Origin of the sequence: Mesorhizobium sp. LNHC232B00 (genome assembly GCF_000502435.1) — a bacterium.
In the GTDB taxonomy this organism is placed as follows: domain Bacteria; phylum Pseudomonadota; class Alphaproteobacteria; order Rhizobiales; family Rhizobiaceae; genus Mesorhizobium; species Mesorhizobium opportunistum.
The window spans coordinates 56,601-113,500 of sequence record NZ_AYWP01000004.1 but is presented as its reverse complement, the minus strand read 5'-3'; the positions used below and the strand labels follow the sequence as shown (position 1 = coordinate 113,500).

The window sequence follows — 56,900 nt, the reverse complement described above, 5'->3', positions numbered from 1 at the left end:
GGGTTTGATGTTCGAGCTTCAGCATGCGCGGCCGCTCACCATTGCGACAAGGCGCGATCGAGCGTCTCGGCAAGTTGCTCGGCATTGTCCCTGGCAAACGGCAAAGGCGGCCTGATCTTCAGCACATTGCCGCGCGGGCCGCAGGAGGAGATCAGCACGCCGTCCTCGCGCATGGCTTCGACGACCGCCGCTGTCTTGGTGGCGGCCAGCGCCTCGTTCCCCTCCGCCGTCAGCTCGACGCCGAAATAAAGGCCGTTGTGCCTGACGTCGGCAACCATGCCGTGCCGGCTCTGCAGCGCGCGCAGCAGCTCCCCGGTGTAGGCGCCGACATTGCGCGCGTTCTCGATCAGCCCCTCGCCTTCGATCACGTCGAGCACGGCGATGCCGACGGCGGCCGCCACCGGATTGCCGCCGAACGTGTTGAAGTAGCCGGTGTTCGAGCCGAAGGATGCGACTAGCTGCGGCCGCACGATCACCGCGCCCATCGGATGCCCGTCGCCGATCGGCTTGCCCATGGTGACGATATCGGGCTCGATGCCGTAATTGGCGAAGCCCCACATGCCCTGGCCGAGCCGGCCGAAGCCCGACTGGACCTCATCGGCAATGACAATGCCGCCGGCCCTCCTGACGTGGTCCGCCGCCTCGCGCATGACGGCCGCATCGGGGAAGAAGATGCCGTCGCTGGAGAAGGCCGAGTCGAGAAGCAATGCCGCCGGACGGATGTCTTGCGCACGCATGTCCTCGATGGCGGCGGCGACATTTTTGGCGAAATCGCGCGCGGCGCGGCCATGGTCGCGAAACGTGTCCGGCGCTGCCACAGTCCGATGCTGCGCGGGCACGCCCTTTGCCCCGACCGCCGCCGGCGATAGCTGCGCGGTGGCAATCGTGGCGCCGTGATAGGCGAAGTCGGTGATGATGACGCCGGTGCCACCGCTGGAATGCTGGGCAATACGGATGGCGAGATCGTTGGCCTCGCTGCCGGTGCAAGTGAACATGGCGTGACCGAGATGGGCCGGAAGCATGCCGAGCAGTTTTTCAGCGTAGTCGAGGATGATCTCGCTGAGATAGCGCGTGTGGGTGTTGAGCGTGGCGGCCTGCCCCGATAGCGCCTCGACGACACGTGGATGGCAGTGTCCGATCGAAGCGACATTGTTGTAGGCATCGAGGAATTTGCGGCCCTGCGCATCATAGAGCCAGACGCCGCTGCCGCGCACGAGATGGATCGGGTTGCGGTAGAAGGCGCGGTAGGTCGGGCCAAGCAATCTGGCGCGACGTTCGAGCAACGCGCGCTCTTGCGCCGAGGCGCCGGCAGAGGCATTGGCGGGCGAGGACTGGGACACGGGCATCTACTCCGGATTGGAATGGTCGAGGAAATAGCGGCGGGCATCCGCGGACGACAGCCCGTCCAGCCGTTCGAGCGACGCCCAGACCTCGGTGATGAGGCGCAGCACATAGTTGCGCTTGGCCGGGAATCGTTCCGCCTGCCAGCTGGCGATGTTGGCAATCAGCGCAAGGCGGGCACGGATCAGATCGAAAAGAATGCCGATCTCTTCAGTTTCCAGCGGCTGCACTGATTGATAACCGGCGACGAAGCGCGCGGCGGGTGTCAGCGGGTGACCTTCCGCCGGCCAGCGGTAGACGGCGCCGATGGCGAGATCGCAGATCAGCGGCGAATGGATCATGTCGCCGAAATCGAGAATGCCGCTGACGACCTCCGGCCGCGAAGCGTCCATCACCACATTGTGGGAATTCATGTCGTTGTGGACGATCTGCGCACGCAGGCTTGGAATGACCGGCGCCGCATGCTCCTCGAAGGCGTCGATGACGCGTTCGACCATGGCCCGGTGGCCAGCATCGGGGATATGCGCCAGCATCGGCCGCGTCTTGGGGACCTTGCGGATATCCCAGAGCAAGTCGCTGCCGGCCGCCGGATGGAAGAAACCGCGCAGTGCGCGGCCAAGCCGCGCCAGAAAGATGCCGAGGTTGCGATCCTGCGCCGCTGAGGTCGGTGAGCGCGAAAGCAGTTGACCGGGCAGATAGGTGACCAGCCGGACGATGCGCGGTGCCGATCCACCGACGCTGACCGTGAACTGCGCTTCGCCCTCGAGGTTTTTACGCACCGAGGGAACGGGCAAGGTCGGGTCGACCGCAACGATATGGTCGAGCGCCTTGTTCTGGAAATCGGTGAAGCCGGACTCTTCCGCCGGATGGGAAACCTTGAGGACGAACTCGCCCTCGCCGTCGGTCTGGATGTGGAAATTGTGATCGCGTTCGCCGGGCAACGGACGCGCGCTGCCGGCGATGCCGTAGTGCCGGCGCAAGATGGCAAGCGCGTCCTCGGTGGAAACATCCGGCGCATCCTCGGCAAGCGTTTCGCCGAATGCATCGGGTACAGCCGCGTTCATGATCTCACCTTCGGATCGATCGGCTCAAGGCCGCACCAGTCGGCGATGAACAAGGCAATCGTCTGGGTAACTTTGCGCACCGAGTCCAGATCGACGGCCTCGTCATAGCCATGCGGCATGCGGCAGATCGGACCATAGACGATCGCCGGCGTGTCGGCATAGAGGCCGAAGAAGCGTGCATCCGTGGTCGCCGAGGTGACGTGCTCGGTCAGCGGCTCGCCCCACACGGCGCTATGGCTGCGGCGCAGCACGGCTTCCATCTCGTCGGCGCCTTCCAGCACATAGCCTTCGGCCATGAAGCCGTTGTAGGTCATCCTGGGCGGGCGGTTGGCGAGGAACGGATCGGCACGGGCCGCGTCGGCGATGCAGGCCTCGAGCTCGGCCCTGGCTTCTTTAAGCTTCTGGCCGGGATAGGTGGCGACCCGCATCTCGAAGACGCAGCGCGCCGGGACGCTCGATGTCCACTCGCCGCCTTCGATCTTGCCGAGATTGAAGCGGATCGGATGTGGATGACCGCGGAAATGCGGATCATCGACCTTGCGCGCGTTCCAGACGATTTCGAGCTGCTTCAGCGCCTGAATGATAAGGAATGCCTTTTCGATGGCATTGGCGCCAGCGGAAAAGGCCCCCGACGCATGCTGCGGATCGCCGTCGACCTCGACCCTGAACCAGATCGGTCCGACCTGCGCCCGCATCAGCCTGGGCTCCAGCGGTTCGGGTATGAAAGCGGCGTCGGCGCGGTAGCCGCGCTGCAGGCAGGCGAGCGCGCCATTGCCGGTACATTCCTCCTCGACCACCGACTGCAGGAATAATTTCGCGGCCGGCTGGTAGCCGAGGCTGCGCAAGGCGGCCAGCGCGTAGAGACAGGCCGACAGGCCAGCCTTCATGTCGCCGGCGCCACGACCATGCATCCAGCCATCCTCGATCGCCGGATCGTAGGGATCGCGCACCCAGCGGTCGAGCGGTCCTGTCGGCACCACGTCGATATGTCCGTTGAGGATCAGCGAGCGGCCGGTCGCGTTTCGCGGCGTGTGGGTGGCGACGACATTGAAGGCGTCGTCATACGAAACCGCAACCGGTGAAAAACCCGGCAGGTCGCGAATAGCATCGACATCGACGCGCCACATGTCGACCTCGTAGCCATCGGTCTCATAGGCGGCCGCCATGAACGATTGGGCGGCATGTTCCTCGCCGCGCTGCGAAGGAAAGCGCACGAGATGCTGCAGAAACGCGACCTGCCGCGCGAAGCCAGCGTCGACCGCGCCCAGAATGGCCTCGTCCGCAATCCGCTCAGGCATCATATTCCGCTTTCATCTGAATGGTGTATCATATCTCATATACCGTCTCTCGCAAATGCAAGAGACTGGTGGGGCAACCTGTGACCCACATTCCGAAACACTTGGCAGGCGAGCGCGGAATTGGCATCAGCTTAGCGAATGCCGGCAAAGCCGCGCGGCGAAAGATCGAGGACAGATGCTGGTCACCGACGGCACGTTGCCGGATGAAGTCACCGACCTCTCGGCCGGTTACCGGCGCGTGCCGGCCGGCAGGATCATCAATGCGGTGACGTGGATGGAGGCGCGCGCGCCGGTGCCGAGCCTTGCCCAACCGCTGGCTATGACCCGGGTCACCGAGCCCGACTGCGCCTCCTACCGCGCGATCTTCCTGGAAATCGGGGCTCCCTGGCTCTGGGATCGCGCCGCCGAAATGTCGGATCCCGAAATCGCCGCGCAATTCGCCGACCCACGCCACCATCTCTATTACGGCCATGATGAAGACGGCGGCCATGTCGGCATGGTCGAATTCCGCGTGGGCGACGATGACGAGATCGAGATCACCTATTTCGGCCTGTTCCCATCCTTGACCGGCCAAGGCTTCGGCAAGCGACTGATGGCCGGCGCACTCGATCAGGCATGGCGCCTCGCCCCCGGCCGCGTCTGGCTGCACACCAGCAGTTTCGATCACCACAGCGTCATCGGTTTCTACCGCGCTTGCGGGTTCGAGCCCTATGCGGCCGGTTTCGAAATCACCGACGATCCCCGGATCAAGGGAACCCTGCCGCGCGAAGCGGCCCCGCAAATCCCGTTGATCGAAACGGAATGGGTGCCCGGCGCCAGATGAGACAGCCTCCGCAACCCGCCAGCCAGGCATCGCCGCATCATCGCCGGTGGGTGCGGCGCGAGAGCATCCTGTCAAGGCTGGAGCGGCATGTCGGCATGCGCATCGTGCTGTTCGCCGCGCCCGCCGGCTTCGGCAAGTCGACAACGATGGCGCAATGGGCCGCGGAACTCGCGCGCCACGGCCGGTTGACCGCATGGCTGTCCTGCGAGGCGACGGACAATGACGAAGGCGCCTTCCTGTCGCATCTGGTGGGGGCGCTGCGCCACCTCGTCCAGAACCCGGCCGAGCTCGACCTCGCCTTCCAGTCGAGCCCGATCCCGCAGCTCGAGGTGGTGCTCTCTGCACTTGTCGCGGGTTTTGCGGCGCGGGACGCGGAGATCACGCTGTTTTTCGACGACTACCACGTCATCGAAACGGAGGCGGTGAAGCGTTTCATGGAGCGCCTGACGCGGCAGGCGCCCGCCAACGTCGCCTTCGTCATCGGTTCGCGCAACCTGCCCGACCTGCAGCTCGGCAAACTCAGGGTGCTTGGCGACGTTTTCGAAATCGGTCCGGACGATTTGCGCTTCGCCTCGTCCGAAGCCGAAGCCTTTTTCAACGACAAGCTGGGCCTGAGCGTCAGCAGCGGTACCGTCGAGGCCTTGTGCTCGCGGACCGAAGGTTGGGCCGCCGGCCTGCAACTCGCCTCGCTGTCGCTCAGTGCCGCGCATGCGCCCGAAACCGTCATCGGCAATTTCACCGGCGCCAACCGTAACGTCGCCGACTTCCTGATGGGCGAAGTCTTCCTCGGGCTGCCGCCGGCCCTGGCGAAGTTTCTGCTCCACAGTTCGATCTTCGAGCGCTTCAGCGCCGAGGCCTGCCGGGCAGTCTTGCGCGTGGCGGACGCCGAGGCCGACATCGCCGAGATCGAGACCCGCAATCTCTTTCTCGTGCCGCTCGACGAGGAACGGCGCTGGTTCCGCTACCATCACCTGTTCCGCGACTTTCTCAGTCGTGAAATGGAACGGCGCGCGCCTGAGATGATCGCCCCGCTGCACCTGGCCGCCGCCGAATGGTTCGGCGAACGCAAGATGCTGACCGAGGCGATCGGGCATGCGCTTGCCGCCGGCGACCAGGCCCGCGCGGCGGTGTTCATCGAGAACAATGCGCTCGAGCTCATCGCCCAGTGCCAGCTGCTTTATGTGCGCCAGTTGCTGGCGCTGCTGCCGAGAAAACTGGTCGACCAGCGCATCCGGCTGCAACTCGTCGCGTTGTGGCTGGCGGTGCACTCAAGCCAGCCCGAGATTGCCCTTCAGACGCTCGCCAATGCGCGCAAGCTGATCGAGACCGGGCCGACGGACGGCAAGGATCCGGGCACGCTGACCGGCACCACGATCGAGGCCGAAATCGCCGTCCTGGATGCCGCCGTGCACAGCACGCTGGAACGGTTCGAGGATGCACGCGACACAGCGTTGGCCGCCCTGCGCGTCATCGCGCCCGATGCCTGGTTCATGGAAGGCGCGACGGCCAATGTCATCGGCTACAATCTCTACGCACTGGGCGATCTCGAGGGCGCGAGGGCGGCGGCGGACGCCGCGCGCAAGGCGCATGAGCGAAGCGGCAGTCTGCTCGGCGTCACCATCGCCAATTGCTACATGGCGGTGATCGAGCGCTCGGCCGGCCGCCTGCCCGCCGCCGAACGGCTGCTGCGCAACACGATCATCGAGGCCAGGACTCGGATCGGCGCCAACTCCTATGCCGAGGCCCTTGCCGGAACGCTGCTTGCCGAACTCGCCTATGAGACCAACGCGTCCGGCGAGGCACTGACGCTGGTCGAGAATCTCGGACCGCTGATCGAGGGCGCCGCGGTCATCGTCTATCCCCTCGCCAGCGTGCCGACCTATGCCCGCGTGCTGCAGTTGACCGGTCGCGCAGACGCAGCGCTCGACATGCTGGAGCGCGTCTACCAGCGTGTGCGCGGCTCCGTCTATCGCCGCCTCGCTTCGGTATTGGTGCATGATCGTATCCGGCTGCTGCTCGACCAGAACCGCGTCGTCGAAGCCCGCGCGCTGCTGAGTGAGCATCGCCGCGAAAGCGCCGAAACCGCGCCGACTGTCGCCAACGAATTTGAGTTCTTCGCCGAGGGCCGGCTGCTTACCGCGGAGAAATCCCACGCAGCGGCGGCGGCGATTTTCGACGCGTTGCTGGAGCGAACGAAAAACAGCGGACGCATGCGCCGACACATCCTGGCGCTGATCCTGCGCGCCAAGACCGCCGTTCATGACCAGCGCGAGGCCGACCGTCACCTCCTCGAAGCGCTGCGCCTTGCACAGCCCTCCGGCTTCATCCGCTCCTTCGTCGACGAGGGCAGGCCTGTTGTGGAAGGGTTGATGCGGCTGCGCGCCGCGCAGGCAAAGACCGACCCTGCCCTGTCGGCCTATGCAACGCGCATCATCGACGCGGCACAGACGATGCCTGTGGCGACACGCAAGCCGGCAGCACCGACGGCCGAAAAAGAACAGCTCACCCAGCGCGAGGCCGAACTGCTGCGCTGCCTCTCGGAAGGAATGTCCAACCGCGATATCGCGGGTGCGCTATCGGTGAGCGAGACGACGGTGAAATGGCATTTGAAGAACATTTTCGGCAAGCTCTCGGTGTCGAACCGCGTGCAGGCGGTGCGCGCCGCGCAGGCGGCCGCGGACCTCCGTCCCCCTCCGAAAGGAGGGGCATGAACATCTGGTGCAGCCCCCTCTTTGGGGTCGGGCCACGGGATCGTGAGCCTGCTAGCGTCGTCCTGCTCCTAGAGGACGATTGCCTATGGCGACAGGTTATGTTTTTCACGAACAGCTGATGTGGCATGACACCGGCTCCAGCGCCGACATGATGCCACCCGGCCGCTTCGTGGAGCCCGGCCGGCACCTGGAATCGCCTGGATCGAAGCGCCGGCTGAACAACCTTATCCAGGTCAGCGGCTTGGCACGCCATCTGGTGCCGATCCTCGCCGAGCCGGTGACAGTCGAGGATCTGCTGCGCGTGCACACGCAGCGCCATGTCGACGACATCAGGATGCTCAGCGAGCGCGGTTCCGGTTTCGCCGGCCCGCAGGCGCCGATCGGCCTCAACAGTTTCGACATCGCGCTCCTGTCCGCCGGCACCACCTATGCGGCGATGCGCGCGGTGCTGACCGGCCGCGTCGACAATGCCTATGCGCTGGCGCGGCCGCCGGGGCACCATGCCGAGCCCGACCAAGCGATGGGCAACTGCCTGTTTTCCAACATCGGCGTGTCGGTGCGCCGGCTGCAGCATGAGGGCTTGCTTGGTCGCGCGGCGATAGTGGACTGGGACGTTCATCACGGCAACGGCACCGAGACGGTGTTCTATTCCGATCCGTCGGTGCTCACCATTTCCCTGCACCAGGACAATCTTTACCCGACCGGGCGCGGCGCGCTGGCCGACAATGGAAAGGGCGCCGGCGAAGGCTATAACATCAACATCCCCCTGCCCGCCGGCAGCGGCACGGGAGCTTATGAGGCGAGCTTCGATCGCGTCGTGGCGCCGGCGCTACGCGCCTTCAAGCCTGACCTCATGATCGTCGCTTCCGGTTTCGATGCGTCGGGATTCGATCCGCTCGGCCGCATGATGCTCAACAGCGAATGCTTCCGGCGCCTTGCCGCGCGCATGGTCGCCCTGGCCGCCGAGACATCGGACGGACGCCTGATGATGACCCATGAAGGCGGCTACTCCGAGGGCTATGTGCCGTTCTGTGGTCACGCCGTCATCGAGACGCTGGCCAATCACCGGACCGAAGTGGTCGACCCGCTGTCGGACCATATCGACGAATGGGCCGGGCAGGAATTGCAGCCGCACCAGGCTGCGGTGATCGACGCCGCCGAGAGCCTGCTTGCCGGCCTGCGTCAACGCCTCGCAAGTGCTGCCTGACGCGATGGATTTCCTGATCACCACCCTCCTCAACGCGCTGACGCTGATCAGCATCCTGATGCTGGTCGGGCTCGGACTGGCGATCAGCTTCGGCCTGATGAACGTGACCAATCTGGCGCATGGCGAGTTCGTCACCGTCGGAGCCTTCGCGGTCTATTTCGTTCAGAGCGTCGGCGGTTCCTTCTGGCTGGGGCTCGCCGCCGCGCCCGTTGCCGGCGCGGTGGTCGGCTGCATCCTGGAATTCGCCATCATCCGCCATCTCTATTCGCGACCGGTGTCGACCGTGCTTGCCACGTGGGGCGTCAGCCTGATCCTGCAACAAGGCCTGGAACTGACCTTCGGTCTCGGCGCCAAGCCGGTGACACCACCGATCGAGGGCACGCTCGACCTTTTCTTCACCGTCTATCCGGCCTACCGGCTGGTCCTCATTGCCATCGCCATGCTGACCCTGCTCGGCGTCGTGCTGCTGATCAGCCGGACATCGTTCGGGCTCGACATCCGCACCGTCATCCAGAACCGGGAGATGGCCGAGGGCGTCGGCATCAACACGCGGCGCACCTACGCCATCGCCTTTACCTTCGGCGCGGCCATCGCCGGGCTCGCCGGCGGATTGGTCGCACCGCTGGCGATCGTGCTGCCGCAGATGGGGGTGAACTATCTCGCCAACGCCTTCTTCGTCGTCATCGTCGGTGGCGTCGGCTCGATCGGCGGCCTCGTCGCCGGCAGCGTCTTCGTCGGCGGGCTGACCAGCATCCTCAACTACCAGATCTCGCCATCCCTGGCGCAAGCGATCGTGCTGCTGGCGGCCATCGTCGCCGTGCGGCTGCGGCCCAACGGCCTGTTCAACGGAGCTTCGCGATGATCGCGCGCGATCGCAACTGGCTGCCGATCTTCGCCGTCTGTGTGGTGCTCACGGTTATCTATCCGCTCTTCGCCGACGGCTATCAGCTGACGGTGATCCGCGACGCGCTGATTTTTGGTCTGTTCGCGGCGAGCCTCGACTTCTTCTGGGGCCGCACCGGCATCTTGTGCTTTGGCCACGCCGCCTTCTTCGGCATTGGCGGCTACATCATGGCGCTGATCACGCTCAACGACGCCATCGCCTTCGGCAGCCTGCTCGGCATCATGGGCGCGGTGGCAGGGGCAGCCTTCGTCGCCGCCATCATCGGTTACTTCCTGTTCTTCGGCGGCATCCGCGGCAGCTACTTCACCATCGTCACGCTGGCGATGGGTGTCATCTGCCAGCAAGCCGCCGTCTCCTGGAGTTCCGTCACCGGCGGCGACAGCGGCCTGATCGGCATCCCGCCGATCGAATTCGATGTTGGCGGGATGCATCTCGATCTCAGCCAGGACCTGCCCTCCTATGTCTTCGTCTCGGCCATCGTCGCGGTGGTGGTGCTGACGCTGTGGTCGATCGGCCGTGGCCGCTGGGGCACGGTACTGACCGCCATCCAGGACAATGAAGTCCGGGCAGCAGCGCTCGGCCACAACGCACCGCTGCGGCTGCTCGTCACCTTCGTCCTGTCCGCCGCAATCGCCGGGCTTGCCGGTGCGCTCTATGTCTGCATGGCCGGGCTGGTGGCGCCCGATCTCTCCGGACTGCTGCTGTCGACCGAAGTCATCGTCTGGGTGGCGGTCGGCGGGCGCGGCACTCTGCTCGGTCCGGTGCTCGGCGCCATCTTTATCCAGCGTGCGCAGCAGACGATCTCCAGCTTCAACCCGAGTCTATGGCCGCTGCTGCTCGGCTGCGTCTTCGTCATCATCGTCTTCGTCCTGCCGGACGGCATCCTGTCTGTTTACGCGCGGCTGAAAAGCCTGTTCGAGGGCCGGAGGCGCGTGCAATGAGCGATGTCCTGCTCCAGGCCGAAAATGTCGGCATCCGCTTTGGCGGCCTGCAGGCACTCGAAGGGTTGAACCTGACGGTGCGCGACAAGGAGCTCTGCTGCATCATCGGGCCGAACGGCGCCGGGAAGAGCACCTTCCTCAATGTGCTGACCGGCACGCTTCGACCGACCAGCGGGAGCGTGCGATTCCTCGGTCACGACATTGCCGGTCTGCCGCTGCACCGCATCGCCAGGCTCGGCATCGCCCGCAAGTTTCAGATCCCGTCGGTCTTTCCCAGCCTGTCGGTCGAAGACAATCTGAAGGTGGCACGGTGGGGGGTACCCTCGCCGGTTCGCCCGGTCAGTGAGTTGCTGGAACTGGTGGCGCTCGGCGATAGCGCCGCGAGGCTGGCGGGCGAACTGGCGCATGGCCAGAAGCAATGGCTGGAGATCGGCATGGCCCTGGCGATCGAGCCAAGATTGCTGCTGCTCGACGAGCCGACCGCGGGCATGACACCGCAGGAAACCTTGGCAACCGCCGAGATGCTGCTGCGGCTGAAGGGCGAATTCTCGATCGTCGCCGTCGAACACGACATTCGCTTCGTGCGGGCGCTGAACTGCGAGACGCTGGTGCTGCATCAGGGGCGTCGGCTGCGCAGCGGTCCTTTCCACGACATCGAGACCGACGAAATGGTCCGCGACGTCTATCTGGGGAGGCGCTGATCGTGCTGCGGACACTTGCCGTCTCGGCCGGCTATGGCCTGCTTCCGGTGCTGAACGGCATCGATATCAGCGTCTCGCCTGGCGAAGTTGTCGGCCTGCTCGGCCGTAACGGCGCCGGCAAGACGACGCTGTTGCGCGTCATCGCCGGCGGCCTGAAGGCGAGCGGCGGCGCCGTGGTGCTCGGCGACCAGGATCTCACCAACGCGCCAGCCTTTCACAGGGCGCGGGCAGGCATCGCTCATGTGCCGCAGGGGCGCGGCATCTTCAACCAGCTGACCGTAAGGCAAAACCTGGAGGTCGGCACGCGTGCCGCCAGGGATCGTGGCGACGGCAGCATTCCGGCCGACATCTTCGGCTATTTTCCGATCCTGCGCGAACGCGAGGCGCAAATCGCCGGCACGCTCTCGGGCGGTCAGCAGCAGATGCTGGCGATCGGCCGGGCGCTATGCGGCCTGCCCTCGGTGCTGCTGCTCGACGAACCTTCGGAAGGCATCCAGCCGAACATCGTACAAGCCATCGCCGAACTGGTGCCGCGCATCGCGCGCGAACGCTGCATCGCGATCGTGCTGGTCGAGCAGAATCTCGATCTCGTTCTGAAGGCGGCGGGCCGCTGCCTGGTGATGGAAAAGGGCAGGATCGTGCACGAGGGCACGCCGCAAGCGTTCGCCGACGAGACCCTGCTGAAGGATTTGTTGGCCCTGTAAAGGCGCGCCTGATGCGCGCCCAAGATTTGTTGGCTTTGTAAGGCGTGCATGGGGCGCGCCTGGACTGGAAGGGAACATAACAATGATAAGCAGAAGAACGATCCTGAAATCCGGCGGGGCTGCCGCCGCGTTGGCCATGGTCGGCGCGCCGTCGATCCTGCGCGCCGCCGACACCGTCAAGGTCGGCCTGTCGATCCCGATCACCGGACTGCAGGCGATCCTCGGCGAGACTCTGCTCAATTGCTACAAGCTCGCCGCGGCCGAGCTCAACGCTGCCAACGGCATTGGCGGCCGCCAGGTCGAGCTGTTCATCGAGGACAACCAGACCACGACCAAGGGCGCCATCGACAAGGCGCGCAAACTCATCAACGAAGACAAGGTCGACGTGGTCATGGGCACGATCATTTCGCCGGAGCGAAGTGCTACGCTTTCGGTGACCTCGAAGGCCAAGAAGCTGTTCTTCTATCCGACCAATTTCGAAGGCGGCGAATGCAACCGCTACTTCGTCGCCACCGGCCCGATCCCGATGCAGCAGGTCGACCCGATGATGCCGTGGGTGGCCGAGAACCTCGGCAAGACGATCTATGTCATGGCCTCCGACTATGCCTGGCCGCAGAAGATGACCGAGGCGATCACGGCGGCCTATGAGAAGGCCGGCGGCAAGATCATCGGCGCCGACTATTATCCGTTCGGCACAACGGATTTCGGCCCTGCATTCCAGAAGATCAAGTCGCTGAAACCCGATGTCGTGTGGTCGATGGTGGTCGGTAATGACGCGGTCACCCAGCTCAAGCAGTATCGCTCTTTCGACATCAAGCAGCCGCTGATCGCGCCACTCGACGAGGTCTTCAACAAGGACGCGCTGCCGCCCGGCGTGGCGGCCGGCACCTATGCGCCGCAGCCCTACTGGATGGCGCTCGACAATCCGGTCAACAAGAAGTTCATCGCGAGCTTCCGCGAAAAGTTCGGCCAGGAGAAGATGGTCAACGGCATCGGCGAAGCCGGCTACAACGGCCTGCATCTCTACGCACTGGCCGCCGAGAAGGCCGGGTCGCTGAAGGACGACGATGTGCTCAAGGCGCTGCCGACGATCGAGTTCGACGCGCCGCAAGGCAAGATCCGCGTCGATGCCAGCAACAACCACACGCTGTGCCATTCTTATGTCGGCAAGGCCGCCGCAGACGGAATCAGCTACGAAATCGTCAAGGATTTCGGGACGATCGCTCCGGTCACGCCTTACTGCAAGCTGTAGGAGGTTCGGCAACGGCTCCAAGCAATTCTGACGGCGGCGTTGCCGCCCTCAGGTCGCCTGCGGCGCCGGCAGCCGCTCGCGCAATTCGTCGACAAGCACCCTGGTGTTTTCGGAATAATCGATGGGCACGACGACGAGATGCACGCCGCCGCCGGTGAAGGCCCGTTCCAGCGCCGGCTGCAAGTCGGCGATCTCGCCAACCCTGGTCCCCCTGGCGCCATAGGCCTCGGCGTATCTGACGAAGTCGGGATTGCCGAAGGTCATGCCGAAATCCGGAAACTCGTCGACCGCCTGCTTCCAGCGGATCATGCCATAGGCGTGGTCTTCAAGCAGCAGGACCACGAGGTTGAGCTTGAGCCTGACGGCGGTCTCCAGTTCCTGGCTGTTCATCATGAAGCCGCCGTCGCCGCAGATGGCCATGACACGGCGCCTGGGATAGAGCAGTGCCGCCATCATCGCCGACGGCAGGCCGGCTCCCATGGTGGCGAGCGCATTGTCGAGCAGCAGCGTGTTTGCCATGCGCGTGCGGTAGTTGCGCGCGAACCAGATCTTGTACATGCCGTTGTCGAGGGCGAGTATCCCGTCCGCCGGCATGACGGCGCGGACATCGTGCACGATGCGTTGCGGCGTGAAGCGATCTTCGGTGGCGCGCGCGGCGATCCGGCTCAAAATGCCTTCGCGCAACGGCAACAGGGCCTGCGCATTGGGGATCTTGCCCTCGATGCGATCGGCCAGCAGTGCCAGCGAAGGGCCGAGGTCGCCGACGATCTCGGCTTGCGGGAAATAGACCTGTTCGACGTCGGCGGTTTGATAGCCGACATGAATGACCTTCGGTCCCTTGGCGCCCATGATGAAAGGCGGCTTCTCGACCGTGTCGTGGCCGATGGTGATGATCAGATCGGCCTGTTCGATGGCCTCGTGCACATAGTCGCGCTCCGAAAGGGCTGCCGTTCCCATGTAGAGTTCGGTGCCGCCGGGCACGGTGCCCTTGCCCATCTGCGTGGTGAAATAGGGAATTTGGGTGCGCAGCACGAACTGGGCGACGTCAGGGGTCACGCGCGGCCGCGACGCCGCCGCACCGAACATCAGCAGCGGACGCTTGGCCTCCATGATCATGCGGGCGGCTCGATCAAGCGCGGTGGCGCTGGCCAGAGGCAGCTCGACCGGGTGCGTCGGCACGAGTGCTACCGGCTCGCATTGCGCAGCGGCAATGTCTTCCGGCAGTTCCAGATGCACGGGGCCGGGACGCTCCTCCTGTGCGACACGGAAGGCTTCGCGCACCAGCGAAGGGATCATCTTCGGCGAGACGATCTGGCGCGACAGCTTGGTCAGCGGCTTCATCGCCGCGACGATATCGACGATCTGGAAGCGCGCCTGCCGCGATGACAGGATGCCCTTCTGGCCGGTGATCATGATCATCGGCATCGCGCCGAGCAGCGCATAGGCCGAGCCGGTCGTCAGGTTGAGCGCGCCCGGGCCGAGCGTGGTGATGCACACGCCTGCCTTGCCGGTGAGCCTGCCATAGGTGGCGGCCATGAAGGCGGCCGCCTGCTCGTGGCGGGTCAGGACCAGCTGGATCGACGAGCGCCGGATCGATTCGACGATGTCGAGATTTTCCTCGCCCGGAATGCCGAAGATCCGGTCGACCCCTTCATTCTCGAGCGCCGCCACGAACAGATCCGAACCTTTGGTCAACTGTCTCTCCCACGATGCGTAGATTCCGCCAGCCATCTTCATATGGCAGGGAAAGCGGCGCCGCAAAGGCCGGAAGTGCGCATTGGCTCCAGGAAAAGCCAACCGCGACGGGCGATCACGCCATCAATTTCGGCAAGGCGGCCGCCAGCGCGTCGACGGCCAGCCGCACTTTGAGCGGCAGATGCGGCGTCTGCAGCCAAAGGGCATGGCAGTCGTAGAGATGGCGCGGCTGGTCCGGCAACAGCACCGCCAGCGCGCCGGCCCGGATGCGCTCGCGAACCAGCCACCAAGGCAGCCAGGCAATCCCCATGCCATCGACCGCGGCATCGGCGATGGCGTCTAGGTCGTCGAGCCGCAATCGGCCGGTTGGCATGATCTCCTGAAGGGGCTGCCCTTCGCGCGCAAACAGCCACGGCTGAACGACCTGGCCGAGCCGGCGATAAACAATCGACTGATGATCAGCGAGATCCTCGATCCCTCGTGGTTCGCCATGAATTCCGAGATAGGAGGGCGCTGCGCAGACGACCATGCCTTGGCGTGCGACGCGCCGCGCGATCACGCCGGCCTTGTCGTCCAATTCGCCGGTCCTGATGGCAAGGTCGTAGCCATCCTCGGCAAGGTCGGCGAAGCGGTCGCTTAAGGACAGATCGAGTTCCAGCATCGGATATTGCCGCGCCAGTTGCAGCAGCACGGGCGTCACGCAGTGACGACCGAAATGCGCCGGCATGGTGACGCGCAGTTTTCCCCTAGGTTCCGAAAGCTGGTCGGCTGCGAGCGCATCGGCGGCTTCGGCCTCCGCCAGCACTACCCGGCAGCGCTCATAGTAGGCGCGGCCGAAATCGGTCAGGCTCTGGCGGCGCGTGGTGCGGTTGATGAGGCGCACGCCGAGGCGCTCCTCGAGAAAGCGGACGTGCTTGCCGACCATCGGTCCGGACAGATCGAGCGCGACGGCAGCAGCAGCGAAAGAGCCGAGGTCGACGGCCCTAACGAAGACAGCCATGCTTTCGAGCCGATCCATATTCGGAACTCCTGGTTTCTACTGCTTTATCTGCACCGCCATTTATCCGCGAGAGCGTTCCCTGCATAGCTCATTCGGTTCAAATGATTTGGAGTATCCCGAATGGCACGTGTTGTCCGCTTCCACCAGCATGGCGGTCCCGAGGTACTGCGCATCGAGGATGTCGACCTTCCCGCTCCGGGCCCGAGCGAGGTGCAGATCCGCGTCAAGGCGCTGGGCCTTAACCGCGCCGAGGCATTGCTGCGTGCGGGAACCTATATCGAGACACCGGCCCTGCCCTCCGGACTTGGCCTGGAAGCGGCAGGCGTCGTCGAGGCGGTGGGCGAGGGCGTCGCGGATTTCGCAACGGGCGATGCCGTCAGCATCATCCCGCCGCAATCGATGGTTCGCTGGCCGGCCTATGGCGAACTGGTCACATATCCCGCCGCGCTCGTCGTCAAACACCCTCCATCGCTCGACTGGCAAGCGGCAGCATCCGTCTGGATGCAGTATCTCACCGCCTACGGCGCACTGATCGACATCGCCAGGCTACGCGGTGGAGATGTCGTCGTCATCACGGCGTCGTCGAGCAGTGTCGGACTTGCCGCGATCCAGATCGCCAACAGTGTCGGCGCGACGGCGATCGCGGTGACGCGGACATCGGCGAAGAAGCAAGCCTTGCTCGACGCCGGGGCGGCTGCCGTCGTGGTCCTGGCAGAGGCGGACCTGGAGGCCCGGCTGAAGGAAATCGCCGGACCGCCAGGCGTCCGCGTTGTGTTGGATGCGGTCGGCGGCCCGATCTTCGAGCCGCTGACGGCCGCGATGTCGAAGGGCGGCATTCTCATCGAATATGGCGGCCTCAGCCGCGAGCCGACACCGTTCCCGTTGGCTGTCGTCCTGGGCAAGACACTGACGCTGCGCGGCTACCTCGTCCACGAGATCACCGGCTACCCGGCCAAGCTGGAAGCAGCCAAAGCGTTCATCCTGGAAGGACTTGAGGCCGGCACGCTGAGGCCGATCATCGATAGGATCTTTGCCTTCGACCAGATTGTCGAGGCGCATCGCTATCTCGAGTCGAACGAGCAGTTCGGCAAGATCGTGGTGACGGTCTGAGCCTTGGGATGCGAACAAATCATCCTTGCGGCCGATATCGCTCTTGAAGGCGCGGCTCTGCCTTCCTAATTGTCTCGTGCGGGCCGGGCCCCTCTGACGATCGCTTCTGGTGATTGTGATGTCGGACCGCTTTAACGGGCCCGTTTCCATCCTTTTCGGTCAAGCGGGCTCATCCTTCTGGTTTGGAGCCCCATATGACATCTTCCCTTCTTGGTTTGGTCTGCCCCTCCTGCCGCGTCGCGCTCACAATGAGCGAACGCCAGGGTATCGAGATCGATTACTGTCCGCAGTGCCGCGGCGTCTGGCTTGATCGAGGCGAACTCGACAAGATCATCGAGCGGTCAGGCAGAGAGGCGTCGCCCGCGCCGCAGCCGGCGCCATTCTCCCAGCCACAACATGGCCGTGACGACGATTACTCCCGCTCGCAGGGCTACCGCTATCCGAAGCGGAAGAAATCGTTCTTCGAAGAATTGTTCGATTGAGGCATGGCGCCGCTCGCTACCGGGCCGTCATTTGCTGAAAATCTCAAAAACCACATCGATAAGGTCCATCCCGATGATTTCGCGCACAAGCCGATTTGCCGCCCTCTTTGCAGGACTGTTCCTGGCGTTCTCCATGGTCGCGATCGATCATGCCGAGGCCCGTCGCGGCGGCAGTTTCGGCAGCCGTGGCATGCGTACGTTCCAATCCGCGCCGCCGACAAGGACCGCACCGGCGCCGACCGCCCCGGTCGAGCGGTCGATGACACCCAACACCGGTGTGAACTCTGCCGCCCGGCAGCCGCAGGCGGGCCTGCAGAGGCCCGGCTTCATGAGCGGCTTCGGTGGAACGATGATGCGCGGCCTGCTGATCGGCGGCCTGATCGGGCTGCTCCTGGGCCAAGGCTTCGGCGGCCTTGCCGGCATGTTCGGCTTCCTGCTGCAGGCCGTGCTTATCGGCGGCGCGATCATGCTGGCCATCAGGTTCTTCCGGTCGCAATCCGCGCGTGGTCCTGCGCTCGCCGGTGCCGGCAATGCCCAGGCTTCGCGGTTTGAGAACCGCGCTACGTCACCGCAGCAATCGGCAGGCTCTTTCACAATCCCCGGCTTCGGCGGCGGTTCGGGCGGTGGCTCTCCGGCCGGCGGCTCCGACGAGATCACGCTGGCGCAGAGCGACCTCGACGCATTCCAGCAGCTGTTGACCGATGTCCAGGAAGCATTCGGACGCGAAGACCATGCCGCCCTGCGCCGGGCGACGACCCCCGAGATGGTGTCCTATCTATCCGAAGAGTTGGCCGACAATGCCCAGAAAGGTCTCAGGAACGAGGTATCGGACATCACCTTGCTGCAGGCCGACATCGCGGAAAGCTGGCGTGAGGACGACCGCGACTACGCCACGGCCGCATTGCGCTACGAGTCTCGTGACGTGATGCGCGAACGGGCCAGCGGCAAGGTCGTCGAGGGCGACGATGACCACCCGACGGAGACGACCGAATTGTGGACATTCATGCGCGAGAACGGCTCGAACTGGAAGCTCTCGGCCATCCAACAGGCCTGAGCCCCGGTCAGTCTTGTCCCAGGCTTCGAGGCGTCGTTGCGAGCGGTTCAGCGCACGATCTTGACGCACATCGGCGTGCCGATCCCGATGGCACGTCCGGTGTCGGCCAGCATGCCGCTGTCGGCATCGCGGGCGAAGATCGAGATGCGGTCGCCATTCTGATTGGCCGAGAACAGATGACCGCCTGACGGCGTCAGCGCCAGGTTGCGCGGCGTGGNATGCGGTCGCCATTCTGATTGGCCGAGAACAGATGACCGCCTGACGGCGTCAGCGCCAGGTTGCGCGGCGTGGCACCGCCGCAGGGGACATAGCCGACGAGGCTCAGTGCCCCGGTCTGCTGGTCGACCGCCATGATGACGACGCTGTCGTGACCACGGTTGGAGCCGTAGAGAAAGCGGCCGTCCGGCGAGATCTGGATATCGGCGCAGTGGTTGCTGTCGCGCGCCTCGGCCGGCACCGCCGGTTTGGCGTCGACGATGGAGAGTTTCCCGTGAGCTCCGTCCAGCGCCATCGATACGATGGTCGAATCCAGCTCGTTCATGACGAAGACGAAACGACCGTTCGGATGGAGCGCGAGATGGCGTGGGCCGGCGCCCGGTGTCAGTGCGGACTCGGCAAGCTTGCTCAGGCTTCCATTCCGTTCGATGCGATATGAGACGAGCCGATCGATGCCGAGATCTGCGACGATAGCCGTTCCGCCGGCAATGGTCTCGGTGATGCTGTGGGCATGCGACCGTTCCTGCCGTGCCGCATTCGGGCCGGTTCCATTATGCGAGACACTGGCCAGCGGCGGCGTCAATGCGCCATCCTTGTCGAAACCATACACGGCAACAGCGCGATCCGGGCCGCCCTCGCCCATGCCGTAATTGGCGACCAGCAGCTTCGTGCCGTCGCGGGTGATGGTGTTGTGGGCGGTGATGCTGCCCAGGGATGGCTGCTTGTTTAGGTAGGTGAGCGTGCTCGAGCCACGATCGAAGCCGTAGGCGGAGACGGTTCCCTCGCGCCAGGTGAAAACCTCCGAATTGGCGTAGATCCGCGTGCCATCCGGCGTCACCGACAGGAAAGTCGGATTGTCGACGTCATTGGTTTCGGCCAGTTTTCTGGTTTCCAGCGTTTTCTCATCGAAGCTGTAGACGCTGAGGCCGACGCCGCGCGCGCCCTGAAAATAGGGGGCTTCCCGGTTCAGGCTGCCGACAAAGACCAGACGGGTGTTGCTCATGATTTCCTCCCCTGCCCGCCAGCGCTCGAGCGCCGCGGGACCGGCCAAAATTTCGCCTGTTCACGCTTGCAACGCAACCCCATATGTGAAAATACTATTTACAAAAGAAGATTGACGGGAGGAGACGTCGTGCATCCCTGCGCCTCGATGCGTGTTCGAACGGTTGCGCGAAGGCTCCTGCGAGACCGCCGGAGCCAGCCATGAACGACTTCGCGCCTACCGTTGGCGTCGCCTCGACGCACCCCAAGAACATGCCAGCCGATCACGCCGCGCTGCCGGTGTGGAACGCCGAGAACTGGTTCTACGAGGATTGGCCGGTCGGCCAGAAGATCCGCTCGTTGCGGCGCACGATGGCGGAAGGCGACAGCCACCTTTTCAACACGCTGGTGCTCGACATCCACCCCTATGTACAGGACCAGATGTTTGCCGAGGACGAAGGCATTTTCGGCAAGCGGCTGATCGCCGGCGCCTTCGTCTTTTCGGCTGGCCTCGGACTGGTCGCCACCAACTGCGTCAACGCCTTTTCCTATGGCTACGACAAGCTTCGCTTCATAAAGCCTGTCTTCATTGGCGACACGATCTATTCGATCCGCTCCAATCTCGACAAGAAGCCCCGCTACAAGGAGATGGGACTGATCCGCGCCAGCTACGAGGTGTTCAAGGGCGAAGGCGAGCTCGTTCTCTATTGCGAGCACCTGCAGACGGTGAAGTACCGCAACCCTGCCGATTTCGTTGGCAAGACGGAGAAATAACAATGCCGGCTTTGGCCGAATTGCCGCTTGCCGGTCTCGTCGTCGTCGACATGAGCCAGTTCCTGTCCGGGCCCTATTGCTCGCTCAGGCTGCTCGATCTCGGCGCCCGCGTCATCAAGATCGAGCGCCCGGATGGCGGCGACCTGTCGCGCCGGCTCTATCTCAGCGATACCGAGATCGGCGGCGATTCCACTATCTTCCATGCCATCAACCGGGCCAAGGAAAGCCTCGCCATCGACCTCAAGAACGAGGCCGACCTGAAGGTGCTGCGCGGGCTGCTGGCCCAGGCCGACGTGCTGATTCAGAATTTTCGGCCGGGCGTCATCGAGCGGCTCGGCTTCGACTACGAAGCCGTCCGCAAGATCAATCCGCGGCTCGTCTACGCCTCGATCAGCGGCTATGGCGAAGAAGGACCATGGGTCAAGCGGCCCGGCCAGGACCTGCTGGCGCAGTCACGCTCCGGAGTGATGTGGCTGAACGGCGACGAAGACCAGGGACCCGTGCCGTTCGGCCTTGCCATCGGCGACATGCTGGCGGGCGCGGCCTGCGCGCAAGGCATTTTGGCGGCACTTGTGCGGCGCGGCATTACCGGTCAAGGCAGCCATATCGAGACCAGCCTTTTGGAAGCGCTGGTCGATTTCCAGTTCGAGGTGCTGACCACGCATCTCAATGACGGTCGCCGCCTGCCGCGCCGCTCCAGCTTCCGCAGCGCGCATGCCTATCTGTCGGCGCCTTACGGCGTCTATCCGGCCAAGGACGGCTATCTCGCCATCGCCATGACGCCGATCCCGAAACTCGCCGACCTGCTATCGCTCGATGAGCTGGCGCCCTATCGCGACAAACCGGCATCGTGGTTCACCGCGCGTGACGACATCAAGGCGATCATCGCGCAAAGGATCGCCACCAAGACCATCGATGAATGGCTTGATATCCTCGAGCCCGCCGACATCTGGTGCGCCAAGGTGCTGACCTGGCCGGAAATGCTGGCCAGCGAAGGGTTCCAGTCGCTCGACATGCTGCAGACGGTGACGCGCGAAGACGATGTCTCGATCCTCACCACCAGTTCGCCGCTCAGGGTCGATGGCATCAGGGCCAAGGTCGATCGAGCGGCACCGCGCATCGGCGAGCATAGTGCCGCAATCCGCCGGGAGTTCGGCCTGTGACCACGCTCACTCTGGTGCCCACCCTCAGGGGCATGACCTGGAGCCATCCGCGCGGCTACGACCCGATGGTCGCCTGCTCTGCTCTCTGGCAGCAGAAGACCGGTGTCGCCATCGAATGGGACAAGCGCTCGCTCCAGGATTTCGAGTCCTTCCCGGTCGAGGAACTGGCGCGCGCCTATGATTTGATCGTCATCGACCACCCGCATGTCGGCCAGATCACGGCGGAGCGTTGCCTCGCGCCGCTGGATGTCGCCGGCCGTGAGGCCGAGCGCGCCGCGCTAGCCTCGGGCAGCGTCGGCCAATCCTATCCGAGCTACAACTGGCAAGGACGGCAATGGGCATTCCCGATCGATGCGGCCAGCCAAGTTTTGGCCTGGCGACCAGATGCAATGGAGACACCGCCAACGCGCTGGGGTGAGGTGCTCGATCTCGCCCGGCAAGGCCGCGTGCTGCTGCCGCTGCGCCCACCCCATGTGCTGATGGTGTTCTATACGCTGGCTGGCAATCTTGGACATTCCTGCGCGACCGATCCATCCCGCGATCTTATCGGCATCGAGACCGGCAGCGAAGTCTTCGAGGCGATGCGCGAGATCGCGGCACTGGTCGACCCCGCTCGCTTCGAGATGGATCCGATCGCCGTTTCGGAGCGCATGGCGGAGGCCGGTTCCCGCATCGTCTGCGCACCGCTGATCTACGGCTACGTCTCTTATGCGGTGGCGGGCTTTCGCGCGCACCGGCTGGCTTTCGCCGACATTCCGGCTATCGGCTCCAACGGCCCGATCGGTTCGGCGCTCGGCGGCACCGGCATAGCGGTGTCGGCCTTTTCCAAAGCCAGGGATGCCGCGATCGACTTCGCCTATTGGATCGCCAGCGGCGATGTCCAGCGCGGTCCCTATGCCGCCGCCGGCGGACAGCCCGGCCATGCCGCCGCCTGGGAGGACCGGACGGTCAACGCGGCGGCCGGCAATTTCTATCGCGATACGCGCGCGACGCTGGAAGGCTCATGGGTACGGCCGCGCCATGACGGCTACATGGCGTTCCAGCAGGCGGCGTCCGAACGCATCCTTTCCGGCATGAGTTCAGGGCACAAGGCCGCCCAGGTCGTTGCCGATCTCAATCGCCTGTTCCGGGAGAGTTCCCTGGCGCAGGTGTCCGGCGCTGCCGGTGGAGGAGCTTGAAACGAAACCGAACGGAGGAGATCGAGATGACAAGAATGATAAGCGGCCTTTTGGCCGCAACCGCATTTGTATCCATCACAACAATTGCCTATGCGCAGGATGCGCAAGGCGTCATTGGCGGGCTGCCGACCGAACTCAAGGCGCAGTATGACGGCGCGCCGCAGAAGGTGCTGCCTTCGGCTTGGGACAATTTCACCCCGCCGTCGAAGCCGTGGAAGTGGTGCCACTCGGAATCCTACCAGGGCAATCCCTGGCGGGTGACGGTGACCAAGGAGTTGAAGCGGCTCGTCGACGGGCTGATCGCCGACGGCACGGTGTCGAGCTTCGAGGTTTCCGATTCCAACAACGACGCCAGCCAGCAAATCAACCAGATCCGCGCCTTCATCGACAAGAAGTGCTCGATCATCACCTCGATTCCGGGCTCCGCCACCGCACTCGACGACGCCATCGACGCAGCCGCCAAGGCCGGCATTCCGTTCATCACCGCCGCTGGTTCGGTGACCAGTCCGAACGCGATCAATGTCGATTCCAACTATGCGCGCTGGGGCTACGACATGATGACGGCGATCGGCAAGGCGCAGCCGGACGGCGCCAGCATCCTGCTCGTCGAAGGCATTGCCGGTCACCCGATCGTGGTCCAGGAACGCCAAGGCGCGGACAAGGCGCTGGCGGAAAATCCGAAGCTGAAGATTTCGCGCACCGTCAACGGCAACTGGACGGCCAACGTCACCAAGACCGTGGTGCTTCAGGCGATCGCCACCAATCCGGCGCCGATCGATGCTGTGTGGACGACCGGCAGCGAAAGCCGCGTCGTTGCCGAGGCCTTCGCCGAAGCCGGCCGCCCGGCGCCATTGATCACCGGCTCGATCACAGGTGACGCGCTGGGCTACTGGAAGGCCAACCCTGACAAATACCGCTTCGAAGGCCATGCGGTGCTGCCGCATTGGACCGCCGAGACGTTGTTTCGCGTCGGCGAGCGCATGCTCGAGGGCCAGAAGCCGAAGCTGAACACGCTGCTGATCCCGATCCCGCCGGTCCATAACGCCGACCTCGGCCAATGGTACAAGGACTGCATGACGACCGATGCCGTCTCGATCTTTCCGATACCGCCGAACGACCCGATGCCGGAGGAATGGCTCGACGCCTATTTCTCGAACCCGGCGCCGACCAAGGGCTGGGATTATTCGAAGGTACCAGATGCCTGCGCAAAGTGACGCCGGCGACAGGTAAAATTTCAGCGAGCCGGCTCCTTTCGGGGAGCCGGCTTGCCAGCTTCGAAACATGGCATGCTTGAGATCACCAACATATCCAAACGCTATGGCGAGACGATCGCGCTCGCCGACGCTTCGATCGCGTTCCGGGCGGGGACCATCCACACCATCCTGGGCGAGAATGGTTCGGGCAAGAGCACTATGGTCAAGCTCCTGTCCGGCATCGTCCAGCCGGACAGTGGTGCCATCCTGCTGCAGGGCAAACCGTTCTATGGTGCCAATCCCTCGGCCTTCCAGGCGCAAGGGTTTGCCACGGTGTTCCAGGAGGTGCTGATCGCGCCCGATCGCAGCGCGGCCGACAACATCCTGCTCGGCCTCGACGGCCTGCTGCGACGCACCGTGCCTCGCAACGAACGCCGCGACAGGGCGGCAGCGGCGCTCAAGCGCTTCGCCGTCACCGACGTGCCCCTCGACAGGCCCGCCGGCCTGTTGCCGCTCGCCGCGCAGCAACTGGTCGTTCTCGCCCGCGCGATCGTGCGCAATCCAAAAATCCTGATCCTCGACGAAGTCACCGCGGCGCTCGACTTCGCCGATCGCGAATCCGTCTTTTCGCTGATGCGCGCGCTGGCCGGCGAAGGCTGCCTCATCCTGTTCATCACGCACCGCATGGACGAGGTGATGTCGCTTTCGGATCGCATCTCGATCCTGCGCGGCGGCAGCGTGGTGCGCACCGAGGAACGTGGTGCCTCGACCCCGGCGGAATTGCTGAAGGCGATGGCGCCACGCACGGCAGCGGAGCTGGCGCATGGTTGATCGCGCCGTTCCAGGCCTGGCCGTCCGCGAGCTCGTCATCGCGCCAGGCGCCAGCGCCATAACGCAAACCATCGCTCCGGGCGAGATCGTCGGCCTTGCCGGCCTCGACGGGCACGGTCAGGAGCTGTTCCTCAAGATGCTCGCCGGCTTGGCGCCGCCACTTGGCGGCTCGATCGAGATGGGCGCATCCCGCAAGATCACCGGCTTTCGCAAGGCGGTCGCCAGCGGCGTTGCCTATCTGCCGCGCGACCGGCGTGCGAACGGGATTTTCCCGACGCAGTCCGTGCTCGACAATTTCGCCGTCTCGACACTGTCGCGCGACACGCGCCTGGGCCTGATCAGTCCGGCTGCGCGCAAGGCCCGCTACGATCTCTACCGCGAGAAGCTGTCGATCGTCGCGCCCCGGCCCGATGCGCCGATCACCACACTGTCGGGCGGCAACCAGCAGAAGGTGCTTTTGGCGCGGGCGCTGGCGCTGGAGCCTGCGATGCTGCTTCTCAACGATCCGACGCGCGGCGTCGACGTGGCCACAAGGCATGTTCTATACGATGTCTTTCGCGGGCTGGCCGCGGACGGCATGGGGCTCGTCATCCTGTCCAGCGAAATCGAGGAGATTCTTCTCCTGTGCCAGCGCGTGCTGGTGTTTCGCGAAAATGAAGTCGCGGCGGAAATTGCCGGCGATGCGCTGACCACGGACAGCGTGATATCAGCCATGTTCGGACGCGCGGCATGAACTTTTTGACGCACCTCCTGTCGCTTGGGCGAAATGTCGGCTTCGCGGTCGTGCTGCTGGTCGTCCTGCTCGCGGTCAATCTTATCCTCAGCCCGGGGCGGTTCCAGCCGGGGTCGTGGGGCGCGCTGGTCGGACTGGCCGCGCCCTTGATCGGAGCGGCGATTGCGTCGGCCCCGGTGATCCTCGCCGGCCGTGGCGGCATCGACATTTCGGTCGGGCCGCTGATGGGCTTCGTCAACGCCATGGCGATCCAGGTGCTTTTCCTGAAAGCCGGCATCTCCTCGCCCCTGGTGCTCGTACCAGCGGCTTTGCTCATCGGCGCGCTGATCGGCGCGGCGAACGGCTTTCTGGCGACAATCGTGCGCATCCAGCCGATCGTCGCCACGCTCGGCACCTACCTCATCCTCACCGGCATCACGCTGACGATCCTGCCGGCGCCGATCGGTCCCGCGCCGGCCTGGCTCAAGGCGCTGTCCGGTCCGCTGTCGATGCTGCCGCTGGCGGCGATGTTCATCGCCTGGTGGCTGGTGCGGCGCACCCCTTACTACGACCAGTTGATGGCGGTCGGCAGCGATGACCGTGCCGCCTATACCGCCGGTGTGGATGTCACCCGCGTCCGCTTCATCGCCTATGTGATGACCGGCATCTTCGGCGGATGCGCGGGGCTGATGCTGACAGCGCTGATCGGTTCGGCCGACCCCAACATAGGACCGACCTACACGCTGATCGCCATCGCCGCCGTCGCGCTCGGCGGCGTCAGCCTGGCCGGTGGCCGTGGCGGCGTGGCAGGAGCCGCGATCGGCGCGATCGACATCTTCCTGCTGCAGAGCGTGCTGACGACTTTCAACGTCTCGACCTTCGTGCTGCAGATCGCCTATGGCGCCATATTGGTGCTGGCGGTGATGCTGACCGCGCTGCAGGAACGTCTTGCCATGAGGGGGCGCTGACATGGCTGCCAAGCGAAACCTGTTCGCGACGACCAATGCCCGCGTCGTCGGCGCCTTCTGCATCGCCGCCCTTCTGCACCTTGCCGGCGCAGTCCTCATTCCCGGTTACTCTTCGCCGTTTGCCGTGCGCGCCATGCTGGTGCTCGCTTCGCTGCTTGCCGTCGCCTCGATCGGCCAGACGCTGGTCGTCATTATGGGCGGCATCGACCTGTCCATTCCCTTCGTCATCGGCTTTGCCAATGTCGTGGCCGCACAGCTCTACGGCGATGGCTGGAACTTCTTTCTCGTCTGCGGCCTTGTCGGCGTGCTGGCACTTCTCATCGGCGGGCTGAACGGGCTGATCTCGCGCAGCCTCGACATCCAGCCGCTCATCGTCACGCTCGGCATCGGCATGGTCGTGCAGGGGCTGGTGCTGTTGTGGACAGCCGGCTTCCCCTCCGGCTCGGCACCGCAAGCGGTTTCCAGCTTCGTGTCGATCGGCGGATCGGCCGGGCCGCTGCCGGTGCCATGGCTGGTGCCCAGTCTCATCGTTCTGGCAGCGCTCGTCGTGCTGGTGCTGGAACGGACGCCCTATGGGCGCCGGCTCTATGCGCTTGGCAGCAATCCCGGCGCCGCACCGCTGGCGCTGATCGACCCGGTCCGCATGTGGGTCATCACCTATGCGGCGAGCGCCTTCTTCGCCGCCGTGGCCGGCGTGCTGCTGCTCGGCTTCACCGGCTCGGCCTATGGCGATGTCGGCCAGCCCTATTTGTTCCAGACCATCGCCGCGGTCGTCGTCGGCGGCGCGGCATTGGTCGGCGGGCGCGGCAGCTATCTCGGCACGATCGCCGGCGTGCTGGTGCTGACCGAGATCAACACGCTGCTGATCGGCCTCGGCTTCCAGCCGTCGGCGGTGCAGGCGGCCCTGGGCCTCATCATCGTGCTACTGGTCTCGCTTTACGGCCGCGAGCGGCACGTCTCGACGACCATCTGACGGGTTGCTAGGCGAGCCGCCAGAGCTTGCGGGCATTCGCGGACAACAGCCTGTCGCGTTCCGAAATGCTGCAACCTGCAAGCAGTGCATGGGTCGCAGCCACCCAGGTCGAGAGGCCGCCGCCAAGCGTGCAGACCGGCCAGTCGCTGCCCCAGACGACACGGTCCCAGCCGAAGGCAGCGATTGTGTGCTCGACATAGGGCCGCAGCGTCTTGACGGTCCAGTTGCCGGGATCGGCATAGGCGACAACACCGGAAATCTTGGCGATGACGTTCGGCCGCCGCGCGATCTCGCTCATATGTTCGCGCCATGGATGCTCGGCTCCGCCCTTGATGTCGGGCACGCCGCAATGGTCGAGGACGAACTGGACATCCGGCGCCAGGTCGGCCAGCGCGATCGCCTTGGGAATCTGGTGCGGCAGCACCACGAGGTCGAAGGTCAGGCCGGTGCCGCCAAGCCGCTTGATGTTGTCTCGGAACAGCGGGCCTTCCGACAGCTCATCCGGCACGACATGGAGGACGCGGCGAAAGCCCTTGACGAAAGGATTCGCCCGCTGGCGTTCGAGATAGGCCGCAAAGCCGGTCTCTTCCGGCCGGCAGGAGGCGATCGCTCCAGCGAGCATGCTGCCTGGTTGGCGCGACAGAACTTCGACGCGGGCGGTCTCGGCCTCGATGTCGGCCGGATCGACATCGACCTCCATATGCAGCACGCGCTCGACGCCGACACGCTGCGCTTCCCCGGCATACTCCCCGTAGGAGAAATCGCGGTCGAGCGCTGGCACGCCGGCAAGCCAGGGATAGCGCAGCACCGAGCGATCGATGAGGTGCAGATGGGTGTCGACGATCATGGCCAAGTTCCTCCCTTCAAGCTTTTTCAGATCATCTCACGGAGGAATTCTTCATTCAAATAAGAATTACGCCGCTGCGCCAACAGCCGATCCGGCCAGGCGTGACAACCTTTCGGCCATGGCCAACAACAGTTCGATGGTCCTGGTAATGTCGGGCGCGGAGGGCGCGTTGACGACGGTGATGTAAGGAATCGACAGCGCCGCGATCGCCCTGCCGTCGGAACTGCGCACAGGCGCCGAAAGGTTGAAGACGCCGGCGGTCTGCATCGAGGCCATCATCTCGTAGCCGCGGTCGCGAATCTGGTCGAGACGGGTGAAGAACTCGGCCGGCTGCGCCATCTTGTCTGTGCTGCGGACATGTTCGGAGATCATCATCTGGCGTTCTTCCTCCGAGCGGAAAGCCAGCAGCACATGCCCCGAGCCGGTGTCGAACAGGCTGATGTGGGACCCCACCCGGATCGAGATGCCCCAGTAGTTCGGGGCCTCCTGCTGGGCGATCACGACGGCGGAACCGCGATCAAAAACAACGAGTTGGTTAGCCTGTTGCGACGTTTCGGCGAGTTCACGCATCAGCGGCGTGGCGTATGAAACGAGCCGTCGCACCGGAGCATGCAGTTGCGCCAGGCCAAACAGCTTCAGTGTCAGCGAATAGCGGTCGCCGTCCAGTCGCGTGACATAGCCGCGCCGCACCAGCCGATCCAGCATGCGGTAGAATTCGTTGGGGCTGCGCTCGAGTTTCTTGGCGATTTCGGCTTGCGTCAGGCCGCCGTCGACGCCGGCCAGCAGTTCGAGGATGTCGAGCCCCTTGTCGAGCGCCGGCGCGCGATAGCGCTCGTCCTCGCTGTCATCCATGGCTCATCCCTCCAGTAAAATCGATTCTTCATATACGCAGGAATGCGGTCGAACGGAAACAAATTTCGCCTTGACGTGCCCGTGAATGTTTTGTTTGTATATGAATGTAGCGCTTGTTGTCATCAGACGAGTTGCGGTCGCCGCTGAGGCGCACCTAGGGAGGATACCAATGAACAGACTGCTTTCCGGCGTGTGCGCCGGCGCACTGATGCTTGCTTTCGGCGCAGGCACCGCCCTTGCCGGCGACCTGCCCGGCAAGTTTGAAGGCGTGACCGTCGACGTGAAACTGATCGGCGGTCAGCAATATGAAAAGCTCTATGAGCGGATCCCGGAATGGGAGAAGGCGACCGGCGCCAAGGTCAACATCCTGACCAAGAAGAACGGGTTCGACATCGACAAGGAGCTCAAGTCCGACATCGCCTCGGGCAGCACCAACTGGTGCGTCGGCTGGAACCATTCGTCCTTCGCGCCGCAATATACAGGCCTCTACACCGACCTCAGCAAATTGCTGCCGAAGGAAGAAATCGACGCCTTCGTGCCGTCGACGATCAAGGCGGCAACCATCGACGGCAAGCTGGAAATGCTGCCGCGTGCCCAGTTCGACGTTTCGGCGCTCTACTACCAGAAGAGCCTCTACGAGAACGCCGACAACAAGGCCAAGTTCAAGGCGAAATACGGCTATGACCTGGTGCCGCCGGACACCTGGAAGGAAGTCACCGACCAGGCCGAGTTCTTTGCCAACCCGCCCAATTTCTACGGTACGCAGTTCGCCGGCAAGGAAGAGGCGATCAATGGCCGCTTCTACGAGATGGTGGTCGNGCCCAATTTCTACGGTACGCAGTTCGCCGGCAAGGAAGAGGCGATCAATGGCCGCTTCTACGAGATGGTGGTCGCCGAGGGTGGCGAATATCTCGACAAGGACGGCAAGCCCGTCTTCAACTCCGAGGCTGGCATCCGCGCGCTCGACTGGTTCGTCAACCTCTACAAGGCCAAGGCCGTGCCAGCCGGAACGACCAACTACCTGTGGGACGATCTCGGCCAGGGCTTTGCCTCGGGCACCGTCGCCATCAACCTCGACTGGCCGGGCTGGGCCGGCTTCTTCAACGATCCGAAGTCGTCGAAAGTCGCTGGCAATGTCGGCGTGAAAGTCGCGCCGAAGGGGTCTTCCGGCAAGCGCACCGGCTGGTCCGGTTTCCATGGCTTCTCGGTGACCGAGAACTGCCCGAACAAGGAAGCCGCCGCTTCGCTCGTCTGGTGGCTGACCAACGAGGATAGCCAGAAGCTCGAGGCCGCCGCCGGCCCGCTGCCGACCCGCACCGCGGTCTGGGACTGGGACCTGAAGCAGGCCGAGAACGATCCCTACAAGAAGGAGGTACTCTCCGCCTTCCAGGAAGAGGCCAAGCACGCCTTTGCCGTGCCGCAGACGCCTGAGTGGATCGAGATTTCGAACGCCGTCTATCCGGAGCTGCAGGCGGCGATCCTCGGCGACAAGACCTCCAAGCAGGCGCTGGACGAAGCCGCCGCCAAGGCGACACAAATCCTCCAGGACGCCGGCAAGCTCTAGAACCGTCTCCCAACGCTGCCTCTCCCATCAGGAATGGGGGAGGCGATCGCGCTTCGCCGGCGAGAGCACTGAACCATCAACGACAGACTTTCCGTTCCCGGCCCGCGCCTGAACAACGGGCGTCCAAAGCAAACACCACAGGATTCTGATGAAGGGCTTCAAGCCATCCGCGCCATTCCTGCTGCTGCTTCCGGCAATGATCGTGCTGGCGGCGGTCGTCGTGGTGCCCTTGCTGCTCTCGCTCTACTCCAGCTTCACGCCCTTCCGCCTGACGCGGCCCGAGACGTTCTTCGTCTTCGTCGGCTTCAGGAACTATCTTTCGATCCTGTCCAACACCGATTTCTGGTGGGCGTTCGGGCGCACGGTGCTCTTGCTAACCATCGCGCTCAATCTCGAAATGCTGCTCGGCCTCGGCCTCGCCATGCTGGTCGAGAAGGCGACACGTGGCCAACGCATCCTGCGCACGCTGATGATGTTTCCGATGATGTTTTCGCCGATCCTCGTCGGCTTCCAGTTCAAGTTCATGTTCAACGACAATATCGGCCTGGTGAACAACGCCTTGCAATCGCTCGGCATCACCAGGGATGCGATACCGTGGCTGATCGAGGGCCATCTCGCCTTCATCGCCATTTCGGTCGCCGAGATCTGGTCGTCGACGGCGATCTTCGCCATCCTGATCCTGGCCGGCCTGCTCGCCATGCCCAAGGAGCCGATCGAAGCGGCGCGTGTCGACGGCTGCACGCCGTGGCAGACATTCCGCTATGTGACGTGGCCTTTCGTGATGCCCTTCGCCTATATCGCCATGACCATCCGCTCGCTCGACGTCGCGCGCGCCTATGACATCGTCAAGATCATGACCGATGGCGGACCGGCGGGCCGAACGGAGCTGCTCTGGACGCTGGTGGCGCGCACCGCCTACAGCGACGGGCGTATGGGCATGGCCAACGCCATGGCCTATTTCTCGATCCTGCTGTCGATCGCCTTCACCGTCTATTTCTTCAACAAGCTCGCCGCGGCGCGCACGCAGATCGGTGCGGAGTGGTGAGAATGGACGAGAATTCTTCCGCCCGCCTGAAGCGCCGGCTCACCGGCGTCGTCTACCGCATCGGCCTGTTCCTGGCGATGCTGACCATCTGCCTGCCGGGCCTGTGGATCGTGCTGTCGTCGCTGCGGCCGACCGTCGAGATCATGGCCAAGCCGCCAGTGTGGATCCCGCAGGAGATTTCGTTCGACGCCTATGTCTCGATGTTCTCGGGCATCGGCAAGGGCGGCATCCCGGTCATCGAATATTTCCGCAACTCGCTGATCATCTCGGTGACCTCGACGGTGATCGCGGTGGCCATCGGCATGGCCGGTGGCTACGCCTTCGCGCGCTACCGCTTCCGCGGCAAATCGAGCGTCTTCCTCGGCCTGATGCTGACGCGTACCGTGCCGGGCATCGCGCTGTCGCTGCCGCTGTTCTTCCTCTATGTGCGGCTCGGCATCATCGACACGCATTTCGGGCTGATCCTTGCCTATGTCGCGCTCAACGTGCCGTTCACGATCTGGCTGATCGATGGCTTCTTCCGCCAGGTGCCCAAGGACCTCGCGGAAGCCGCGCAGATCGACGGCTGCACGCGCTGGCAGGCGTTCTGGCAGGTCGAGTTCCCGCTTGCTGGGCCGGGCATCGCTTCGGCCGCGATCTTCGCCTTCCTGACCTGCTGGAACGAATTCGCGCTGGCCTCGCAACTGACCCGCTCGGTCAGCGCCAAGACGCTGCCGGTGGGCCTGCTCGACTATACGGCCGAGTTCACCATCGACTGGCGCGGCATGTGCGCGCTCGCCGTGGTGATGATCATCCCGGCGCTCACCCTCACCTATATCGTCCAGAAACACCTTGTCGGCGGCCTGACCTCCGGCGCGGTAAAAGGCTGATCCCATGGCAACGGTTTCCCTCAGCAAGTTGACCAAGCGCTACGGCAATGTCGGGATCGTGCATGGCATCGATCTCGATATCGCCGACCGTGAATTCATCGCCCTGGTCGGCCCCTCCGGCTGCGGCAAGTCGACAACATTGCGCATGATCGCCGGGCTCGAAGAGATCAGCGCCGGGTCGATCGAGATCGGCGGGCGCGTCGTCAACGATTTGCCACCGCGCTCGCGCAACATCTCGATGGTGTTCCAGTCCTACGCGCTCTACCCGCACATGACCGTGCGCGAGAACCTCGGCTTCTCGCTTAAAATCGCGGGTGCGGCCAAGGAAGACATGGACCGCCGCGTCGCAGAGGCTTCCAGCATCCTCGGCCTCGACACGCTGCTCGACCGCCGTCCGTCGCAGCTCTCCGGCGGTCAGCGCCAGCGCGTCGCCATGGGCCGCGCCATCGTGCGCGATCCCGACGTGTTCCTGTTCGACGAACCGCTTTCCAATCTCGACGCCAAGCTCCGGACGCAGATGCGCACCGAGATCAAGAAGCTGCATGCCAAGGTTCAGTCGACGGTGATCTACGTCACCCACGACCAGGTCGAGGCGATGACGCTGGCCGACCGCATCGTCATCATGCGCGACGGCCATATAGAACAGGTCGGCACGCCGGATGAAGTTTTCCGGCGGCCGGCGACGCGGTTCGTTGCCGGCTTCATAGGGTCGCCGCCGATGAACCTGCACGAGGCGACGATCGACGACGGACAGTTGGTTTTTTCCAGCGGCGAAAAGCTGCCTTTGCCCGGCCAGTTCAAGGCCAATGTGGCGACCGGCGACAAGGTCGTGTTCGGGCTGCGGCCTGACGACGTCTATCCGACGGGACATGGTATCAGCTCCGGCAGTGCGGCCGACGTCCACCAGATCGAATTGCCGATCACGGTCACCGAGCCGCTCGGCAATGAGACGCTGGTGTTCGTAGAATTCAACGGCAGCGACTGGGTGTCGCGCATGCTGAATCCGCGACCGCTCAAGCCGGGCGAGCGAGTGGCCATGAGCCTCGACATGTCGCAGGCGCATCTGTTTGCCACCGAGACCGGAAAGACATTGCGGAGCTGACCGATGGCTAGAATCGAAAAGATAGAGCTGCGGATGGTGGACCTTGTGCCCAAGGTCAAACGCACGGACGCGATCCAGAGTTTCGTCAGCCAGGAAACGCCGATCGTCACCATCACCGATTCCGACGGCGCGGTCGGCACTGGTTACAGCTACACGATCGGCACCGGCGGCTCCTCAGTGATGCGGCTTCTCTCGGACCATCTGGCGCCACGGCTGATCGGCCGCGACCCCGACATGATCGAGGCGATCTGGCACGATCTCGAATTCGCCACGCACGCCACCACCATTGGCGCGATCACCGCCATCGCCATTGCGGCGATCGACACGGCGCTGTGGGACCTCAGGGCGAAGAAACAGAACCTGCCGTTGTGGAAACTCGCCGGCGGCGCCAAGGACCGCTGCCCGCTCTACACGACCGAGGGCGGCTGGCTGCACATCGAAACGCAGGCGCTGGTCGACGACGCACTGGCCGCCAAGGCTAGGGGTTTTCGCGGTTCGAAGGTGAAGATCGGCAGGCCGCACGGGTCGGAGGATCTTGCCCGCCTGTCGGCAGTGCGCAAGGCGGTTGGCGACGGCTACGAGATCATGACCGACGCCAATCAGGGGTTCTCGGTCGACGAGGCAATCCGGCGCGCGTCCAAGCTGCGTGAGCTCGACCTTGCCTGGATCGAGGAGCCGCTGCCGGCCGACGATATCGACGGCCATGTGCGCCTGTCCAACTCGACGCCGACGCCGATCGCCATCGGCGAGTCGCTCTACTCCATCCGCCATTTCCGTGAATATATGCAGAAGGGCGCCTGCTCGATCGTGCAGGTCGATGTCGGCCGCATCGGCGGCATCACGCCCTGGCTCAAGATTGCCCATGCGGCGGAAGCCTTCGACATTCCGGTGTGCCCGCATTTCCTGATGGAATTGCATGTCAGCCTGACCTGCGCTGTTCAGAACGGCCGATATGTCGAGTACATTCCGCAGCTCGATGAGTTGACCGGCAAGCGTATGCGCATCGAGGATGGGCATGCGCTGGCACCCGACGAGCCAGGCATCGGCATCGATTGGGACTGGGACGCGGTCAAGACCATGAGCATCGCCGAATTCACCACGGCGATCACCAAATAGGGGAACTGATATGCAGCGGATGGGGATGGTTCTGGGACTGAAGCCGGAAAAGGTCGAGGAGTATGTCCGCCTCCATGCCGCTGTCTGGCCCGACGTGCTGACCATGATCTCGGCCTGCAACATCAAGAATTACTCGATCTACCTGAAGCGGCCGGAGAACCTGCTGTTTTCCTATTTCGAATACCACGGCACCGACTATGCCGCCGACATGGCCAGGATGGCGGCCGACCCGAAGACGCAGGAATGGTGGGCCGTCTGCATGCCATGCCAGGAGCCGCTGGCGACCCGCAAGGAAGGCGAGTGGTGGGCTTCCATGGATCAGGTCTTCCATCATGACTGAAGGCGGTTTCGACCCTGCCTCACTCGTCCAGTCCTGGCCAAAGCCGTCGAAGCCTTGGCCGATCGTCACCTTCGGCGCAGGATCGATCGTTGGCGACGCACATTTCCCGGCCTATAGGAAGGCCGGCTTTCCAGTCGCCGGCCTCTACGATCCGGACCAGGACAAAGCGCGGGCGCTGGCCGAGAAATGGAATGTGACCGCATTCCGCTCGGTGGAAGAAGCCGCTGATGTCAAGAGCGCGGTTTTCGATCTGGCGACGCCGCCGGGGCGGCACGCCGAGATCCTGAAAGCCCTGCCCGATGGGGCGGTCGCATTGATCCAGAAGCCCATGGGCAATTATCTCGGCGAGGCAACCGAAATTCTCGAAATCTGCCGCGCCAAGAAGCTCAAGGCGGCGGTGAATTTCCAGCTCCGCTTCGCGCCGATGATGCTGGCGCTGAAGGATGCCATCGCCAAGGGCTGGCTCGGCGAGATCTTTGACTTCGATGCCTGGCTGGCGCTGGCGACGCCGTGGGAGCTTTGGGAATTCCTGCTCAAGGCGCCGCGCGTCGAGATCGCCATGCATTCGATCCACTATCTCGACCTGATCCGGCAAGTGCTCGGCGACCCCAGAGGTGTCCACGCCAAGACGCTCGGCCACCCCAACCATAAGGTGGCGCAGACGCGCACCAGCGCCATTCTCGACTATGGCGATACCGTGCGCTGCGCGCTGTCGATCAACCACGATCACAAGTTCGGCCGCCGGCACCAGGCCTGCGAATTCCGCGTCTGCGGCACCGAGGGTGCGGCCTATCTCAAGCTCGGCCTCAACCTCGATTATCCCAGGGGCGAGCCGGACGTTCTGGAGATTTACCCCAGGGGCGGAACGGACTGGGTCGCGGTGCCGCTCGCCGGGGAGTGGTTCCCCGACGCCTTCGTCGGGCGCATGGCCAATGTCCAGCGTTTTGCCGCAGGCGAAGACGACGAATTGGTCAGCTCGGTCGAGGACGCCTGGAGCACCATGGCGCTGGTCGAAGCGGCCTATCGTTCGAGCGCAGCGCCGGCAACGCCGATTGCGGAAAGACCCTGATGGAACAGATCCAGTATTTCGAGGACTACGAGATCGGCGCCTCGCGTATCACCAGCGGCCGCACCATCACCGAGACCGACTTCATCGTCCATGCCGGGCATACAGGCGATTTCTTTCCGCACCACATGGATGCCGAGTTCATGAAGACGACGCCGTTCGGCCAGCGCATCGCGCATGGCACGCTGGTGTTCTCGGTCGGCATCGGGCTGACGGCAACCGTCATCAATCCGGTCGCCTTTTCCTATGGCTATGACCGCCTGCGCTTCATCAAGCCGGTGTTCATCGGCGACACGATCCGCACGCGCACCACCATCGCTGCCAAAGAGGACGACGCCAAGCGGCCAGGGTCAGGACGGGTGATCGAGCGCTGCGAAGTCATCAACCAGCGCGATGAAGTGGTGCTGGCCGCCGACCATATCTACATCGTCGAACGCAAGCCGGCACAGAGCTGAAACCCAAGCCGCTTCCTATGCGCTAGGACTTTCGCGACATACCGCCGCCCTCTATTGCGTTGACGAGCGTTTCGCTGCCTTCACGAAGATGCTGGCTCAGAATGCCCACGGCCTTGTTGCCGTCGCGCTGCCTGCAGGCGGCCAGCAGGTCGCGGTGTTCTGCCTGCGAGCGGTTGCGATAGTCGAGGTTCGACAACAGGATGCGGACATAGCGATCGGCCGCATTGTGGTGCGCTTCGATCAAGCCGAGCAAACGCCGGTTGCCGCAGGCATCATAGAGAGCCAGGTGAAACGTCCGGTTGAGCGCCCCCCATCTGCCGACATTGCGCTCGGCATCGATCTGGTCGAGTGCTTGTCCGGCCTCATCGAGCTTATCGCCCAACAGGACGGGCACAGAGAGCCGGAGCGCCTCGCATTCGAGCAATTCGCGCACCGCGTAGATCTCCGTGATTTCGGCACTGTCCATTCGAGCGACATGCGCGCCCTTGGTCGGGTGAATGGACACGATGCCCTCGGCCTCCAACTGGCGAAGCGCATCACGGATCGGCATGCGGCTGAACCCGAACCGTTCGGCCAGATCATCCTGGCGCAGCGCGGTGCCTGCCTTAAGGGATCCGCTGGCTATGGCTTCGCGCAGGACATTGGCTACCTGCTCCGCCACCGTCTGCGGTCTCTCGATCAGGCCTTCCACAAATCCGCGCAAACGATGCTCCCGCTTCATCCGATATCCAGCCTAATGGAAAACCGCTTTTGCGGATATAAGTATCCTCGTGTACAGGATAGCTAGCCTGGCTTCACCGTGGCTTCGGAAGCGGCATCGTGGCGCGCGCCTATGCCGCGGCGGGTCGGTACAGCGCTTGCCGGCTCCGTATACCGCATGCGCATGCGCAGGAACGGCGCTTCGATGCAGGTGTAGCTGAGATAGCCGATCGGAATCGTCGCCATGAAGCACAGGCCGGACCAGAGGCAAGCAACATAGAAATTGCTTATGTTCATGACGTTCGTGTTTATGAACGCCGCCAGTTGCATGACGAAAAACAGATGCAGGAGATAGATCGAATAGCTGTAGGCCCCGGCCTTCTCAAGGATCTTGAACGGCAGGCTTGTGCGCTTCCTCGAAAAGCTGGTGTCGTAGTAGGCGATGCCGAAAGCATAGGCCGCGGCCTCCAGGGTCGGCAGGATGATCCATATCGGATGCGGCGACGGATAATGCTCCAACTGGTAAAATCCGCCGGCGGCATCGAACCACCAGAAGAAGACCGAGAATGCGACGAGAACGGCTAGCGCCAGCCAGTGCCGATCCTTCGCATAGGCACGGAGGTGAAAAGCAAGAATGCCGGCCAAAAACTGGTCCACGTGGCCTATGATGGTCCAGGCTGCCGCCGACTGCACCTCGCCGATGTGCACATAGAGCGCCCACCTCAGCAAAATCGCTGCCGCGATGAACAGCAAGGGCGCGAACGGAAACCGTCTGGACGCCATCAACAGGAACGGCAGCAAAATGTAGAAGTGGGCTTCCACGGTTATCGACCAGCCGCCATTCGGAAGGGTGGGAAAAATCAACCCTTTTCCGACATCGGTGAAGTATTCGCCCAGAGGCTGACCTGCGAGATCCCTGCGGCAAGCCTCGATGGCTATTACGGCCAGCAGAAGCGGAAGCAGCCTCAGCGCCCGGTTGGCAAAGAAGGGCAGGTAGCTGACCTGTTTTCCATCAAGAAGCTTGGCGAACAAGTAGCCGGAGAGCGCCATGAACAGTGAAACGCCGGTGATCCCTTCATCCAGAAGGCTGAATATTGGCAGAGCCGGCACAAAGCCATAGGGGACCGGCCCATCGGGAGACTGGTGAAGAAAATGCCAGGTGAAGACCAGAAAAGCCGCCAGACCGCGAATATGGTCCAGCGCCGGATAATGTTCTCCAGTCGAAGACTTCATGATTCAGACCAACCGCCCTGCGCCCTGGACGATCGTCGCCGCATTGCCTTGCCTGTACCTGAGCCAGCAACGGCACCGCAGCAAGTATACCTCGCCCACGACTCCTATTTTGCCAGCCTCCCGTTAATTTAGACTTCTTACTTTTTGGGCAAATTTATTCCGACGCGGATCGGCGACCGAGCAGCCGCCGACCGAAATTGGTCGGTGTACGACGGCTCTTCAGCCGGGGCTTCCCGCAATGTGCGGACCGTCGCGGTCTACATGTTGTCCGAGCACAATCGCTTTGCTCAATCGACGCGGACGGCCACAACGGCGGCGCAGTCGCCGGCCTTGATAAGCCCGGGAAAATGCCGCGCCGCCAGCATGCCGGACATCTTCGCCCTGATCTCCTGGGGGGCGATACCGGTGCGGCCGACGGGATGGATGCGGGCCAGCACGGCCCCCTTCTCCACCGGCTCGCCGAGATCGACCATGGTTTCGACCATGCCGTCGTCCTCGGCGAAGGAGAAGCAATCGCCCGAGGGCATGTCCAACCACTGTGTCTGGCTCTTCTCGACCGCACCATCGACAATGCCGGCGTGACGCAGCACATTGAGGACGCCGCGTCGCGCGATGCGCACGGTTTGTGCGCGAGAGGTGCCGCCGCCGCCAAGCTCGGTGCTGACGAAGACCTTGCCCATCTCCTCGGCCGCTGTGTCGTACATGCCGACGGCATCGATCTCGATCATGCGCATCGAGAAGGGGGCGGAAAACGCCGCCACCGCGTCGAAAGCTTTCTGCTCCAGCGCCTTGTCGGGCAGAGTGTGCGCGGCGCAAAATGGCACGAAGTCGAGCGTCTTGCCGCCGGAATGGAAGTCGAAGACGATGTCGGCGCGAGGAAGCAGCTCACGCTGGAAATAGTCGGCGATCTTCTCGGTCACCGTGCCGTCCGGGCGGCCGGGAAAGCTGCGGTTCATGTTGCCCTTGTCGATCGGCGACGTGCGGGTGCCGGCGCGGAAGGCCGGATAGTTCATCGCCGGCACGATGATCACGGTGCCGCTGACGGTTTTCGGGTCGAGCTTCCTGGCGAGATCGTAGAGCGCCAGCGGACCTTCATATTCGTCGCCATGGTTGCCGCCGGTCAGCAGGGCCGTCGGTCCCTTGCCGTGGCGGATGACGCAGATCGGGATCATCACCGAACCCCAGGCCGAATCGTCGCGGCTGTAGGGCAGGCGCAGAAAGCCATGCTGGACGCCGTCGCGATCGAAATCGACGGTCGGCGCGATCGGAGAAGGGCGAAGACTGGACATCGGTTTCAATCCTTCACCACCAGCTTGCGCGGCACATTGGCCAGGCACTCTACACCGGTTTCGGTGATCAGGATGGATTCGGTGATCTCCAGTCCCATTGTTTCAAGCCAGAGGCCGGTCATGAAATGGAAGGTCATGCCGGGCTTGAGCTCGGTGCGGTCGCCAGGGCGCAGGCTCATGGTGCGTTCGCCCCAGTCCGGCGGATAGGAAAGACCGATCGAGTAGCCGGTGCGATTATCTTTGACGATGCCGTATTTCTTCAGGACGGCGAAGAAGGCATTGGCGATGTCCTCGCAGGCATTGCCGGGCTTGGCGGCAGCGAGGCCGGCTTCCATACCTTCCAGCGTCGCCTTCTCGGCATCGAGGAATTCCTGCGTCGGCTTGCCGAGGAAGACGGTGCGCGACAACGGGCAGTGATAGCGGTTGTAGCAGCCGGCGATCTCGAAGAAGGTGCCCTCGCCTCGCTTCATCGGCTGATCGTCCCAGGTCAGATGCGGCGCCGAGGCGTCAGCGCCCGACGGCAGCAGAGGTACGATAGCCGGATAGTCGCCGCCAATACCGTCGACACCGCGCGTGCCGGCATCATAGATCTCGGCAACGAGATCGCATTTGCGCATGCCGACTTCTATCTTGTCGACGATGCGGTGGTGCATGGCTTCGACAATGCGAGCGGCCTTGCGCATATAGTCGATTTCGGTCGGGCTTTTCACCGCGCGCTGCCAGTTGACCAGGGCGGTGGCGTCGACGAAGCGGGCATTGGGCAGATGCTTCTGCAGCGCGGCAAAGGCGGCGGCGGAGAACCAGTAATTGTCCATCTCGACGCCGACGGTGAGCTTGCCCCAGCCGCGATCGGCCAACACGCTGGACAGGAAATCCATCGGGTGCCGCTCGGTCGACTGCACGTAGTGGTCGGCATAGCCGACGATGTTGTCATGGGCGAGATAGGCGGTGCGCTTGGCGCCATTGGCATCCTGGCCGCGGCCATACCAGACCGGCTCGCCAGATGGCGGCACGATGACCGCCTGATGCACATAGAAAGACCAGCCGTCGTAGCCGGTCAGCCAGGCCATGTTGGACGGGTCACTGACGATCAAGAGATCGACGCCCTTTGCCTCCATGGCTTTCCGGGTCTTGGCGAGGCGTTCCGCAAATTCGCCGCGCGAGAATTTCAGGTTTGGTTGCATTGTACTTGATCCTCGTTTGTTGGGCCTGGAGCCTGTTTCAACCTGGTCGAATCCGGCTCCAGGCAACTTTTTGTTCGAGCACGATCTTCTCGCAACCGGCTTCCGCTTTTCCGGATCCATGCTCCTGCGGCCAGCATCAGCTTTCGAAAATGGTGCCGGATTTGGCCGCCCGCGCCCGGTCGCGGGCGAGCGTGGCGATCGCCGTGTCCTGCACGCCGGTGCCGGTCAGGTCGGCAATGGTGATGTCGCTGGCTGAGCGACGGCCGTGCATTGCGCCGGCGATGATCTGGCCAAGCTCGGTCACCTCGGCATCGGCGGCCATCACGCCCGCCGCGATGGCATGGTGGAGTTCGCCAAGCCGCCGTGTCTGCCGCGCGCTGTCGGCGACGTAGAGATCGGCCATACGCAGGATCGCCGGGGCGATCTCGTTCTTGTGCTCGGCGTCCGAACCCATGGCGGTGATGTGCTGGCCGGCGGAAACGAAGCCGGCCTTGATCAACGGCTCGGTCGAGGGCGTGGTGGTGACGATGATGTCGGCGCCGGCAGCGGCCTCGGCCGGGTCGGGTTCGGCACGAACGACAATGCCGAGTTTCTCACTCAAGGCGGCCGCGGTCGCCACTGCCTTGGCGGCATCGCGCGCCCAGATGCGCGCCTCGGCGATCGGCCGCACGAGCTTGAGCGCTTCAAGTTGCAGTCCGGCTTGCACGCCGGCGCCGAAGATCGCGGCGACAGATGCATCGGGACGCGACAGATGCCTGGCCGCGACCGCGCCGGCGGCTGCCGTGCGGACATCGGTGAGATAGCCATTGTCGAGCAGGAGCGCTTCGACCAGACCGGTCCTGGCCGACAGCAGCACCATCATGCCATTGACGGAGGGCAAGCCGAGCTTCGGATTGTCGAAGAAGCCGGGGCTGATCTTGATGGCGAAGCCGTCAATGCCGGGCACATAGGCGGTCTTCACGTCGACCTCGCCGCGATGCTCGGGGATGTCGAGGCGCAGGATCGGCGGCATCGCCACCGGCAATGTGGCGAGCGCGCGAAAAGCATTCTCGACGCAGGCGACGGCGTCGAGATCCAGCGTCACGATCTGGCGCAGCTCTTTCTCGGTGAGGATCGTCATGCGGCTCATGCGGCGCGCTCCACCATTGTGTCACCGCAGATGATCTTGCGGTGCGTGTTCATGTCGATGTTGCGGCCGGAAAGCAGAACAAGCACCGGCCCGTTTGGCTTGACCTTGCCAGCGAGCAGAGCGGCGATACCGACCGCGCCGGCGCCTTCGACGATCTCACGCTCCCGCGCATAGGCATGGCGGATGCCCTCGGCGATTTCGTCTTCGCCAAGCAAAACCACATCGTCGAGCAGGTCGCGGCACATGGCGAAGGTCAGCCGGTTGTCGAGGCCGATGCCGCCGCCGAGCGAGTCCGCCAGCGTCGGCAATTCCTCCACCGGCACCGGCCGGCCGGCATCGAGGCTCGCCTTCATCGCCGCGCCGCGTGCCATCGAAACACCGATCACTTTCGTACCGGGGCTGACCCCCTTGATGGCCGCGGCGATGCCCGAAGCCAGGCCGCCACCGGAGAGCTGTACGAGGACGAGCGCGGCATCCGGAACCTGCTCGATCATCTCCAGCCCGAGCGTGCCTTGCCCGGCGATGATCGCGGGATGGTCGAAGGGCGGCAGCATGACCAGGCCCTCTTGCGCCACCAGCCGCTCGACCTCCTGCTGGGCGTCGTCCTGGCTGTTGCCGATAATGCGGACCTCTGCACCAAGCCGGCGGATCTCGTCGAGCTTGTTGCCGGGCACCAGCCGCGACATGCAGATCACCGCGCGCATACCTTCGAGCTTCGCGGCATGCGCCAGCGCGCGGCCATGATTGCCGGTGGAGGCCGCGACGACGCCGCGCGCTTTCTCCTCGGCACTTAGCGAAGCGACGGCATTCGAAGCACCGCGCAGCTTGAAGCTGCCGGTGGTCTGGCGGTGCTCGAGCTTGAGGTGAACCGGCACACCCAGTTGTTCGGAGAGACCCGGCGAACGCACGGTCGCCGTGCGCTCGACCTTGCCGGCAATGCGCTCACGCGCGGCACGGATATCTGCAAGAGTGACTGTCGCCATGGTCGTCAATCGCGGGGCAAGGGCAGCGTCATCAGACGGCCGAATTCGGGTTGGACTGTCTCATCACCGCAAAGGCGCAGGCAATTCCAGGCACTTGCCTGGTTGCTGGTCACCACTGGGCGGCCGATCGCCTGTTCCATGCCGGTGACCGCGAGCGCACCGCGCAGCGCCGTGCAGGAGACGAACAGTGCGTCCGCCTGCGCGTGCGTTGCTTCGCGCGCGAGCTCGACAAGCGCTGCCGGTGCGATGCGCGCCATCTCACGATCGTCCTCGAAACCGAGACAGGTGAAGCTGGCGATCTCGAAGCCACGGGCGGCGAAATAAGCCGCCATGGGCCTGGAGGTTTCGACCGTGTAGGGCGTAAGAATACTGATCCGGCGCGCGCCGAACGCGTGCAGCCCGCGCACGCCAGCCATCGGCGGCGTGACGATGGGAACGCCGGGCTTGGCGGCCTGGATCGCCACGTCGATCTCGGCATCACCGATCACCACCGAGGCCGAGGTGCAGGAATAGCAGATGGCGTCGAGCGGCTCGTCGGGCAGGATCAATGCCGCGCCCGCCGTCAGCGCCGGCTGCATCTTGCGCAGGTTCTCCGGCGTTGTCGGATTGGCGTAGGGAATGCGCGCGACATAGACTCCGATGCGCTCGCTCGCCACCATGCGGCGAAAATCCGGCTCACTGGTGTGATCCGTGGCCAGGATGATGAGACCGACGCGGCGCGCCATCGGGCGGTCTTCAAGCGTCGGCCGGTTGGGCGCGACCTTGATCTCGGGCAAGGGCTTCATCAATTATCTCTCGATCTTGCCGTAGCGACGTTCCAGCCAGCGCAGCAGGATAACCGAGCAAAGACTGATGGCGAGGAAGAAAGCGCCAACCAGCGTGATCGGCTCGATATAGCGATAGTAGGTGTTGGCGACGCTTTTCGCCTGGTTCATCAGTTCCAGCACGGTGATCGCCGACAGGAGCGGCGTTTCCTTGAACATGGCGATGAAATAGTTGGCCAGTGCCGGGATCATCGGCGGGATGGCCTGCGGAATGATGATATGGCTCCAGGTCTGCCTGCCGCTGAGATTGCACGCCTTGGCGGCCTCCCACTGGCCACGCGGTACATTGTCGATGCCGGCGCGGTAGACCTCGGCCGTGTAGGTGCCGTAGTGCAGCCCGAGCCCGATGACACCGGCGACGAGCGGCGGCAGCAGGATGCCGATGTCAGGCAGCACGTAGAAGATGAAGTAGAGTTGCACGAGAAGCGGCGTGCCGCGGATGAATTCGGCCGCCCAACCGACGGTGCGGGACAATGCCTTGTTGGGCGAGCGGCGCGCCAGCGCGATGCCGAGCCCGACGATCGCCGCCAGCACCGAGCCGAGCAGCGTCGCAAGGATGGTGATCTTCACCCCCTGGATCAGCGTCGGCAGGATCTGCCGGACAAAATCCCAATCCCATTCCATCAGAAAACCCCGGCCATCAGCGAACCCCGGCCATCAGACGCGCACTCCGTCGAGACCGCGCGCCATGCGGCGCTCCAGCGAGCGCACGCCCCACGAAATGAGCAGCGCCAGGATGAAATAGATAATCAGGATGGTGGTGAAGGGCACCATTGTGTTGCCGGTCTGGGCGCGCACCACCTGCGCCTGGAAGGTCAGGTCGGCAAGCGAGATCAGCGAGACGACCGATGTGGCCTTGAGCAGTTCGATGGCGTTGTTGCCGAAGGTCGGCAGCATCACCAGAAACGCCTGGGGCAGGATAACGTGGCGCAAGCCTTGCCAGCGGCCGAGATTGAGTGCGATGCAGGCCTCAAGCTGTTCGCGGCCGATCGACTGTACGGCGCCGCGCACCACTTCGGCGGCATAGGCGCCGACATTCAGGCCGAGCGCCAGCACGCCCGCCTGCAGCGGGGTCAGTTCAAAGCCCACCAGCGGCAGCACGAAATAAGCGAAGAACAACTGCACGAAGATCGAGGTGCCGCGAAAGAATTCGATATAGGCGGTGGCCAGCGCGCGCAGCGCAAAGAAGCGTGACAGCCGCCCAAGGCCGGCAAGAAAGGCCATGACCAGGGCAAGCACCGACCCCATCAGCGTCAGCTCGATGGTGACAAGCGCTCCCTGCAATATCAGGCCGAAATAGCCGGACCACTGGGTCATTAGGGTTCCAACGTTAGCGGTTAGCCTCCTTCTCCCCGTTTCACGGGGAGAAGATGCCGGCAGGCAGATGAGGGGCAGCGCGAACTTACGAAGGCATGGCGCCGCCCCTCATCCGTCACTTCGTGACACCTTCTCCCCGTGGACGGGGAGAAGGAAAAAGTGCGTCCTACTTCGCCGCGCAGAGCTTGTCGCGTGTCGTCGACATCGCGGCCCCGGCCGAGAAGCCATAGGGCTCGATGATCTTGGCGAATTCGCCCGACTTCTTCATCTTGGCGAGCTCGACGTCGAAGGCATCGCGCAGCGCCTCGTCACCCTTCTTGAAGGCGGCGCCATCGCAATAGACCGGAGCACCCTGCACCGGCGCGATGACTTCGAGGCTAGGATCGTTGGCTTTCTTCATCAGGTCGTTGATCGACAGAACCGGCAGCGAATAAGCGTCGATGCGGCCGTCCTGCACCATCTTCAGGCCGCTCTGGCCATCCGGGACGACAATGACGCGTTCGCGCGGCACACCAGCGTTGAGCGCCAGCTTCTCTTCGGTGCCGCCACCGGGAGCGCCGATCGTTGCGGACGTGTCCTTGGCGACGTCTTCGTAGCTCTTGAAGCCTTTCGGATTGCCTTTCTTCACCAGCATCGCTTCGGCGTCGCACAGCACCGGCTCGGAATAGGCGACCGCGGCGCAGCGCTCCGGCTTCATGAACAGACCAGCGGTGACGACATCGAAGCGGCCGGCCTGCAGGCCGGGGATCATGGCGCCATATTCCGAGATCGAGGCGACGATGTCGCCAACGCCGAGACGCTTGAAGATCTCGCGCGCCACGTCGGGCGCGGCACCCGAAACCTTGCCATCGGCGGCGACGGCCGTATAGGGCGGCTCATTGGCGATGGCGACACGGGCGAAGCCCTGCGACTTGAGCTGCTCGAGCTTGCTGTCGTCGGCTGAACCCGCGGTCGAGGCCGCCAGCACCGCGGTCAGCGCAAGGCCGGCGACGCCGGCCAGAATGCCAAGTTTATTCATTGTTCCCAACTCCTTGTTTCGTTTTCTTGGTTTGGCTGCGGCAGCAGCGCCGCCGGTTTCTGATTGATTTCGGGACGGCTTCACAGTCCCGGGCATAACGGTCAGACGCGATGTCCGGCCGCGATGATCTTCTTCAGGAAGCCTTGCGTGCGCTCCTGTTTGGGATGGCGGAAAATCTCATCGGGCTTGCCCTCCTCGACTATTCTGCCGCGATCGAAGAACAGCACCCGGTCGGCGAAATCGTGGGCGAAACCCATTTCGTGCGTAACCAGAAGCATCGTCATGTCGGTCTCGGCGCAGAGCCGCCACAGGACGTTGAGCACCTCCTCGACCAGTTCCGGATCAAGCGCCGACGTCACTTCGTCGAACAGCATGATCTTCGGCTGCAAAGCGAGTGCGCGGGCGATCGCCACACGCTGCTTTTGGCCGCCGGACAGTTGTGCCGGCATGGCCTTGGCCTTGTCGGCCATGCCGACCATATCGAGCAGTTCCATCGCCCGCTTCTCGGCGGCGGCGCGCGGAGTGCCCTTGGTCAGCATCGGCGCCAGCGTCACATTGTCGATGACGCTCTTGTGCGGAAACAGGTTGAAGAGCTGGAAGACCATGCCGATCTTCTGGCGCATCCGGGTCAGATGTCGTTCGTCGGCGGGCAGCAGCTGACCGTTGCGTTCCATGTGGTAGAGTTGTTCGCCCTCGATCTGGATGTGGCCGCCGTCGATGCGTTCCAGGGTCATCAGGATGCGCAGGATCGTCGTCTTGCCCGAGCCGGAAGGCCCGATCAGCGCCAGCTTCTCGCGCGGCATGACCTGCATCGACAGGCCGTCCAGCACCTTGAAGGTGCCGAAGCTCTTCGAAATGGCATCGACCTTGATGATGGGTATGGATGCGGACAAATGAATTTCCCCGTGTTGGAGAAGCCTGTGCCCCTAACGATGCGGAACGCGCCAAATCATGTCAATCAGGAAAATAATATCATGACAATTATTCCGATTGCGCATGTTTTCCAGTCAGTCGAGGCTGATTTTTGTGCACGTCATCGTCCCAAAACGGCTCGCCTCTTTAGGCGACGTGCTCAGATTGCAAGCAGCAGATGCTCCGGATCGCCAAGCAACAGCTTGGTGACAACGCCGAGGCCGGCGCGCAGTTCCCCTTCCGTGGTCGAACCCAGTGAGATGCGCACCGCCGGATGCCACGGCGCATCCGAAATGCGGAAGGATGTACCCGGCGCAATCGCCACGCCTCGCAGCCGCGCCTGGGCGACAAAGCTTTCCTCGGCCCGATCGGCCGGCAGTTCCAGCCAGATGTGCAGCCCGTCATGCCGGGCACGATATTCGACCCCGGCTAGCACCTCCGCCGCGATATCCAGCCGCCGCCGCAACGCCGCACGCTGCCAGCGGACGAGCTCAATCGCCGTCCCGTCGGTCACCCATTTGGTGGCGATCTCGGCCACCAGCGGCGTCGCCATCCAGTTCGACACCAGATGCCGGTTGGCAACGGCGGCGACATAGCGGTCGGGCGCAGCGAGATAGCCGATGCGCAGGCCGGGCACGGTGATCTTGGTGAAGGAGGTGACGTAAAGCGTGCGTTCCGGGGCGAAAGCGGCGACCGGCGGCGGCCGATCCTCGACCAGCGGACCCAGCACATCGTTCTCGATGATGGCGATGTCGTGCTTGCGGGCGACCGCAGCGATCTCTTCGCGCCGCCGCGCGTCCATCAGGGTCGCCGTCGGGTTGATCACCGAGGGCTGCACGAACACCGCGCGGATGTCGGAGAGCCGGCAGGCTTCGTCCAACGCTTCGGGAATCAGGCCATTGCCGTCGATGGGCAGGCCTTCGAGGTTGAAGCCGAGATAGCGCGCCAGCGGCACCAGCGTGTGGTGGCCGATCGCCTCGGTGGCAACCGTCGAGCCCGGCGGCGCAACGCTCATCAGCGCCACGGTCATGCCTGCGGTGGCGCCATTGGTCAGGCTGATGTTCTGCGGCGAGACATCGAGGCCGCATAGCTTCAGCCATTCGACCGCCACGGCCCGGTGACGTGGAAACACCATGTTGGGCCGGAACGACAGCGCCGAACTCGACGGCAGGTTCTCGGCCAGCCATCCCAGCGCCTGCTTCAGCCGCTCCAGATGCATCGGCTCGCAGACCGGCTTCAGGATCGAAAGGTCGATGACCTCGCCCAGGCGTTCGGGCAGATAGGGCGGCTCCGGCTCGCGGCGTTGCGTCTGGACGAAACTGCCACGGCCGATCTCGCCCGAGATCAGGCCGCGCCGGATCAATTCCTCATAGGCGCGGCTGACCGTCTGCACAGAGAGCTTGAGATCGTCGGCCAGCCGGCGATGCGTCGGCAGCCGGGAGCCATTGGCCAGGCGCCCGTCATGAATGGCGCGCGCGAACTGGTCGGCCAGCGACTGATAGGCCGGCCGCCGGATGAGCGCGGGATCGGGTTGCCACAATGTCATGACTTATTAGAGATCGAAATCAGTGCAATTGACAATCGAAATAATGCGCCGTCATGGTACTGGCGACGAAAAAGTGGGCCGTGATGACTGCTGCGAAACTCGACGCGATCGATCTCAAAATCCTCGACGCCATCCAGCGCGACGGCCGCATCACCAAGCTGGCGCTGGCCGAGCAGGTCGGCCTGTCGCCGACGCCATGCTGGATGCGGCTGCGCAAGCTGGAGAAGGCCGGCATCGTCTCGGGCTATCACGCCAGGATCGCCATGCGTGTCGTGGCGCCGGTCGCGACCGTGCTGATGGAGGTGACGCTGGCCAGCCATCGCCAAGCCGATTTCGATCGCTTCGAACGCGTCATCCGCGACATACCGGAGATCGTCGCCTGCTGGTCGGTGGGCGGCGGCGTCGACTATGTTGTGAAGGTGATGGCGCGTGACATCGACGCCTATCAGCGGCTGGTCGACGGCCTGCTGGAGCGCGAGATCGGCATCGACCGCTACTTCACCTACATCGTCACCAAGACGGTGAAGGAGGAAATCGTTCTCCCCGTGGCCGACCTGCTGCCGGCGTCGTCATAGGCCGGACAGATTGTCTGCCAAGGCGGCAGAATAGAGAGACTCTCTCTCCTTCAAGGCATGCAAACAGCCTCTCTGTCTCCCGCTGGCAGGTAGTCTTTCCGCATAGTCCGAACCGGGAGGCCTCGATCATGTCCGCGCATTTCGCCCGCTCGCATCGCCACGAAGCGCTTGATCGCCTGGCCGACCGCCGGCTGCTGCGCGAGCTCGCCTATGTCGAGGGGCACTGGACGGCGAGCGAAGCCGCTGAAAGCTTTGAAGTCACCGATCCGGCCACCGGCGCGACGGTCGCGTTTGTCGCCGCGCTTGATGCGCAGCAAACGACAAAGGCAATCGATGCCGCCGCGCGTGCCTTCCCCGCCTGGCGTTCGCTGCTGCCGCAGGAGCGGTCCAATATCTTGAGAAAATGGTTCGAGCTGATCATCGCCGCGAAAGACGATCTTGCCCTGCTGATGACGCTGGAACAGGGCAAGCCGCTGCGGGAGTCGATTGGTGAAATCGACTATGCCGCCTCCTTCGTCGAGTGGTACGCCGAGGAAGCCAAACGCCTCAACGCGGAAAGCGTCACCAGCCATCTGCCGAACGCGGAAATGATGGTGCGGCGCGAACCGCTTGGCGTCGTCGGTGTCGTCACGCCGTGGAATTTTCCATCGGCCATGCTGACCCGCAAGGCGGCGGCGGCACTGGCCGCCGGCTGCACAATCGTTGTGCATCCGTCCTCGGAGACGCCGCTGTCGGCGCTGGCGCTGGCCGAACTCGGCGAGCGCGCAGGCCTGCCTGCCGGCGTCTTCAACATCATCACCGGCAAGGCCGCGACGATTGTCGGCCGCATGTGCGAGGATCCACGCGTTCGCGCCATGAGCTTCACCGGTTCGACCGAAATCGGCAGGCTGATCGCCGCACAGAGTGCGCCGACGATGAAGCGGCTGGTGATGGAGCTTGGCGGCCACGCACCGCTGATCGTCTTTGCCGATGCCGATCTGGACAAGGCGGTAAGCATCGCCATCGACGCCAAATTCGCCACTTCGGGCCAGGACTGCCTGGCCGCCAACCGCATCTATGTCCAGCGCCAGATCCATGATCGCTTCTGCGCCGCCTTCGCCCGGCGCATCGAAACATTGCGGACCGGCAACGGCCTTATTCAGGAAACCGATATCGGGCCGCTGATGCATGAGCGCGCCGTCACCAAGGTCGAGGAACAGGTCGCCGATGCCATTGTCCGCGGCGCGCGCTGCCTCGCCGGCGGCAAGCGGCATCAGGCCGGGCCGCTGTTCTACCAGCCGACATTGCTGGCCGATGTGCCCGACGAGGCGCTGATCATGCGCGAGGAAACCTTCGGCCCGGTTGCCGGCGTCACGCCTTTCGACAGCGAGGACGAGGTGATCGCCCGCGCCAATGCCACCGAATACGGTCTCGTCGCCTATGTCGTGACCGAGAACGGCGGCCGCCAGCAGCGCATGGGCCGCGCGCTCGACTACGGCATGATTGCCGTCAACCGCGTCAAGATTACCGGCGCGCCGATCCCGTTCGGCGGCGTCAAGCAATCCGGTATCGGCCGCGAGGGCTCGCGCCACGGGCTCGAAGCTTTCACCGATCTGAAATATCTCTGCCTGGACGTCGCATAAGACGTGTCGATATTCAGGTGATGCCGGCCTGCAACTGGCCTGGCCTGAATCTCAACACATCTTAAGTCGCGTCCAGCCATCCCTTAAGGAGTCAAAAATGCTCGATCAGTCCAACGAACTCGCCGCCTGGGATCGCGATCACTTCTTCCATCCCTCGACGCATATGGGCACGCACGCGCGGGGTGAATCGCCGACGCGCATCATGGCCGGCGGCGAAGGGGTCACCGTCTGGGACAACAATGGCAGGAAGAGCATCGATGCCTTCGCCGGCCTCTATTGCGTCAATGTCGGCTATGGCCGGCAGAAGATCGCCGATGCCATCGCCACCCAGGCGAGGAATCTCGCCTATTACCACGCCTATGTCGGGCACGGCACCGAGGCCTCGATCACATTGGCCAAGATGATCATCGACCGCGCGCCCAAGGGCATGTCGAGGGTCTATTTCGGCCTCTCCGGTTCGGATGCCAACGAAACCAACATCAAGCTGATCTGGTACTACAACAATGTGCTCGGTCGGCCGGAGAAGAAGAAGATCATCTCGCGCTGGCGTGGCTATCACGGCTCGGGCGTGATGACCGGATCGCTGACCGGGCTTGATCTCTTCCACAACGCCTTCGACCTGCCGCGCGCGCCGATCCTGCACACCGAGGCGCCCTACTACTTCCGCCGCGCCGACCGCTCGATGAGCGAGGAGCAGTTCTCGCAACATTGCGCCGACAAGCTCGAGGAGATGATCCTGGCCGAAGGCCCCGAGACCGTCGCCGCCTTCATCGGCGAGCCGATCCTCGGCACCGGCGGGATCGTGCCGCCGCCCGCCGGTTATTGGGAAAAAATCCAGGCCGTGTTGAAAAAGTACGACGTGCTTCTGGTCGCGGATGAAGTGGTGACGGGCTTCGGCCGGCTGGGCACCATGTTCGGTTCCGACCATTACGGCATCAAGCCCGATCTGATCACCATCGCCAAGGGCCTGACCTCGGCCTATGCGCCGCTGTCTGGCGTCATCGTCGCCGACAAGATGTGGCAGGTGCTGGTGCAGGGTTCCGACAAGCTCGGCTCGCTCGGCCATGGCTGGACCTATTCGGCGCATCCGATCTGCGTAGCCGCCGGCGTCGCCAATCTCGAACTGATCGACGAGATGGACCTGGTGACGAATGCCCGCGAGACCGGCGCCTATTTCCGTGCCGAACTGGCGAAGGCCGTTGGCGGCCACAAAAATGTCGGCGACGTGCGCGGCGACGGCATGCTGGCGGCAGTCGAGTTCGTCGCCGACAAGGACGACCGGGTGTTCTTCGACGCCTCGCAGAAGATCGGTCCGCAGGTGGCGACTGCACTTGCCGCCAGCGGCGTCATCGGCCGAGCGATGCCACAGGGCGATATTCTCGGTTTTGCGCCGCCGCTCTGCCTGACCCGCGAAGAAGCCGACGTCGTCGTCTCCAAGACCGCCGATGCGGTGAACAGCGTTTTTTCCAATCTGTGAAATCGACCATGAATGCCATGACCAGAATCCTTCCCGCCACCATGGCCGCCGTGCTGCTCACCGGGCACGGCGGACCGGAAAAGCTCGTCTACCGCACCGATGTGAAAGTGCCCGCGCCCGCCCCCGGCGAAGTGCTGGTGAAAGTCAGCGCCTGCGGGATGAACAACACCGATGTCTGGGTGCGCCAGGGCGCCTATGGCACGGAAGAGGACGCCGCCGCCGTGTCGACCTGGCGGCGCCAGGGCAACACGCTGACCTTTCCGCGCGTCCAGGGCACCGACACGGTGGGCATCGTCGCTGCCGTCGGCGAAGGCGTCTCGCCGGATCGCATCGGCGAACGGGTGATGGTCGATTTTTCCATCTACAACCGCGACGACGATTCACTGGCCGACATCGACTATATGGGCCACGGCCGCGATGGCGGTTACGCCGAATACCAGACCGTGCCGGCCGAAAATGCGCATGTCGTCGATACGGAGATGAGCGATGTCGAACTCGCCACCTTCTGCTGCGCCTACCTTACCGGCGAACAGATGCTGGAACGCGCCGGCCTGAAAGCCGGCGAGCGCGTGCTGGTCACGGGCGCCTCGGGCGGCGTCGGCTCCGGCATCGTGCAGTTGGCACGGGCGCGCGGCGCCATCCCCTATGCCGTCGTCGGCAAAGGCAAGGAGCAGGCGGTGCGCGACATCGGCGCCGAGGCCGTCATCACCCGTGGCGTCGCCAACCTGCCGCAAGCCGTGGCCGAGGCGACCGGCGGCAAGCCGATCGACGTGGTCGCCGACCTCGTCGGCGGCGCGATCTTCAACGACCTGCTGCGCATCCTGAGGCCCGAGGGCCGCTATACCACCGCAGGCGCGATCGCCGGTCCGGTCGTGCAGCTCGATCTCAGGACCATGTACCTCAAGCAGCTGCAACTGCACGGCTCGAGCCAGGGCACGCGCGCCGATTTTCGCCGCATCGTCGGATATATCGAGGCGAAAAGAATCCGGCCGCTGGTCGGCGGCGTCTACAGGCTGTCCGATTTCCATCGCGCGCAGGCCGATTTCATCGCCAAGGATTTCGTCGGCAAGCTGGTGGTGGTGCCCGACGCGGTCGCGGAGCGATCGACGTAGTTCCGGAAATCCGGGTATCCTCGCTTCTGCCGTCCTCCCACCGCTGCCATAACGGGAATGGCTTGCAGTCCAGCCTGCAAGCCGTCACAAACAGTGACGCCCGCCGCGCCGCTGGTCCGGGCCTCCGGTCACAGGATACAGGCGAGAATGACAGCCCGAATGATAGTGCTCGACGCCAAGCCGCTCGGCGTCGCGGATGTCGCCGAGATCGCACGCCGCAACGCCCGGCTCATGCTGGGCGAGGAGGCGATGCGCCGCATCCGGGCGAGCCGCGCCCTCATCGAGCATCTGACGCAGCTCGGCAAGCCGATGTACGGCGTCACCACGGGCCTGGGCGCCTGTGTCGACACACCGCTCGCGCAGGCCGACCTGATCGCGTTCCAGCACAGCGTGCCACTCAGCCACAGCATGGGCATCGGGCCCGCCCTGCCGACCGAGGCGGTGCGGGCGATGATGACCGCGCGCATCTCAGGCATGGCGGCCGGCGGCACCGGCACCTCCGAGCGCGTGGTGATGGGCCTTGTGGCGGCGCTTAACGCCGGCGTCCATCCGGTGATCCCCACCTGGGGATCGATCGGGGCGGCGGACCTTGCCCATCTCGGCCATATGGCAAGGGCGCTGGGCGGCGACGGCGAAGCGGAGTTCCGGGGCAGGATCATGCCGTCCGCCGAGGCACTCGCGCTGGCCGGGCTCGAACCGCTCGACCTGCGCGAGAAGGACGGCCACGCCATCATCGTCGCCAACAGCCTGTCGACCGGGACGGCCTGCCTGTGCCTCGAGGATGTCGGGCATCTCATCGACTGGGCGCTGGCAGCGGTCGCCCTCAACTATGAGGCGTTCCGTTCTTCCCTCACCGCGATCGACGAGCATGCGCTGGCCGCGCGGCCGGCCTTCGGCCAGCGCGAGATCGGTGCCCGGCTGCGCAAGGAACTGGCGGGAAGCGGCCTGTGGAAGGACAAGGCGGCACGGCGCCTCCAGGATCCGCTCAGCTATCGCTGCGTGCCCCAGGTCTGGGGTGGCCTGCTCCACGCATTCGAGCAGGCGCGGCTGGCGACCGAGATCGAACTGACCCACTCAGGCGACAATCCGGTGATCCTGGCCGAGTGCGAGCGGGTGATCTCGAACGGCAATTTCGATCTCACGGCGATGACGCTGGCCTGGGAACAGCTTGGCCAGGCGCTGGCGCATTGCGCGGTCGGCATCGCCAACCGCGGCACGAAGCTGATGTCGCCGATAACTGCCGAACTGCCGCGCTTCCTGTCGGCCAGGGGCGGCAGCCGCCAGGGCTATGCCGAACTGCAGAAGCCGCTGGCCGCGCTGGAAGCCGAAATCCGCCATCTGGCCAACCCGATGTCGCTCAGCCCGCTTGCCGTTTCTGACGGCATCNGGCATCGAAGACCAGTCGTCGATGGCGCCGCGGGTGGTGGCCAAGACCGCCGAGATCGTCGAGCGCATGCGCTATCTGGTTGCGATGGAGCTGATCTTCGCGGCGACGGGCGTGGAGTTGCGCGGCGTCGTCGACAGCATGGGCGAAGGGCCGCAGCGGACCTTTGCCGCGGTGCGCGCGCTCGTCAGCCCGCTCGATGACGACCGCGAGATGAGCGCCGACATGACCCGGGTCGCGCGCATGCTGGCTGGTCCCGGTACTGAGCCGGCGGTCGAGCCCGTCGTGGTTGTGAACGCGGCAGCGGCAGGTCGAGACTATTGGTACGGCCCGCGGAGGTTCAGTTTCTCGGCCAGCAGGCAGGAGCGGTCGATCAGCCGGACAAGCTCTTCGCCTTGTTCGGCCACGATCCCGCCGCGCTCGGCGAGCGGCGTCTCGGCCAGAGCCTTCCACAAGCGGCTTTGCCGATCACAGACATCCGCCAGCTCGGAGCATTCGCCAGAGGTCAGTTTCAAGATGTGATCCGCCGTCACCGGCCCGATGCCAGGAGGCGTCGTCGCTCCAAGGGAAAGATAGCCGGGTGGCACGGTGCCTTTTGCGTTGGTCACCGATTTGCGGCAGATGACGTCGAACAACTGGTCGACGGCCTGCTTGGCGCCAGCGACGCGCGAGGGATGATCCGTATCAGCCGCTGCATGCGGCAGAAGTTCAAGCTTGCCGGCGTGCTTCCCGACGAGATCGAGATAAGGCAGCATCGGGCCGGAGAGACTGCCGGTCGAGGCATCGCTGAACAGGTCGGCGTCGATGGCCGCATGGCGCACCCGGCCGGACGACAAGGCGTCATCGAGAGCCTGAACGTCGACAAGCTCGCCGCGATCATAATTGACCAGCACCGCGCCACTGTTCATGCGGCGCAAGACATCAGCGCCGACAAGGCCGGCATTGGCGTAGCGGCCGGTATGCGCGTCCTGCTTGCCCAAACCGACATGAACGCTGAGCACATCGGCGCCTTCAGCCGCATCGCCGAGGTCTGGCGCGAAGGCAAAGCCCTCGGCTTCCACCCAGTCCCGGTGCCGCGGGCGTGCGTGGATCACCACGCGCATGCCGAAGGCGCGGGCGAGCTTGGCGACCTCGCGACCGATATTGCCGTAACCGATGATCGCGATCGTCTTGCCTTCGAGCTTCTCGGTTGGGAAATCGCGCAGTTCCCTGCCGGTGTCGAAGGCACCGCGCGCCACCCGCTCATGAAGCGTGTCGACCGGGAGGTCCGGCAGCACTTTCAAGATCGCCTTCATCACCATCTGCGCCGTGGCACGGCTGTTGATGCCAGGCGTGTTCATCAGCACCGCGGTGCCGCCCTCGCCGCTGCCGCCACCCCAGGAGCGCGAGCCCATATTGCCGGTGCCGGCACCGATCCGCACGCCGGCCAGCGGAAAGACGGTTTCCGCGGGAAGGAAAGTCGCGGCGGCGATGACGGCGTCATAGCCCCCGTCGCCGGCGGCTTCGATCAACTCTTCGCGGGTGCTGAGGTCCGGCTGGTAAAAAAAATGCACTCGGCCATGCTCAAGACCCGCTTTGTCGCCAAGCGCGGACAGATGGAAGCGGCCACCCTTGGCTTGGATGTGGGCGCGCACTGCGCTCTGGTCGGGCTTGCCGTCAGGGCCGAAGCGCAGGCCGACCAGATCGCAAATCAACACGGCGTAGGCGCGTTGCGGATCGATTGGGTTCGCGGCCTCTGTATTGGTGTTCGCTGTCACGTCGTTTCCCCATGCAAGGACGGAAAGGCCTGCCGGTACAGCGGCACGCTCTGAATCAGAACCTATCCGCCCGGAAGGGCGTCAGATCGATCGCTGGCGGCAAACCGGCGGCAAGTTGCGACACGATCTAGAGGCTGGGTCCCAGCTCGATCGGACTGCCGTCGCTGAACCGGGATTGGCGGAACCTGTGAAGACTATGTCCCGTCTCGTTTCCCTGGACGAGGTCGGACACGACGCGGCCCATTCCGGGTCCGATGCCGAAGCCGTGGCCGCTCATCCCTGTGGCGATAACGAGACCCGGAATTTC

At 64.1% G+C, this 56,900-nt stretch carries 54 protein-coding genes and 2 pseudogenes (2 of these 56 cut by a window edge); 32 read left to right on the top strand and 24 right to left on the bottom strand.

Translation table 11 applies throughout. From position 1 onward, the window contains the following. The 4 genes in view from X743_RS160800 to X743_RS160815 are tightly spaced (at most 10 nt apart) and all read right to left on the bottom strand, a layout consistent with a single transcriptional unit that may run on beyond the window. On the bottom strand, window positions 1–25 hold the start of the coding sequence (locus tag X743_RS160800; protein WP_023764734.1) for a GntR family transcriptional regulator. 632 nt of this gene lie to the left of the window's left edge; 25 of the gene's 657 nt are visible here — the first part of the coding sequence; its start codon is at window positions 23–25; the stop codon falls past the left edge of the window. A gap of 10 nt (window positions 26–35) precedes the next feature. After that, window positions 36–1,346, bottom strand: coding sequence for an aspartate aminotransferase family protein (locus X743_RS160805; RefSeq protein WP_023764733.1), 1,311 nt, complete (start codon window positions 1,344–1,346; stop codon window positions 36–38). Then, complete coding sequence (locus X743_RS160810; protein ID WP_023764732.1) at window positions 1,347–2,405, bottom strand: phosphotransferase; 1,059 nt, start codon at window positions 2,403–2,405, stop codon at window positions 1,347–1,349. Beyond that, complete coding sequence (locus X743_RS160815; RefSeq protein WP_023764731.1) at window positions 2,402–3,703, bottom strand: ArgE/DapE family deacylase; 1,302 nt, start codon at window positions 3,701–3,703, stop codon at window positions 2,402–2,404. The genes X743_RS160810 and X743_RS160815 overlap by 4 nt, the downstream gene beginning before the upstream one ends. Before the next feature lie 175 nt (window positions 3,704–3,878). Here X743_RS160815 and X743_RS160820 point away from each other — a divergent pair, with 175 nt between their 5' ends. The 8 genes from X743_RS160820 (at window position 3,879) to X743_RS160855 (ending at window position 12,946) form a co-directional block, all read left to right on the top strand. Then, window positions 3,879–4,526 carry a GNAT family N-acetyltransferase gene (locus X743_RS160820; protein ID WP_023764730.1) on the top strand — a complete coding sequence of 216 codons (648 nt, stop codon included), beginning with the start codon at window positions 3,879–3,881 and terminating at the stop codon, window positions 4,524–4,526. After that, window positions 4,523–7,237, top strand: a complete 2,715-nt coding sequence (locus tag X743_RS160825) for a LuxR C-terminal-related transcriptional regulator (protein WP_023764729.1) — start codon at window positions 4,523–4,525, stop codon at window positions 7,235–7,237. Before X743_RS160820 ends, X743_RS160825 begins: the two co-directional genes overlap by 4 nt. Before the next feature lie 85 nt (window positions 7,238–7,322). After that, window positions 7,323–8,444 (top strand): class II histone deacetylase, encoded by a 1,122-nt coding sequence (locus X743_RS160830; RefSeq protein ID WP_023764728.1) that lies wholly within the window; start codon window positions 7,323–7,325, stop codon window positions 8,442–8,444. Next, window positions 8,407–9,306 (top strand): urea ABC transporter permease subunit UrtB, encoded by a 900-nt coding sequence (gene urtB / locus X743_RS160835; protein WP_245264181.1) that lies wholly within the window; start codon window positions 8,407–8,409, stop codon window positions 9,304–9,306. The genes X743_RS160830 and urtB overlap by 38 nt, the downstream gene beginning before the upstream one ends. Further along, a complete protein-coding gene (locus tag X743_RS160840; protein WP_023764726.1) occupies window positions 9,303–10,289 on the top strand; it encodes a branched-chain amino acid ABC transporter permease in 987 nt (328 codons plus the stop codon). The genes urtB and X743_RS160840 overlap by 4 nt, the downstream gene beginning before the upstream one ends. Then, window positions 10,286–10,990 (top strand): ATP-binding cassette domain-containing protein, encoded by a 705-nt coding sequence (locus tag X743_RS160845; RefSeq protein ID WP_023764725.1) that lies wholly within the window; start codon window positions 10,286–10,288, stop codon window positions 10,988–10,990. The genes X743_RS160840 and X743_RS160845 overlap by 4 nt, the downstream gene beginning before the upstream one ends. A 2-nt stretch (window positions 10,991–10,992) precedes the next feature. Continuing rightward, window positions 10,993–11,694: an ABC transporter ATP-binding protein gene (locus X743_RS160850; protein ID WP_023764724.1), complete on the top strand. Its 702-nt coding sequence runs from the start codon at window positions 10,993–10,995 to the stop codon at window positions 11,692–11,694. An 82-nt stretch (window positions 11,695–11,776) separates the two neighbouring features. Then, window positions 11,777–12,946 carry a substrate-binding protein gene (locus X743_RS160855; protein ID WP_023764723.1) on the top strand — a complete coding sequence of 390 codons (1,170 nt, stop codon included), beginning with the start codon at window positions 11,777–11,779 and terminating at the stop codon, window positions 12,944–12,946. A gap of 48 nt (window positions 12,947–12,994) precedes the next feature. On the opposite strand, the gene X743_RS160860 is transcribed toward X743_RS160855, so the two are convergent. Both X743_RS160860 and X743_RS160865 read right to left on the bottom strand, forming a co-directional pair. Further along, window positions 12,995–14,641 carry an acetolactate synthase large subunit gene (locus tag X743_RS160860; RefSeq protein ID WP_023764722.1) on the bottom strand — a complete coding sequence of 549 codons (1,647 nt, stop codon included), beginning with the start codon at window positions 14,639–14,641 and terminating at the stop codon, window positions 12,995–12,997. A gap of 115 nt (window positions 14,642–14,756) precedes the next feature. Then, window positions 14,757–15,659, bottom strand: coding sequence for a LysR family transcriptional regulator (locus tag X743_RS160865; RefSeq protein ID WP_023764721.1), 903 nt, complete (start codon window positions 15,657–15,659; stop codon window positions 14,757–14,759). Window positions 15,660–15,761: 102 nt separating this feature from the next. Between X743_RS160865 and X743_RS160870 the strand changes: the two genes are divergently transcribed. The 3 genes from X743_RS160870 (at window position 15,762) to X743_RS160880 (ending at window position 18,287) form a co-directional block, all read left to right on the top strand. Then, a complete protein-coding gene (locus X743_RS160870) occupies window positions 15,762–16,751 on the top strand; it encodes a zinc-dependent alcohol dehydrogenase family protein (RefSeq protein WP_023764720.1) in 990 nt (329 codons plus the stop codon). A 194-nt stretch (window positions 16,752–16,945) separates the two neighbouring features. Beyond that, window positions 16,946–17,233 (top strand): zf-TFIIB domain-containing protein, encoded by a 288-nt coding sequence (locus X743_RS160875; protein WP_023764719.1) that lies wholly within the window; start codon window positions 16,946–16,948, stop codon window positions 17,231–17,233. 73 nt (window positions 17,234–17,306) lie between these two features. Then, the gene (locus X743_RS160880) at window positions 17,307–18,287 is read left to right on the top strand and encodes a Tim44 domain-containing protein (protein ID WP_023764718.1); all 981 of its coding nucleotides are present in this window, start codon (window positions 17,307–17,309) and stop codon (window positions 18,285–18,287) included. Window positions 18,288–18,334: 47 nt separating this feature from the next. Here X743_RS160880 and X743_RS1000000173895 read toward each other — a convergent pair whose 3' ends face one another. Together X743_RS1000000173895 and X743_RS01000000168765 are read right to left on the bottom strand one after the other, a co-directional pair. Then, complete coding sequence (locus X743_RS1000000173895; RefSeq protein ID WP_280801282.1) at window positions 18,335–18,463, bottom strand: beta-propeller fold lactonase family protein; 129 nt, start codon at window positions 18,461–18,463, stop codon at window positions 18,335–18,337. Window positions 18,464–18,480: 17 nt separating this feature from the next. Further along, window positions 18,481–19,506 carry a lactonase family protein gene (locus X743_RS01000000168765; RefSeq protein WP_280801280.1) on the bottom strand — a complete coding sequence of 342 codons (1,026 nt, stop codon included), beginning with the start codon at window positions 19,504–19,506 and terminating at the stop codon, window positions 18,481–18,483. Window positions 19,507–19,706: 200 nt separating this feature from the next. On the opposite strand from X743_RS01000000168765, the gene X743_RS160885 reads away from it, so the two are divergent. The 8 genes from X743_RS160885 to X743_RS160920 all read left to right on the top strand — a co-directional run bounded on the left by X743_RS160885 (window position 19,707) and on the right by X743_RS160920 (window position 27,276). Further along, entirely contained in the window at window positions 19,707–20,258 is a 552-nt protein-coding gene (locus X743_RS160885) for a MaoC family dehydratase (protein WP_023764717.1), read from the top strand. A 2-nt stretch (window positions 20,259–20,260) separates the two neighbouring features. Beyond that, the gene (locus tag X743_RS160890; protein WP_023764716.1) at window positions 20,261–21,421 is read left to right on the top strand and encodes a CaiB/BaiF CoA-transferase family protein; all 1,161 of its coding nucleotides are present in this window, start codon (window positions 20,261–20,263) and stop codon (window positions 21,419–21,421) included. A 32-nt stretch (window positions 21,422–21,453) separates the two neighbouring features. Then, entirely contained in the window at window positions 21,454–22,599 is a 1,146-nt protein-coding gene (locus X743_RS160895) for an extracellular solute-binding protein (RefSeq protein WP_031257551.1), read from the top strand. Window positions 22,600–22,625: 26 nt separating this feature from the next. Continuing rightward, entirely contained in the window at window positions 22,626–23,813 is a 1,188-nt protein-coding gene (locus X743_RS160900) for an ABC transporter substrate-binding protein (RefSeq protein ID WP_023764714.1), read from the top strand. A 72-nt stretch (window positions 23,814–23,885) separates the two neighbouring features. Further along, on the top strand, window positions 23,886–24,623 hold the full coding sequence (locus X743_RS160905; RefSeq protein WP_023764713.1) for an ATP-binding cassette domain-containing protein: 738 nt from the start codon (window positions 23,886–23,888) through the stop codon (window positions 24,621–24,623). Then, window positions 24,616–25,356, top strand: a complete 741-nt coding sequence (locus X743_RS160910; RefSeq protein WP_023764712.1) for an ATP-binding cassette domain-containing protein — start codon at window positions 24,616–24,618, stop codon at window positions 25,354–25,356. Before X743_RS160905 ends, X743_RS160910 begins: the two co-directional genes overlap by 8 nt. Continuing rightward, on the top strand, window positions 25,353–26,303 hold the full coding sequence (locus tag X743_RS160915; protein WP_023764711.1) for an ABC transporter permease: 951 nt from the start codon (window positions 25,353–25,355) through the stop codon (window positions 26,301–26,303). The genes X743_RS160910 and X743_RS160915 overlap by 4 nt, the downstream gene beginning before the upstream one ends. A gap of 1 nt (window position 26,304) precedes the next feature. After that, window positions 26,305–27,276 (top strand): ABC transporter permease, encoded by a 972-nt coding sequence (locus tag X743_RS160920; protein WP_023764710.1) that lies wholly within the window; start codon window positions 26,305–26,307, stop codon window positions 27,274–27,276. Between the two features lie 7 nt (window positions 27,277–27,283). Here X743_RS160920 and X743_RS160925 read toward each other — a convergent pair whose 3' ends face one another. Together X743_RS160925 and X743_RS160930 are read right to left on the bottom strand one after the other, a co-directional pair. Next, window positions 27,284–28,123 (bottom strand): amidohydrolase, encoded by an 840-nt coding sequence (locus tag X743_RS160925; RefSeq protein WP_023764709.1) that lies wholly within the window; start codon window positions 28,121–28,123, stop codon window positions 27,284–27,286. Window positions 28,124–28,189: 66 nt separating this feature from the next. Further along, window positions 28,190–28,975, bottom strand: coding sequence for an IclR family transcriptional regulator (locus X743_RS160930; protein ID WP_013896938.1), 786 nt, complete (start codon window positions 28,973–28,975; stop codon window positions 28,190–28,192). 169 nt (window positions 28,976–29,144) lie between these two features. Here X743_RS160930 and X743_RS160935 point away from each other — a divergent pair, with 169 nt between their 5' ends. From X743_RS160935 to X743_RS160970, 8 genes are all read left to right on the top strand, one after another. Then, window positions 29,145–30,539: a sugar ABC transporter substrate-binding protein gene (locus X743_RS160935; protein ID WP_023764708.1), complete on the top strand. Its 1,395-nt coding sequence runs from the start codon at window positions 29,145–29,147 to the stop codon at window positions 30,537–30,539. A gap of 148 nt (window positions 30,540–30,687) precedes the next feature. After that, window positions 30,688–31,584 carry a sugar ABC transporter permease gene (locus tag X743_RS160940; protein WP_023764707.1) on the top strand — a complete coding sequence of 299 codons (897 nt, stop codon included), beginning with the start codon at window positions 30,688–30,690 and terminating at the stop codon, window positions 31,582–31,584. 2 nt (window positions 31,585–31,586) lie between these two features. Next, window positions 31,587–32,453 (top strand): carbohydrate ABC transporter permease, encoded by an 867-nt coding sequence (locus X743_RS160945; RefSeq protein ID WP_023764706.1) that lies wholly within the window; start codon window positions 31,587–31,589, stop codon window positions 32,451–32,453. Window positions 32,454–32,457: 4 nt separating this feature from the next. Then, a complete protein-coding gene (gene ugpC, locus X743_RS160950) occupies window positions 32,458–33,555 on the top strand; it encodes a sn-glycerol-3-phosphate ABC transporter ATP-binding protein UgpC (protein ID WP_023764705.1) in 1,098 nt (365 codons plus the stop codon). Between the two features lie 3 nt (window positions 33,556–33,558). Then, window positions 33,559–34,671, top strand: a complete 1,113-nt coding sequence (locus X743_RS160955) for a mandelate racemase/muconate lactonizing enzyme family protein (RefSeq protein ID WP_023764704.1) — start codon at window positions 33,559–33,561, stop codon at window positions 34,669–34,671. Between the two features lie 10 nt (window positions 34,672–34,681). Continuing rightward, a complete protein-coding gene (locus tag X743_RS160960; RefSeq protein ID WP_023764703.1) occupies window positions 34,682–35,011 on the top strand; it encodes an L-rhamnose mutarotase in 330 nt (109 codons plus the stop codon). Beyond that, entirely contained in the window at window positions 35,004–36,080 is a 1,077-nt protein-coding gene (locus X743_RS160965; protein WP_023764702.1) for a Gfo/Idh/MocA family oxidoreductase, read from the top strand. Before X743_RS160960 ends, X743_RS160965 begins: the two co-directional genes overlap by 8 nt. Next, a complete protein-coding gene (locus X743_RS160970) occupies window positions 36,077–36,532 on the top strand; it encodes a MaoC/PaaZ C-terminal domain-containing protein (protein ID WP_031257549.1) in 456 nt (151 codons plus the stop codon). The genes X743_RS160965 and X743_RS160970 overlap by 4 nt, the downstream gene beginning before the upstream one ends. A gap of 22 nt (window positions 36,533–36,554) precedes the next feature. Here X743_RS160970 and X743_RS160975 read toward each other — a convergent pair whose 3' ends face one another. The 12 genes from X743_RS160975 to X743_RS161030 form a co-directional block, all read right to left on the bottom strand. Beyond that, complete coding sequence (locus X743_RS160975) at window positions 36,555–37,235, bottom strand: GntR family transcriptional regulator (RefSeq protein ID WP_245264180.1); 681 nt, start codon at window positions 37,233–37,235, stop codon at window positions 36,555–36,557. Window positions 37,236–37,315: 80 nt separating this feature from the next. Beyond that, entirely contained in the window at window positions 37,316–38,464 is a 1,149-nt protein-coding gene (locus X743_RS160980; protein ID WP_023764699.1) for an acyltransferase, read from the bottom strand. A gap of 287 nt (window positions 38,465–38,751) precedes the next feature. Continuing rightward, complete coding sequence (gene doeB / locus X743_RS160985; RefSeq protein ID WP_023764698.1) at window positions 38,752–39,753, bottom strand: N(2)-acetyl-L-2,4-diaminobutanoate deacetylase DoeB; 1,002 nt, start codon at window positions 39,751–39,753, stop codon at window positions 38,752–38,754. A gap of 5 nt (window positions 39,754–39,758) precedes the next feature. Next, entirely contained in the window at window positions 39,759–40,937 is a 1,179-nt protein-coding gene (gene doeA / locus X743_RS160990) for an ectoine hydrolase DoeA (protein WP_023764697.1), read from the bottom strand. Between the two features lie 136 nt (window positions 40,938–41,073). Further along, window positions 41,074–42,066, bottom strand: coding sequence for an ectoine utilization protein EutC (eutC, locus tag X743_RS160995; RefSeq protein ID WP_023764696.1), 993 nt, complete (start codon window positions 42,064–42,066; stop codon window positions 41,074–41,076). Further along, complete coding sequence (gene eutB, locus X743_RS161000; protein WP_023764695.1) at window positions 42,063–43,049, bottom strand: hydroxyectoine utilization dehydratase EutB; 987 nt, start codon at window positions 43,047–43,049, stop codon at window positions 42,063–42,065. Before eutB ends, eutC begins: the two co-directional genes overlap by 4 nt. Window positions 43,050–43,054: 5 nt before the next feature. After that, window positions 43,055–43,834, bottom strand: a complete 780-nt coding sequence (eutA, locus tag X743_RS161005; RefSeq protein WP_023764694.1) for an ectoine utilization protein EutA — start codon at window positions 43,832–43,834, stop codon at window positions 43,055–43,057. Between the two features lie 3 nt (window positions 43,835–43,837). Next, complete coding sequence (gene ehuD, locus X743_RS161010; RefSeq protein WP_013896966.1) at window positions 43,838–44,497, bottom strand: ectoine/hydroxyectoine ABC transporter permease subunit EhuD; 660 nt, start codon at window positions 44,495–44,497, stop codon at window positions 43,838–43,840. Between the two features lie 33 nt (window positions 44,498–44,530). After that, the gene (gene ehuC / locus X743_RS161015) at window positions 44,531–45,190 is read right to left on the bottom strand and encodes an ectoine/hydroxyectoine ABC transporter permease subunit EhuC (RefSeq protein ID WP_023764693.1); all 660 of its coding nucleotides are present in this window, start codon (window positions 45,188–45,190) and stop codon (window positions 44,531–44,533) included. A gap of 166 nt (window positions 45,191–45,356) precedes the next feature. Next, window positions 45,357–46,208: an ectoine/hydroxyectoine ABC transporter substrate-binding protein EhuB gene (gene ehuB / locus X743_RS161020; RefSeq protein ID WP_023764692.1), complete on the bottom strand. Its 852-nt coding sequence runs from the start codon at window positions 46,206–46,208 to the stop codon at window positions 45,357–45,359. Window positions 46,209–46,309: 101 nt separating this feature from the next. Then, window positions 46,310–47,101: an ectoine/hydroxyectoine ABC transporter ATP-binding protein EhuA gene (gene ehuA, locus X743_RS161025; protein ID WP_023764691.1), complete on the bottom strand. Its 792-nt coding sequence runs from the start codon at window positions 47,099–47,101 to the stop codon at window positions 46,310–46,312. Window positions 47,102–47,280: 179 nt separating this feature from the next. Further along, window positions 47,281–48,666: a PLP-dependent aminotransferase family protein gene (locus tag X743_RS161030; RefSeq protein ID WP_023764690.1), complete on the bottom strand. Its 1,386-nt coding sequence runs from the start codon at window positions 48,664–48,666 to the stop codon at window positions 47,281–47,283. A gap of 83 nt (window positions 48,667–48,749) precedes the next feature. On the opposite strand from X743_RS161030, the gene X743_RS161035 reads away from it, so the two are divergent. The 5 genes and pseudogenes from X743_RS161035 to hutH form a co-directional block, all read left to right on the top strand. Continuing rightward, a complete protein-coding gene (locus X743_RS161035; protein ID WP_023764689.1) occupies window positions 48,750–49,241 on the top strand; it encodes an Lrp/AsnC family transcriptional regulator in 492 nt (163 codons plus the stop codon). A gap of 128 nt (window positions 49,242–49,369) precedes the next feature. Beyond that, window positions 49,370–50,863 (top strand): NAD-dependent succinate-semialdehyde dehydrogenase, encoded by a 1,494-nt coding sequence (locus tag X743_RS161040; RefSeq protein ID WP_023764688.1) that lies wholly within the window; start codon window positions 49,370–49,372, stop codon window positions 50,861–50,863. Window positions 50,864–50,960: 97 nt separating this feature from the next. After that, window positions 50,961–52,340 (top strand): aspartate aminotransferase family protein, encoded by a 1,380-nt coding sequence (locus tag X743_RS161045; protein WP_023764687.1) that lies wholly within the window; start codon window positions 50,961–50,963, stop codon window positions 52,338–52,340. A gap of 8 nt (window positions 52,341–52,348) precedes the next feature. Continuing rightward, window positions 52,349–53,452 carry an alcohol dehydrogenase family protein gene (locus tag X743_RS161050; protein ID WP_023764686.1) on the top strand — a complete coding sequence of 368 codons (1,104 nt, stop codon included), beginning with the start codon at window positions 52,349–52,351 and terminating at the stop codon, window positions 53,450–53,452. A gap of 147 nt (window positions 53,453–53,599) precedes the next feature. Continuing rightward, window positions 53,600–55,046, top strand: a pseudogene (gene hutH, locus X743_RS01000000168760) (histidine ammonia-lyase); the annotation flags it as partial. 107 nt (window positions 55,047–55,153) lie between these two features. Here hutH and X743_RS161055 read toward each other — a convergent pair. Together X743_RS161055 and X743_RS161060 are read right to left on the bottom strand one after the other, a co-directional pair. Beyond that, a pseudogene (locus tag X743_RS161055) lies at window positions 55,154–56,554 on the bottom strand (2-hydroxyacid dehydrogenase); the annotation flags it as partial. A 166-nt stretch (window positions 56,555–56,720) separates the two neighbouring features. Beyond that, window positions 56,721–56,900 carry the final stretch of an FAD-binding oxidoreductase gene (locus X743_RS161060; RefSeq protein ID WP_023764684.1) on the bottom strand. The gene runs 1,167 nt beyond the window's last position, so 180 of the gene's 1,347 nt are visible here — the last part of the coding sequence; the start codon falls outside the window, past its right edge; the stop codon is at window positions 56,721–56,723.

Excerpts from the sequence above, each read along its gene's own strand:
- X743_RS161050 (WP_023764686.1), top strand. The coding sequence starts at position 52,349 with ATGAATGCCATGACCAGAATCCTTCCCGCCACCATGGCCGCCGTGCTG.
- X743_RS160930 (WP_013896938.1), bottom strand. The coding sequence starts at position 28,975 with ATGGATGACAGCGAGGACGAGCGCTATCGCGCGCCGGCGCTCGACAAG.
- doeB (WP_023764698.1), bottom strand. The coding sequence starts at position 39,753 with ATGTCCAGTCTTCGCCCTTCTCCGATCGCGCCGACCGTCGATTTCGAT.
- X743_RS160865 (WP_023764721.1), bottom strand. The coding sequence starts at position 15,659 with ATGGATCGGCTCGAAAGCATGGCTGTCTTCGTTAGGGCCGTCGACCTC.
- X743_RS160885 (WP_023764717.1), top strand. The coding sequence starts at position 19,707 with ATGAACGACTTCGCGCCTACCGTTGGCGTCGCCTCGACGCACCCCAAG.
- X743_RS160955 (WP_023764704.1), top strand. The coding sequence starts at position 33,559 with ATGGCTAGAATCGAAAAGATAGAGCTGCGGATGGTGGACCTTGTGCCC.
- X743_RS160805 (WP_023764733.1), bottom strand. The coding sequence starts at position 1,346 with ATGCCCGTGTCCCAGTCCTCGCCCGCCAATGCCTCTGCCGGCGCCTCG.
- X743_RS160890 (WP_023764716.1), top strand. The coding sequence starts at position 20,261 with ATGCCGGCTTTGGCCGAATTGCCGCTTGCCGGTCTCGTCGTCGTCGAC.
- doeA (WP_023764697.1), bottom strand. The coding sequence starts at position 40,937 with ATGCAACCAAACCTGAAATTCTCGCGCGGCGAATTTGCGGAACGCCTC.
- X743_RS160905 (WP_023764713.1), top strand. The coding sequence starts at position 23,886 with ATGCTTGAGATCACCAACATATCCAAACGCTATGGCGAGACGATCGCG.
- X743_RS161030 (WP_023764690.1), bottom strand. The coding sequence starts at position 48,666 with ATGACATTGTGGCAACCCGATCCCGCGCTCATCCGGCGGCCGGCCTAT.
- X743_RS160900 (WP_023764714.1), top strand. The coding sequence starts at position 22,626 with ATGACAAGAATGATAAGCGGCCTTTTGGCCGCAACCGCATTTGTATCC.
- X743_RS161045 (WP_023764687.1), top strand. The coding sequence starts at position 50,961 with ATGCTCGATCAGTCCAACGAACTCGCCGCCTGGGATCGCGATCACTTC.
- X743_RS160880 (WP_023764718.1), top strand. The coding sequence starts at position 17,307 with ATGATTTCGCGCACAAGCCGATTTGCCGCCCTCTTTGCAGGACTGTTC.
- X743_RS160810 (WP_023764732.1), bottom strand. The coding sequence starts at position 2,405 with ATGAACGCGGCTGTACCCGATGCATTCGGCGAAACGCTTGCCGAGGAT.
- X743_RS160855 (WP_023764723.1), top strand. The coding sequence starts at position 11,777 with ATGATAAGCAGAAGAACGATCCTGAAATCCGGCGGGGCTGCCGCCGCG.
- X743_RS160910 (WP_023764712.1), top strand. The coding sequence starts at position 24,616 with ATGGTTGATCGCGCCGTTCCAGGCCTGGCCGTCCGCGAGCTCGTCATC.
- X743_RS160870 (WP_023764720.1), top strand. The coding sequence starts at position 15,762 with ATGGCACGTGTTGTCCGCTTCCACCAGCATGGCGGTCCCGAGGTACTG.
- X743_RS160845 (WP_023764725.1), top strand. The coding sequence starts at position 10,286 with ATGAGCGATGTCCTGCTCCAGGCCGAAAATGTCGGCATCCGCTTTGGC.
- X743_RS160830 (WP_023764728.1), top strand. The coding sequence starts at position 7,323 with ATGGCGACAGGTTATGTTTTTCACGAACAGCTGATGTGGCATGACACC.
- X743_RS161035 (WP_023764689.1), top strand. The coding sequence starts at position 48,750 with ATGACTGCTGCGAAACTCGACGCGATCGATCTCAAAATCCTCGACGCC.
- X743_RS160925 (WP_023764709.1), bottom strand. The coding sequence starts at position 28,123 with ATGATCGTCGACACCCATCTGCACCTCATCGATCGCTCGGTGCTGCGC.
- eutC (WP_023764696.1), bottom strand. The coding sequence starts at position 42,066 with ATGAGCCGCATGACGATCCTCACCGAGAAAGAGCTGCGCCAGATCGTG.
- X743_RS161040 (WP_023764688.1), top strand. The coding sequence starts at position 49,370 with ATGTCCGCGCATTTCGCCCGCTCGCATCGCCACGAAGCGCTTGATCGC.
- X743_RS160875 (WP_023764719.1), top strand. The coding sequence starts at position 16,946 with ATGACATCTTCCCTTCTTGGTTTGGTCTGCCCCTCCTGCCGCGTCGCG.
- X743_RS160920 (WP_023764710.1), top strand. The coding sequence starts at position 26,305 with ATGGCTGCCAAGCGAAACCTGTTCGCGACGACCAATGCCCGCGTCGTC.
- X743_RS160815 (WP_023764731.1), bottom strand. The coding sequence starts at position 3,703 with ATGCCTGAGCGGATTGCGGACGAGGCCATTCTGGGCGCGGTCGACGCT.
- X743_RS160820 (WP_023764730.1), top strand. The coding sequence starts at position 3,879 with ATGCTGGTCACCGACGGCACGTTGCCGGATGAAGTCACCGACCTCTCG.
- eutA (WP_023764694.1), bottom strand. The coding sequence starts at position 43,834 with ATGAAGCCCTTGCCCGAGATCAAGGTCGCGCCCAACCGGCCGACGCTT.
- X743_RS160940 (WP_023764707.1), top strand. The coding sequence starts at position 30,688 with ATGAAGGGCTTCAAGCCATCCGCGCCATTCCTGCTGCTGCTTCCGGCA.
- X743_RS160895 (WP_031257551.1), top strand. The coding sequence starts at position 21,454 with ATGACCTGGAGCCATCCGCGCGGCTACGACCCGATGGTCGCCTGCTCT.
- eutB (WP_023764695.1), bottom strand. The coding sequence starts at position 43,049 with ATGGCGACAGTCACTCTTGCAGATATCCGTGCCGCGCGTGAGCGCATT.
- X743_RS160945 (WP_023764706.1), top strand. The coding sequence starts at position 31,587 with ATGGACGAGAATTCTTCCGCCCGCCTGAAGCGCCGGCTCACCGGCGTC.
- X743_RS160980 (WP_023764699.1), bottom strand. The coding sequence starts at position 38,464 with ATGAAGTCTTCGACTGGAGAACATTATCCGGCGCTGGACCATATTCGC.
- X743_RS160915 (WP_023764711.1), top strand. The coding sequence starts at position 25,353 with ATGAACTTTTTGACGCACCTCCTGTCGCTTGGGCGAAATGTCGGCTTC.
- ehuB (WP_023764692.1), bottom strand. The coding sequence starts at position 46,208 with ATGAATAAACTTGGCATTCTGGCCGGCGTCGCCGGCCTTGCGCTGACC.
- ehuD (WP_013896966.1), bottom strand. The coding sequence starts at position 44,497 with ATGGAATGGGATTGGGATTTTGTCCGGCAGATCCTGCCGACGCTGATC.
- X743_RS160960 (WP_023764703.1), top strand. The coding sequence starts at position 34,682 with ATGCAGCGGATGGGGATGGTTCTGGGACTGAAGCCGGAAAAGGTCGAG.
- ehuC (WP_023764693.1), bottom strand. The coding sequence starts at position 45,190 with ATGACCCAGTGGTCCGGCTATTTCGGCCTGATATTGCAGGGAGCGCTT.
- X743_RS160965 (WP_023764702.1), top strand. The coding sequence starts at position 35,004 with ATGACTGAAGGCGGTTTCGACCCTGCCTCACTCGTCCAGTCCTGGCCA.
- X743_RS160825 (WP_023764729.1), top strand. The coding sequence starts at position 4,523 with ATGAGACAGCCTCCGCAACCCGCCAGCCAGGCATCGCCGCATCATCGC.
- ugpC (WP_023764705.1), top strand. The coding sequence starts at position 32,458 with ATGGCAACGGTTTCCCTCAGCAAGTTGACCAAGCGCTACGGCAATGTC.
- X743_RS160840 (WP_023764726.1), top strand. The coding sequence starts at position 9,303 with ATGATCGCGCGCGATCGCAACTGGCTGCCGATCTTCGCCGTCTGTGTG.